General features: G+C 51.4%; 47 protein-coding genes. 13 read left to right on the top strand and 34 right to left on the bottom strand.

Annotated elements, in window-relative coordinates; genetic code table 11:
• From H8730_RS13545 to H8730_RS13525, 5 genes are all read right to left on the bottom strand, one after another.
• On the bottom strand, window positions 1-515 hold a 515-nt coding region (locus H8730_RS13545; protein ID WP_249289958.1), incomplete at its 3' end, for a hypothetical protein.
• 71 nt (window positions 516-586) lie between these two features.
• Entirely contained in the window at window positions 587-991 is a 405-nt protein-coding gene (locus H8730_RS13540) for a hypothetical protein (protein ID WP_249289955.1), read from the bottom strand.
• A gap of 160 nt (window positions 992-1151) precedes the next feature.
• Window positions 1152-1772, bottom strand: coding sequence for a DUF3502 domain-containing protein (locus H8730_RS17935; RefSeq protein WP_177714180.1), 621 nt, complete (start codon window positions 1770-1772; stop codon window positions 1152-1154).
• Window positions 1762-2676, bottom strand: coding sequence for a hypothetical protein (locus H8730_RS13530; protein ID WP_177714181.1), 915 nt, complete (start codon window positions 2674-2676; stop codon window positions 1762-1764). Before H8730_RS13530 ends, H8730_RS17935 begins: the two co-directional genes overlap by 11 nt.
• Window positions 2677-3297: 621 nt before the next feature.
• Entirely contained in the window at window positions 3298-3822 is a 525-nt protein-coding gene (locus tag H8730_RS13525) for a TIGR04002 family protein (RefSeq protein ID WP_177714182.1), read from the bottom strand.
• A 129-nt stretch (window positions 3823-3951) separates the two neighbouring features.
• Here H8730_RS13525 and pdxR point away from each other — a divergent pair, with 129 nt between their 5' ends.
• Window positions 3952-5343 (top strand): MocR-like pyridoxine biosynthesis transcription factor PdxR, encoded by a 1392-nt coding sequence (gene pdxR, locus H8730_RS13520; protein ID WP_249289954.1) that lies wholly within the window; start codon window positions 3952-3954, stop codon window positions 5341-5343.
• On the opposite strand, the gene H8730_RS13515 is transcribed toward pdxR, so the two are convergent.
• Entirely contained in the window at window positions 5338-6255 is a 918-nt protein-coding gene (locus H8730_RS13515) for an acyltransferase domain-containing protein (RefSeq protein WP_177714184.1), read from the bottom strand. The two genes, pdxR and H8730_RS13515, sit on opposite strands and share 6 nt — an antisense overlap.
• Window positions 6256-6462: 207 nt before the next feature.
• On the opposite strand from H8730_RS13515, the gene H8730_RS13510 reads away from it, so the two are divergent.
• Entirely contained in the window at window positions 6463-7494 is a 1032-nt protein-coding gene (locus H8730_RS13510; protein ID WP_177714185.1) for a 3-deoxy-7-phosphoheptulonate synthase, read from the top strand.
• A gap of 88 nt (window positions 7495-7582) precedes the next feature.
• On the opposite strand, the gene H8730_RS13505 is transcribed toward H8730_RS13510, so the two are convergent.
• The 8 genes from H8730_RS13505 to H8730_RS13470 all read right to left on the bottom strand — a co-directional run bounded on the left by H8730_RS13505 (window position 7583) and on the right by H8730_RS13470 (window position 18092).
• Window positions 7583-8626: a Gfo/Idh/MocA family protein gene (locus H8730_RS13505; protein ID WP_249289952.1), complete on the bottom strand. Its 1044-nt coding sequence runs from the start codon at window positions 8624-8626 to the stop codon at window positions 7583-7585.
• Between the two features lie 2 nt (window positions 8627-8628).
• On the bottom strand, window positions 8629-9744 hold the full coding sequence (locus H8730_RS13500) for a uroporphyrinogen decarboxylase family protein (protein ID WP_177714187.1): 1116 nt from the start codon (window positions 9742-9744) through the stop codon (window positions 8629-8631).
• Between the two features lie 14 nt (window positions 9745-9758).
• On the bottom strand, window positions 9759-10955 hold the full coding sequence (locus tag H8730_RS13495) for a Gfo/Idh/MocA family protein (RefSeq protein WP_249289950.1): 1197 nt from the start codon (window positions 10953-10955) through the stop codon (window positions 9759-9761).
• A 94-nt stretch (window positions 10956-11049) separates the two neighbouring features.
• A complete protein-coding gene (locus H8730_RS13490; protein ID WP_249289948.1) occupies window positions 11050-12822 on the bottom strand; it encodes a sensor histidine kinase in 1773 nt (590 codons plus the stop codon).
• A 17-nt stretch (window positions 12823-12839) separates the two neighbouring features.
• Complete coding sequence (locus H8730_RS13485; protein ID WP_177714190.1) at window positions 12840-14441, bottom strand: response regulator transcription factor; 1602 nt, start codon at window positions 14439-14441, stop codon at window positions 12840-12842.
• Window positions 14442-14509: 68 nt separating this feature from the next.
• Window positions 14510-16165, bottom strand: a complete 1656-nt coding sequence (locus H8730_RS13480; protein WP_177714191.1) for an extracellular solute-binding protein — start codon at window positions 16163-16165, stop codon at window positions 14510-14512.
• A gap of 43 nt (window positions 16166-16208) precedes the next feature.
• On the bottom strand, window positions 16209-17123 hold the full coding sequence (locus H8730_RS13475) for a carbohydrate ABC transporter permease (RefSeq protein WP_177714192.1): 915 nt from the start codon (window positions 17121-17123) through the stop codon (window positions 16209-16211).
• Window positions 17124-17135: 12 nt separating this feature from the next.
• Window positions 17136-18092: an ABC transporter permease gene (locus H8730_RS13470; RefSeq protein ID WP_177714193.1), complete on the bottom strand. Its 957-nt coding sequence runs from the start codon at window positions 18090-18092 to the stop codon at window positions 17136-17138.
• Window positions 18093-18425: 333 nt separating this feature from the next.
• Between H8730_RS13470 and H8730_RS13465 the strand changes: the two genes are divergently transcribed.
• Window positions 18426-20090 (top strand): hypothetical protein, encoded by a 1665-nt coding sequence (locus H8730_RS13465; protein ID WP_177714194.1) that lies wholly within the window; start codon window positions 18426-18428, stop codon window positions 20088-20090.
• Here the strand turns inward: H8730_RS13465 and H8730_RS13460 are convergent.
• From H8730_RS13460 to H8730_RS13450, 3 genes are all read right to left on the bottom strand, one after another.
• Complete coding sequence (locus H8730_RS13460) at window positions 20021-21292, bottom strand: hypothetical protein (RefSeq protein ID WP_249289946.1); 1272 nt, start codon at window positions 21290-21292, stop codon at window positions 20021-20023. The genes H8730_RS13465 and H8730_RS13460 overlap by 70 nt on opposite strands.
• A gap of 138 nt (window positions 21293-21430) precedes the next feature.
• Entirely contained in the window at window positions 21431-21595 is a 165-nt protein-coding gene (locus H8730_RS13455) for a hypothetical protein (protein ID WP_249289944.1), read from the bottom strand.
• A gap of 62 nt (window positions 21596-21657) precedes the next feature.
• The gene (locus H8730_RS13450; protein WP_249289943.1) at window positions 21658-21912 is read right to left on the bottom strand and encodes a hypothetical protein; all 255 of its coding nucleotides are present in this window, start codon (window positions 21910-21912) and stop codon (window positions 21658-21660) included.
• 434 nt (window positions 21913-22346) lie between these two features.
• Here H8730_RS13450 and aroF point away from each other — a divergent pair, with 434 nt between their 5' ends.
• A complete protein-coding gene (aroF, locus tag H8730_RS13445) occupies window positions 22347-23357 on the top strand; it encodes a 3-deoxy-7-phosphoheptulonate synthase (RefSeq protein ID WP_177714195.1) in 1011 nt (336 codons plus the stop codon).
• Between the two features lie 84 nt (window positions 23358-23441).
• Here the strand turns inward: aroF and H8730_RS13440 are convergent, their stop codons facing one another.
• Window positions 23442-24716 carry a right-handed parallel beta-helix repeat-containing protein gene (locus H8730_RS13440; RefSeq protein ID WP_177714196.1) on the bottom strand — a complete coding sequence of 425 codons (1275 nt, stop codon included), beginning with the start codon at window positions 24714-24716 and terminating at the stop codon, window positions 23442-23444.
• Between the two features lie 16 nt (window positions 24717-24732).
• Complete coding sequence (locus H8730_RS13435; RefSeq protein ID WP_177714197.1) at window positions 24733-25764, bottom strand: LCP family glycopolymer transferase; 1032 nt, start codon at window positions 25762-25764, stop codon at window positions 24733-24735.
• Window positions 25765-25884: 120 nt separating this feature from the next.
• On the opposite strand from H8730_RS13435, the gene H8730_RS13430 reads away from it, so the two are divergent.
• On the top strand, window positions 25885-26778 hold the full coding sequence (locus H8730_RS13430; protein ID WP_177714198.1) for a ribonuclease H1 domain-containing protein: 894 nt from the start codon (window positions 25885-25887) through the stop codon (window positions 26776-26778).
• Here the strand turns inward: H8730_RS13430 and H8730_RS13425 are convergent.
• The 6 genes from H8730_RS13425 to H8730_RS13400 all read right to left on the bottom strand — a co-directional run bounded on the left by H8730_RS13425 (window position 26699) and on the right by H8730_RS13400 (window position 32827).
• Window positions 26699-28489, bottom strand: a complete 1791-nt coding sequence (locus H8730_RS13425) for a serine hydrolase domain-containing protein (RefSeq protein ID WP_177714199.1) — start codon at window positions 28487-28489, stop codon at window positions 26699-26701. The two genes, H8730_RS13430 and H8730_RS13425, sit on opposite strands and share 80 nt — an antisense overlap.
• 69 nt (window positions 28490-28558) lie before the next feature.
• Complete coding sequence (locus tag H8730_RS13420) at window positions 28559-28981, bottom strand: secondary thiamine-phosphate synthase enzyme YjbQ (RefSeq protein ID WP_177714200.1); 423 nt, start codon at window positions 28979-28981, stop codon at window positions 28559-28561.
• Window positions 28978-29586: a carbohydrate-binding family 9-like protein gene (locus tag H8730_RS13415; protein WP_177714201.1), complete on the bottom strand. Its 609-nt coding sequence runs from the start codon at window positions 29584-29586 to the stop codon at window positions 28978-28980. The genes H8730_RS13420 and H8730_RS13415 overlap by 4 nt, the downstream gene beginning before the upstream one ends.
• A gap of 114 nt (window positions 29587-29700) precedes the next feature.
• Window positions 29701-30771, bottom strand: coding sequence for a uroporphyrinogen decarboxylase family protein (locus tag H8730_RS13410; protein ID WP_177714202.1), 1071 nt, complete (start codon window positions 30769-30771; stop codon window positions 29701-29703).
• 86 nt (window positions 30772-30857) lie between these two features.
• On the bottom strand, window positions 30858-31745 hold the full coding sequence (locus tag H8730_RS13405) for an AraC family transcriptional regulator (protein ID WP_177714203.1): 888 nt from the start codon (window positions 31743-31745) through the stop codon (window positions 30858-30860).
• A 26-nt stretch (window positions 31746-31771) separates the two neighbouring features.
• Window positions 31772-32827, bottom strand: a complete 1056-nt coding sequence (locus H8730_RS13400; protein ID WP_249289941.1) for a Gfo/Idh/MocA family protein — start codon at window positions 32825-32827, stop codon at window positions 31772-31774.
• A 132-nt stretch (window positions 32828-32959) separates the two neighbouring features.
• On the opposite strand from H8730_RS13400, the gene H8730_RS13395 reads away from it, so the two are divergent.
• Both H8730_RS13395 and H8730_RS13390 read left to right on the top strand, forming a co-directional pair.
• Window positions 32960-33820, top strand: a complete 861-nt coding sequence (locus H8730_RS13395) for an AraC family transcriptional regulator (RefSeq protein ID WP_177716694.1) — start codon at window positions 32960-32962, stop codon at window positions 33818-33820.
• A gap of 35 nt (window positions 33821-33855) precedes the next feature.
• Complete coding sequence (locus tag H8730_RS13390; RefSeq protein ID WP_177716696.1) at window positions 33856-34707, top strand: MBL fold metallo-hydrolase; 852 nt, start codon at window positions 33856-33858, stop codon at window positions 34705-34707.
• Window positions 34708-34713: 6 nt separating this feature from the next.
• Here H8730_RS13390 and H8730_RS13385 read toward each other — a convergent pair whose 3' ends face one another.
• A complete protein-coding gene (locus tag H8730_RS13385; RefSeq protein ID WP_177716698.1) occupies window positions 34714-35490 on the bottom strand; it encodes a hypothetical protein in 777 nt (258 codons plus the stop codon).
• 254 nt (window positions 35491-35744) lie between these two features.
• Between H8730_RS13385 and H8730_RS13380 the strand changes: the two genes are divergently transcribed.
• A complete protein-coding gene (locus H8730_RS13380) occupies window positions 35745-36905 on the top strand; it encodes an O-antigen ligase family protein (protein WP_177716700.1) in 1161 nt (386 codons plus the stop codon).
• Between the two features lie 94 nt (window positions 36906-36999).
• On the opposite strand, the gene H8730_RS13375 is transcribed toward H8730_RS13380, so the two are convergent.
• From H8730_RS13375 to H8730_RS13365, 3 genes are read right to left on the bottom strand one after another with little or no spacing between them, the layout of a single operon-like run.
• On the bottom strand, window positions 37000-37893 hold the full coding sequence (locus H8730_RS13375) for an EamA family transporter (RefSeq protein ID WP_177716702.1): 894 nt from the start codon (window positions 37891-37893) through the stop codon (window positions 37000-37002).
• A complete protein-coding gene (locus tag H8730_RS13370; protein WP_177716704.1) occupies window positions 37890-39251 on the bottom strand; it encodes a GH39 family glycosyl hydrolase in 1362 nt (453 codons plus the stop codon). Before H8730_RS13370 ends, H8730_RS13375 begins: the two co-directional genes overlap by 4 nt.
• The gene (locus H8730_RS13365; protein WP_177716706.1) at window positions 39248-40267 is read right to left on the bottom strand and encodes a LacI family DNA-binding transcriptional regulator; all 1020 of its coding nucleotides are present in this window, start codon (window positions 40265-40267) and stop codon (window positions 39248-39250) included. Before H8730_RS13365 ends, H8730_RS13370 begins: the two co-directional genes overlap by 4 nt.
• A gap of 229 nt (window positions 40268-40496) precedes the next feature.
• Between H8730_RS13365 and H8730_RS17720 the strand changes: the two genes are divergently transcribed.
• The 4 genes from H8730_RS17720 (at window position 40497) to H8730_RS13350 (ending at window position 41729) form a co-directional block, all read left to right on the top strand.
• On the top strand, window positions 40497-40628 hold the full coding sequence (locus H8730_RS17720; RefSeq protein WP_283243980.1) for a hypothetical protein: 132 nt from the start codon (window positions 40497-40499) through the stop codon (window positions 40626-40628).
• A 302-nt stretch (window positions 40629-40930) separates the two neighbouring features.
• Window positions 40931-41248 carry a hypothetical protein gene (locus H8730_RS13360; protein ID WP_249289939.1) on the top strand — a complete coding sequence of 106 codons (318 nt, stop codon included), beginning with the start codon at window positions 40931-40933 and terminating at the stop codon, window positions 41246-41248.
• The gene (locus tag H8730_RS13355; protein WP_249289937.1) at window positions 41226-41462 is read left to right on the top strand and encodes a hypothetical protein; all 237 of its coding nucleotides are present in this window, start codon (window positions 41226-41228) and stop codon (window positions 41460-41462) included. The genes H8730_RS13360 and H8730_RS13355 overlap by 23 nt, the downstream gene beginning before the upstream one ends.
• A gap of 3 nt (window positions 41463-41465) precedes the next feature.
• Window positions 41466-41729 carry a hypothetical protein gene (locus H8730_RS13350; RefSeq protein WP_249289935.1) on the top strand — a complete coding sequence of 88 codons (264 nt, stop codon included), beginning with the start codon at window positions 41466-41468 and terminating at the stop codon, window positions 41727-41729.
• A gap of 108 nt (window positions 41730-41837) precedes the next feature.
• On the opposite strand, the gene H8730_RS13345 is transcribed toward H8730_RS13350, so the two are convergent.
• Entirely contained in the window at window positions 41838-42365 is a 528-nt protein-coding gene (locus H8730_RS13345) for a hypothetical protein (protein ID WP_249289933.1), read from the bottom strand.
• A gap of 64 nt (window positions 42366-42429) precedes the next feature.
• Here H8730_RS13345 and H8730_RS13340 point away from each other — a divergent pair, with 64 nt between their 5' ends.
• Complete coding sequence (locus H8730_RS13340; protein ID WP_249289932.1) at window positions 42430-42798, top strand: hypothetical protein; 369 nt, start codon at window positions 42430-42432, stop codon at window positions 42796-42798.
• A 301-nt stretch (window positions 42799-43099) separates the two neighbouring features.
• Here the strand turns inward: H8730_RS13340 and H8730_RS13335 are convergent, their stop codons facing one another.
• The 4 genes from H8730_RS13335 to H8730_RS13320 form a co-directional block, all read right to left on the bottom strand.
• The gene (locus H8730_RS13335; protein ID WP_177717817.1) at window positions 43100-44173 is read right to left on the bottom strand and encodes a Gfo/Idh/MocA family protein; all 1074 of its coding nucleotides are present in this window, start codon (window positions 44171-44173) and stop codon (window positions 43100-43102) included.
• A gap of 12 nt (window positions 44174-44185) precedes the next feature.
• The gene (locus H8730_RS13330; protein ID WP_177717815.1) at window positions 44186-44935 is read right to left on the bottom strand and encodes a sugar phosphate isomerase/epimerase family protein; all 750 of its coding nucleotides are present in this window, start codon (window positions 44933-44935) and stop codon (window positions 44186-44188) included.
• 84 nt (window positions 44936-45019) lie between these two features.
• The gene (locus tag H8730_RS13325) at window positions 45020-46102 is read right to left on the bottom strand and encodes a glucuronyl esterase domain-containing protein (protein WP_177717813.1); all 1083 of its coding nucleotides are present in this window, start codon (window positions 46100-46102) and stop codon (window positions 45020-45022) included.
• Window positions 46083-47294: a CapA family protein gene (locus tag H8730_RS13320; RefSeq protein WP_177717811.1), complete on the bottom strand. Its 1212-nt coding sequence runs from the start codon at window positions 47292-47294 to the stop codon at window positions 46083-46085. Before H8730_RS13320 ends, H8730_RS13325 begins: the two co-directional genes overlap by 20 nt.
• Window positions 47295-47586 lie beyond the last annotated feature (292 nt).

The following is a 47586-nucleotide window of genomic DNA, read 5'->3' as shown; positions in this document are numbered from 1 at the left end:
TATCCCGTCACACCATATATGGAATCCCCGATGGTCACCGCATACCAGTTATCCGCGGGAAGGGACTCATACAAGCGCCTCCCTTCCTCTGAGGCCAGATACTCGTCCAGACATAACAACGCGTCCTCCCCGGTCAACTCTACATAGCCTGTACCTGACCGGCCGGTAAAAAGTAGATCGGCGCTCTTGACATGTGCTTTCACCACGGTTTCGTATGCGGACGTGTCCGAGTCTGGCAGCCCTTGGAATTCAATGTAATAGGGCGCACCTTCCCCGTCAAGATATTCGTTGATGGCATTGACCGTTTTTTCTCCATGCTTATATCCCTCCGGGACTAGATACACCAGCTTTGTCTTGTCTGAATAATCCGGGCTTGACTGACTGCTTTCTGCTCCCGTTGGGTTCAAAGATCCCGATCCCTGTGAACCGCGTTCGCCGGAAGAACAGGAGACGCACAGGAGCAAACTTCCAAATAAAACCACAAAGAACAGGGTCCATGTTTTTTTTGTAACCATAAGCACTTGTATTCCCCCTTGATTCTTTAAGTAAAGGTGTCGCGCTTCCCTATTGTTACAGCACCCTGTAGCTAATTATTGATTGCATTAATTTTCCACTCCACCGATTCATGAAAGGCTAAATTGGAAACCGAAGCTGTCGCATTGGCTTGTATGACTTGATACCCCTCCGGCACATCAAATCTTTTTGAGACAAGACCAATTCCAGTTCCACCGTACTGATAATCCGTCTTTGTATCGGTTGGTTTCTCCAGTTTAGAATATCGCGTTATAAACGACTCCAAATTAATCACCCCAGACGAGCCGTCCTTATAACACGAAACGGAAGAATAACTCCAACTCAAAACGCTAAGCGATAATGTAACGGTACACGAATCGTATGTTCTCGTAACCGAACTTGGCAAAGCGGCAACTGTGCTCGTACTAACCGCCACCATGAGCAAAACCAACGAAATTACCTTCACAACCTTTTTCATCATAATCCCCCTTTGTCTTTTTATGCGACACCTTCACTATATCGTATCACTCCGCTTGGTTGAGCAGAATGTAACGACCAAACTCCCCCTTCGAATACTCAGACTTCTTCATCTATGCCCGTCCCGTCGTGGGGACAGTACCAGGTACAGGGCATCTCTCTCATGATCCATTTCCCGTCTTAAACGCATCAAACTGCCGGTTGGCCTCCTCTATGACTTCCTGCGCCCCTGCTTCCAGCAGCTGTTGGCGGCACTCGGCAAGATAGGTGTCGAAATCCTGGTCCGTGCTGAACAGCTCTCCGAGAAACGCGGAAAACACTAGATCAGCACTGTCCATTTGTTCCTCCACTGGCATAGAATCAAAACAAAAACCTGTAAAGCTTGACCTTTTCAGACTGTTGTGGAATTCAAAGTATTTGTCTTTCATATCCACATAGTCATAGTGACTCGGCGCCGATATATAATAGTTTCCATACGCCATATAATTGTCAGCCAAAGTTCCAGGGTTTCGCCTCCCGTCGCTGTCCAACTCACTCTCGTATCCTGCCCCGAGAATCATCAGATTGGTTAGATGCGAATCCGTGAACAGCCTTGTCAAAAAGTCCAGCGCATACTCTTGGTTGGCCGTCTCAGCCGACACCGCCGTGGCGAAATAGAGTTTGCCGCTGTAGCCAGTATATCCCTCCACTGCAATATCCTTGGCTTTTCCGCTTACATCTCCATTGATTTCGTATCTGCCATCGGCCGCTAGTTCGGTGGGTATATTTGTGCTAAAGTGCACACTGAAATTGATCTTCAATAACACCGTGATCCGATCCGTCTACATAGCCTTTTCTATAAAAGTCAAAAAGGGCTTCCAGCCATTTCACATATTCCAAATTCTCAAGTAAAAGATGTGCTTCTCCTGTCTCTTCATTTAGCGTGACACTGGAAGAGATATAATATTCTCCGCAAAATCGATCGCAGGCGGAACGAGAGACACGGACTGGGGCAAACCCATCCCTCCCCCTCTCGCCTTCGTACACTCTTCGGATCACATCCTCCAGCTCGTATAGCGGCTTGCTCAGATCAGCCTCCGAAATCTTATATTTTTCCATAAGCTCCTGATTTGCCGTATAGCTTGGCGGCGTATTGGCTGCATAGGGATATCCTGTTACACCGTATACCGACTCCCCGATGGTGATGGCATACCAATTATCCGCAGGAAGGGATTCATACAAGCGCTTCCCCTCCTCCGAAGTCAGATACTCGTCCAGACAGAGCAGCCGGTTTTCCCGAGCCAACGCAGGATAGTCGCTGCCGGGCCAGCCAGTAAAAAGAAGATCCGCACTTCCCATATGCTCCCTCACCTCAGCGCCGTATATGGAGGGATCCGAGTCCGACCATGACAGCGCTTGAAACTCAATGAAATATGGTGCCCCCTGCTGATCAAGAGCCTCGTTAATCCCCTCGACCGTGCTCTCATCCAGCTCATTCCTGCTGGGAATCAGATACACCAGCTTGGTTTTGTTTGAATTGTCTGGACTGGATTGGCTGCTTTCTGCGCCTGTTGACTCCCCTGAATTTCGTGATTCTGGGCTGGATGACCCACCCTCTCCAGAACCGCAGGAAACGCAGGCGAGCAGGCTCACAAGGAATGTTACAAGGAAAACGGTCCATTTTCTATGATCTTTTACTGTAAACATATGCATAGTACTCCTCCATTCTCGAGCGCGATTGCGTGGCGTCACACGTCGCAAATTGCAATTTTGCGACTGCAATTAACTGCTTTTCGCGCAGGTACAAATTCAGCCTACTCCCTCTCAATAGATATTAATATTTTTATAATATATATTTTACCATATCTTTCTAAGCAAAAGCACCTAAAATCATGCCATTTTAAGTCAAAATAATGCCATTTTATAGTCATTTTGCATTATTTTGTCATATTTTTTACCTTTTAACAAGCACAATAGACAAAATCAAAATGCCAACCGGCGCAAGAGCACCATGAAATATCATCCAATACTATTACGAATCAAGCATCCAACGCGTCAAAGCTCTACAAACATTTCAAAATAAAATTACAAAACGCAGAATTCCAAATATCCATACGGAGGAAACTCTCTATCACAATGCCTGTATGGACAAGAACCTCCGGTTCTTCAGATTGAACCCGCCTTCCAGCGGACCTCCCTAAAGATAAAAATATCTCCAGCCACAATAAATGGCTGGAGATTGAAAAATCCGAGAACGCGCTGCAAGCGATTCTCGACGGTCCTGTATGTGGTTTTTGCATCCAAAAGTTCGCGCTGCTGCCTTTCCCTTCACCCGTTGGCTGCCCAGGGCAGAAACCGGCTTTTGACATGCGCCCTATCCAGGGCCGCCGCCAGGACCAAGTAGATGACTGCACTGCCGCCCGCTTGAATGAGGCTTCCCGAGATTGACATGAGGAAGGCCGCCCAGCTTCCAAACATAATGCTCTCCGCGAGGTAATATCCCAGCGTCGTTATGATGCCGGACACAAAAATGGCGACGACATTGCGCTTGTTGACAAGTCTGTCGCCTTTGGAGGTAAAGGGCAGCGCAATGGCGGCTTTGATGATCACCGTGGCCAAAGCCCAGGCCGGCGCCGTGAGAAGATCGGCCAGCCCCCCTCCGATGGCCGCCGCCGCTATGGCATAGGGTGCCGGCAGTATGCTGGCGGCCAAGTAGATCAGCGCATCCCCAAAGTGGACATATCCCCCATTCACGCCCACGGGAATATGGCAGATATACGCGGTCATAATGGTGATCAGAGCGGCAAACAATGCCGCCACCACCACATACCGAAGTGTATTGTTTCGTTTCATCTTGACTCCCCCTCATTAGAAAAAATCACTTGCATTTTGCTTTCCGTACCTCTATAATTATAGGCAAATCTGGCCCTAGTAAAATACCCAGTTTTGACATAATTTATCAGGTCAGAAGGAGGAGATTGTATGACTGGCTTCACCGCCAAATTGGATTTTCAAAGCCGTGTTCCCTTATATGAACAGCTGTACCGGTTAATCGCAGCGGAAATCCAGAATGGACACATCGCGGAGGATGAGACATTGCCATCCAAACGCAATCTCTGCGCCTGCCTTGGAGTCAGTCTCAGCACCGTTGAGACTGCCTACGGGCTTCTCATGGCGGAAGGATACATCCGCTCTATCCCCCGCAGCGGATATCGGGCATGCCACGTGGCTCAACTGGAAGCAAAGCCAAAGCCGCCCGATCCTGTACTTTCCTCGTCTCCCCCTTCAAGTCCTGGTTGCCAATATTCCTTTTCCACCAGCGATGTGGATACATCTGTCTTTCCCTACGCCTCCTGGGCAAAAATTACAAAGGAAGTTGTCTATCAGAATCCAGAGCTTCTCCAGCGAGGTCCTTGCCAGGGCGACGAATCCCTTCGCAGTAGCCTCTGCAATTTTTTGCGCCAATATCGCGGCGTATCCGCCACGCCGGAACAAATCATCATAGGCGCTGGAGTCGAATATCTGCTGGATCTGCTGCTCCAACTGATCGAACCTCAGCACACCATAGCGCTTGAGAACCCTGGCTATCACACCACCTATCGAACCGTGGTCAACAATGGGCGGCATTTTAAAATGATCCCCGTGGACGAGAAAGGGATGTGCCTGGACGTCCTAACGGAATCCAATGCCGATGTGGCGTATGTCACCCCATCCCACCAATTCCCCATGGGCGTTACCATGCCGGTGGGCCGGCGGATGGAGCTTCTGCAATGGGCAGACCGGCGACCGGACCGCTATATTATTGAGGACGATTATGACAGCGAATTTCGATATACCTCCCGGCCAATCCCCGCCATGCAGGGACTGGACAAAAACGGCCGCGTCATCTACATCGGAACGTTCAGCCGCAGCATCGCGCCTTCCATCCGTATCGCCTATCTTGTTTTGCCGCCAGCGCTTCTGGCGCAATACCGCCAGCGCTTCTGGTACTCCTCCTCCACTGTCTCCCGCTTCGAGCAGCAGGTCCTGCGGCGATTTATGGATCAGGGTCTGTACAGCCGGCATCTGCGGCGGGTTGGGAACCTATACCGCCATAAAGTATCGGCGATCTTACAGATCCTTGGAGGCATGAAAAATGCCTCCATCCAAGGGCTGGAGGCCGGCCTTCATTTTCTTCTCACAGTCAAGGGACAATCGGAGGATACGCTGATTCGCCTGGCAAAGGAGGCCGATGTCCGCGTTCATGGTCTGTCCGAATACTATCACGGAGACGGCTGTCCTCCGTCCACTCTCGTGCTGGGATACGCGGGTCTAGAGGAAGATGCGCTTACGGAAGCGGCCCTGCGCCTCCGCACCGCATATGAGAATCTATAGAATCTTCTCACCGTCAAACAAAATAACGCCAAATCCATCACCCATAGGGCGTCCCTGTTTCAGCCAGCGGATAATGTTGCGCTGCAACCTCGTTTCATCCGGTAGCTCATTGAGAGGGCCAGTCCAATCTCTCCCAAACACACGGCACGCCTCGGGGAATCCTTCGTAATCCCTGTGTTCCAGGATGGTAAAGTCCTTCATAAAGTCCAGCATGTTGGAACCCTGGGGAAAGATCTGGGCATTGTCTGGATAGAGCAGCCAGGAGTGGCACGTGATCACCAACGGCTTTCCGTGGAGTTCATCCTGGAAAAAAGCATAGGCCCTCTTATAGGAATCCAGCCGCTTTTCCCAAGTGAGGGGACCGGACGATGGGATGTGCATATCGTGACAAATATCGCCTTTCCGCACTGTCACGCCTGCCTTTGTAAACTCATCTACGGGAAATGTGGTGATGCCGTACTGCATTCTCCCGAGGGCAAACCGCTCCATGCGATAAAATCCCTCAAACCAGCGGATGGTGACGGTCCCCCAGATTCCTTTGACCTGACGGCACTCCAATAGTTTATACCGCAGATCCTGGCAGGTATTCCAGTAAATATCCTCCGGCATGTTCTTCTGCCGGTATAGAACTTTCAGAGGCTCTGCTCCATAGAGCAAAAATAACATATGGATACTAAATCTATTCGCCTCCGCCGCCTCGGCCAGCGCGTCTAGTTCAGGAACCAACGATGCAATCGTGGACTCCCTATGGTCAAAAAATCTCTGAACGATCTGTTCCAACCGCGTTTGAAGAGAGGGCAATGCCTCTAACCTTTTCATGAGTCCTTGAAAATACGCCTGCGCTTCAATGGGAAAGTCAATCCTGCGCATAAATTCCATAGCCTGATTGCAACATGTACAAACTTGCGACATAACAAGCCCCTCCAATATCAAATGCGGTTTTCCTCTAGTATACATGACAAGAAAAGAATTTGCAAACGCCTGATTAAAGTTCATAAAGTATTTGATTACAATATCAAATATATTTCCTATTTTACCATTGTTTTTTCTCCTAAAATGCGATATAATGATACCATTGACAAAAAATAGGGTACATTTAAGATTGCAGGAGGGTTTTTCATGAGTTTCACATATGAACGCCAGTTGCCGTCCGCGGCACATCTAAAAGAGTTGCTTCCCATCAGCGACGCCGCCGCCAAACGGCATAAACAGCGGGTGGATGATATGAAAAAAATTTTATCAGGAGAGCTGGACCGCTTGCTTCTGATCATCGGCCCGTGTTCCGCCGACAATGAAGATTCGGTCTGTGAATACATTGACCGCCTGGCCGCCGTGCAGGAGAAGGTAAAGGATACGATCTTTATTGTTCCCCGGGTTTATACGAACAAGCCCAGAACCACAGGGGAGGGCTATAAGGGAATGATGCATCAGCCCGACCCGACGGAGAAGCCCAACGCCTTTGAGGGAATGAAGGCCATTCGACACATGCACATACGGGTGCTGAGCAATACCGATTTCGTCGCCGCTGACGAGATGCTCTATCCCGGAAACTATGCCTTTTTAGATGATGTCCTGGGCTATGTGGCCATCGGGGCTCGATCCGTGGAGAACCAGCAGCACCGGCTCACGTGCAGCGGCCTGGATGTGCCTGTCGGTATGAAAAATGGCACCGGCGGCGATGTGAGCGTTATGTTTAATGCCATCTACGCGGCTCAGCACGGGCATGACTTTATCTATCAAAACTGGGAGGTCAAAACCGGAGGAAATCCTTTCACTCATGCCATTCTCCGCGGCGGTATTGACGAGCGCGGCCGCAATCTTCCCAATTATCACTATGAGGATCTCCTATTTGTAGCCCAAGAATATGATGGAAAAGGGTTTGCCAACCCTGGAATCATCGTGGACACGAACCACAACAACTCAGCAAAACAGTATGAACAGCAGCCCCGCATCGCATCGGAGGTGCTGCACAGTATGAATTATGAACCGCTTCTCCGCAAGATGATCAAAGGATTTATGGTGGAGAGTTATCTGGAGCCAGGCGCTCAGAAGATCGACGAGCACCGGATCTATGGAAAATCCATTACCGACGCGTGTCTTGGCTGGACTGAAACGGAAGCCATGATCTATTCCATGGCGGAGCGCTGGTAACATCCGGTCTGATGCTGGAATCTTCTATAGAGCAATCAAGGCGTTGCCAATAAGAATCGCATGCTTTCTTATTGACAGCGCCTTTTTCCTATCCATTGCCTATTCTGACCGCCTCTCTCTGGGCAATCAAGCAGATCTGAGCCGCCTTAAACGCATGTTCCTGTGACATGGCGTTCTCTGTGCGGTTGAGGCTATCCAAAATCAACTCCCCGAAATATGGACATCCCACCGTCCCCGCCACCGGAATATGCCGTTCTCCATGGTGATCCACCAGAAAGACATGCTCACCCGATGGGTCCACGCCTACGTTGATAAACTTGCGAAGCTCTATATACCCGTCCGTCCCCAGGATGAAAGTCCGTCCGTCCCCCCATGTGCCGAGACCATCCGGCGTAAACCAATCCACCCGAAAATAATTTGTGCTTCCGTTGTCGCCAAGCAGCATACAATCCCCAAAATCCTCCAGGCCAGGATGCTCAGGATGTCCGAAATTTCCAACTTGACTGCGGGTGACAGTCGCATCCTTCGCTCCTGAATAAAAGAGGAACTGTTCCACCTGGTGGCTCCCGATATCACAGAGGATTCCCCCCGCCAGCTCCCTGTCATAAAACCAGTCTGGCCGGGGAAGAGCGCCCAGGCGGTGCGGTCCCATCCCAATGACCTGGATCACCTTGCCAATGGCGCCCGCCTCAATCAATTGTCCCGCATAGACGCCGCTCTCCGTGCCAACGCGCTCGCTGTAGAAGACAGCGTACATCCGGCCCGTCTCCTTGACCTTCTCTCTGGCTTGCTCCAGCTGCTCCAGCGTCGTCATAGGTGCTTTGTCTGTAAAATAATCTTTTCCACTGTCCATCACCCGCAGGCCAAGGGCACAGCGTTTGGCAGGCACGTCGGCTGCCGCCACCATCCGCACCTCTGTATCCTGAAGGATCTCGTCCTCATCCCTGGCAATTTTCACCTGGGGAAACCGCCTGGTAAATGCCCGCAACTTTTCCGGATCTGGATCGTAGACCCACTTCAGACAACCGCCCGCCGTGCATAACCCCTTACACATGTCATAGATATGTCCATGCTCCAGCGACATGGCGGCAAAAACGAAGTCCTTTCCTTTGACGACTGGTTTTGCATCCATGCTCAAAAGGCCGTCCTTTCCCATCCAGGCTCCGCTGTCGCAAGGGGTTCCAACCCCAGGATCTCACGGGCCGTCCGGACATAATATCGATAATTCTCCAGGGGAGTCCCATTGGGAATCCGGTGATCCAGCGCAAATACCATGCCTTCCCGCATACACGGCTGCATCTTGTACTCCAGCTCTCGCCGGATTTCCTCCTTGCTGCGCCGAAGTACATGCTTATCCAGTCCCCCCTTAAAGGCTACGGTCTTTCCATATTTCTGCCGGAGCGCCACAATATCCATCCCCGATGCCGGTTCGCAGGGATAGAACACGTTGACACCCGCTTCGATAAAGGCATCCATAACTGGCTCCATGTTGCCGTCGCTATCCTGGGAAAACAATTTACAACCTCGAGAATGAACGAGGTCCCACACCGCCCGGTAGTAGGGCGCAATAAATTCTCGGACTATGTTGGGACCCACCAGCGGTCCTGACTTGCCGGCCATATCCTCATGGACAAACAGGTTGTCGATGACGAGACGGGAGCTGATCCGGTCCAGCACTTGAAACGCTGTATCTTGCAGTGTGCCGATGATGTCCTCGATGAGCTCTGGGTCTTCGTAGTAAGCGATGCAGAGATTCTCCTCCCCCATCAATTCCCGAGCCATGTCAAAGCCACCGGGGATTTCACACAGAATCAACGTCCCTTCCTTCTGTGCAGCAATTGCCTTCTGGATCTGATCTTCGTCCACCCGGCTTTCCTCAAACACAAACATGGGCTTGATCTTGAGCCAGCTGTCCATATCCTTCACGGGATAATCCATGGGCAGTGGAATCGTCGCCGTATTTTTGCACATGCGAACTGTGCGTCCCAGATAATCCCGGCCCAGGTAGCTTTCCTCGTCCTCCGCGATCACCGTCTCCTGAAAGGTATGGATCGGCCCCGTGGTCCCGACAAACATTTTTTTCACATAGTCGAAGCAAAATCCCGTTAAGGCCAACTCCTCTGGCGTTGCCCCGTCCCTCTTCCACTCCTCATCCAAGCCGATCAGCAGCCCAAATAGCTCTGAGAACATGGGTCTCTCTGGGTGATGAAAGGTCATCAGGTCAATATATTCGGTTCGGTTCCATCTCATTCTCTTTCCTCCTGCTATAGCTTGATCTCAACTTTTCCTGCGCTCCACGGGAGCCCCGCTTCCCATGGCAAGGCAAAGGTATGAAAACAGTCTTCCATCTGCCGGTACAGATCCGGCGCGAACAGCCCCTTCTCGGTCTCCTCGAGAAGGGAAGATGGAAAGTTAGCTACGGCCGCCTGGCTGAATAGCGCGTTGCAGACCTTTAGATGGGGAAGGATGGTGGAAACTGTACAGGGGATCACCGCGGTCTCCCCCTTGACCCACTGGATCATGGTCTTGAGCTTTTGTCCTTCTTCTTCCTGCTTGAAGGGGTTTCCATATTCATGAACTGTACCATCCTCCGCTGTAATGCGCAGGCAGTCATCCTGAGTTTCTACATTGAGACTCGCCGTCCCCTTATCAAATTCCAGCATAAGCTTGGGATTGTCGGCCGTTGTGGTGGCGTGGGACGCCATATACAAATATTCGCTGCCATCGGAAAAACGCCCTTTTAAAAAGCAGGTGTCAAAGGTTTCAATGGCCTTTGCGCGGTACAACTCGGCCTCCACCGTTTCCGGCTCCTGCGCCTTGCCCAGGTCATCCCCCCGGAGAAAAAACAAATTGTGGAGATAATGGGACGCCGCATTGGTCACAATGGAATCCATAACCGTCTGGCCCGCCGTATCTCGAACTCGCCCTTTCCAGGTGGAGGATGCGTAATAGGTGTTGCCTCTCGGGAAAGACACCATGGCCTTCATTCTCCGAAGCCTGCCATACCGTCCAGCTAGAATGTCTCGTTTTAGCGCCAGCATTACATTGGAGAAGCTCCACTGAAACCCAACGCCGATCCTGTGGCCACTACTTTTCATGGCGTCTTCCAGGGGGGCAATATCCTCCAGCAGCGGGACCAGCGGCTTTTCACACAGCACCTCGCAGCCTGCCTTTAGCGCTTCCATGCACTGCTGCTTGTGTAGTGGAGTCGGCGTCGCCAGTACCACCAACTGAGGGACATGCCGCTGTAAAAGTTCGGTCAGTGTCCCATAGATGGGTATTCTCTGTCGCTGCAAGTACTCATAATGCGGGCTTGCCGCTGCATAAGGGTCCGCCACAGCAACCAAACACCCTTCCTGCGGTCCCACCACGCCACGTTGGAAAAAGTCCATATAAACTCCGCCATAACCGGAAATTCCAACTAGCGCGACTGTGACCGGCTTCACCTCATCCTCTATCATCCAATCCTTCTCCTTTCGGTGTTATTTTTTTATTATAAATGATTGCCAAACCAGGGAATATGCATTTTTTGTGAAATGATAGGATATTTTTGTGTCATTGCTCGTCCTCCCAAGCGGCGGGATTTCGGTCTCCGGACATTCTGGGTATATGCATCTCGACTCTTGTGCCTTCGCCCAGCCGGCTGTAGATAGAGAGGCCATACTGCGGGCCATAATATAGCTTTATCCTCCGCTGAACGTTTGTCAGTCCCGAATTGGAGGCCGGCGCATCGCAGCCCAGACGTTTAATCTGAAGCGCAAGCTTCTCCTCGCTCATACCTTTTCCAGTGTCGGTGACTCGAAACACAACGGAGTCATCCTCCGCCACGTACTGGTTTTCGATCAGAATCATGACCTTTCGCTCCATATCGTCCATTCCGTGGATGACGGCGTTTTCCACCACCGACTGTAACAGCAGATTGAGGATCCGGCAATTCTCTAGGGCCGGGTTCACCTCAATCTGATATTCCAACTTGTCATAAAAACGATATTTCTGGATATCTAGATAACATTTTGAGGATTCCACCGCCTCGCCGTAAGAAACTAGAAGCTTTCCCCTGTTAAAAGCATTCTGGTATAGTTTGGATAGGCTCAACACAATCTTGGAGATCTCCGGTACATTATGGCGCCGCGCCATCCAGTTGACCGTATCTAGTGTATTGTATAAAAAATGAGGATCGATTTGCTTCTGGAGCTGTCGGATCTCCATCCTGCGCCGCAGCTCATCCTGTTGGTGGGTCGTTTTAACTAAGGTGTCAATCTTTTCAAGCATTTCGTTGCATGCGGAATATAAATAGCCAAATTTATCCTCACGGTCTACCTCGATGCGCTTGCTCAAATCCCCTTTCTCTGTCTCTCTCATAAACGCTACTAAGCGTATTAAGGGATGATATACGCCGTGGTAGTACAGGTGATGCATGGTCAGCCCCGCGCCTATAAACAGCAAAAGAACACCGCCTATAAATCCCGAGAGAAGAGACTGTTCTAACTGGATATCGCCGCTATCCATGATATAGAGAAGGCGGAATACACTTGCATACTGATTGTTATAGAAAACATGAACTTTCCGGCTGTGCCATCTCTCTTCCTCATATCCATCGTCCCCTTCCCCGTAGAGCGGGAAGGGCTGACCAAGCAGGGATTTATCCTGGGCAGACAAAACCTCCCCGCTGGCTGCCTGCAAAATCGGCGTACTGGACGTGGAACTTTCCATATCCTTTAAAATTTTATAGATCTTCTCTTCATCGAAGTTAATCATGATGTAGACAGGGGAATGGATCTCTGGGTTATAGGAATTCGCTTTGACGAGGAAGGAGAGAATCCCTTTCTTGCAGATCCGCTCGTCCTGGATAAAGTTTACGCTGCCTGTATACTCATGCATGGTATCAAGCGCTCTGTATACCTCCGTATCCTCCAATGTCTCCGCGAGATAATCTCCATAGATGGAGGTCGCCATTAAACCGGCTTCTTCAAAATATACAAATATCGAATCCAAATTGGTATTCAGCTGAGCCATAAGTGTAATCTCTTTTCCAATGCGCCGCATGGCTATATATTTTTCATAGATGGTTGGCACTTTGGCATTGGCAAAATGTACGACCTCCTGCGCTTTGCTAATATACTGGGCGGATTCTCTAGCTTGGTCCATGAGAAGGGACAGATACCCCGCCGCCTGCGCCAGATTCCGCTGTGTCCGCTGGATCACCTTGGACTCTGCAATCCTGGAATAAGCCGTGTTCGCCACAATGAGAATCACGCTGAAAAGAGTGCATATCGTGATCAAAAGATACATCAGCCGTCTCTTCAACACACTCTTATGTCTCTTCATAGGCCATTCCTCATTTCTCACAGTTGCCGGAACTCACCCGGCGACACGCCATAGACCTTCTTAAACAGTTTAATAAAATACCCCGGGTCATGATAACTTAATAACTCGGAAATTTCATAGACCCGCATTGTCGTCGTCTGTAGAAGACGCTTTGCCTCTTTCATTTTGGCATTGCTTACATATTCGGTAAAGCTTTTCTCCGTAACTCCTTTAAAAATTTTGCTAAGATAGCTGGGATGGATGTGGAGGCAGTCCGCCGCATCCACAAGGGAAATGGGCTTATGAAGGTTCTGCATGATATACTCCATCGCCCGCTCCACTAAAAAATTTCGCTGGCTTAGGTCTCGCTTATGGAGCTCCTGCTGGAGTCCTCCCAAAAAATCTGATACAAATCTCTTAAGCTCCGTCTGCGAGCCTGACTCGCAGAGGCCCCGATAGATTTCGTCAGCCCCCACCGGCGCATGTTCTGAATAGGCCCCTACTTCTATCTGCATCTGATAGAGAAAAAAGGCAAGAAGAAACTGAATGTTCTGTTTTTGTGCCATGGACATCTCCACAGTATGTATGAACGCAGTCCCTATCTCCTCCCCACAGGTCTGTACCCTCGAGGAATCTCCATCCTTTAGGGCGAGGATCAAATTTTTTTTAAATCCGAGCAAATCACTGTAAAAATCTATATGGGCTGGCTCTCCCTTGTGGATCTCTTTGACAAGTTGTTCCGCGTAGATGACCTGATTGCCTCCTATCATCATCTTGTAATCCAATGCCTGGCCGATTGTGCGGAAAGCCAGGGGAATTTCCTCTAGGCTATGGCATACTTCGGCAGCAATAATGGTGAGATGAAAACCTGCCTCCTTGTTGAGCCAGGAGATCAAACGATGAAACTGCCGGTCCATCGTCTCCCGGTTCGCCTGGGGCGTGCAGGAGAGAAACCCGATTCCCTCCGCCAGATTGAAACAGTAGACGGTCTCCCTCGGAAATACCTGTTCCAGCCAGGACAGCGCCGCCCCTCGAAACAAATTTTCTCTCTTCTCCTCTTGCTGCCCGCCGTCTTGCACAATCAGCGCCGCCATAAAGCAGTCGGTGTCAAAGCGGAGGTCCAGTGTTGCAGCGCGCGCTTTGGCTTCGTCTGCGCTGGCAAATTTTCCACTGGCTACGTTCACAAGAAATGTATCCCGCAGAAGGGATAGATTCTCCTTCATTTTGGCCGCAATCGTGGCTTCCTTTTGCAGCATATCCCGGTGGCTCTGTATCTCATCCCTGGCTCTGCACAGGACGGCACAGAGTTCTTCTATGTCGATGGGTTTTGCAATAAAGGCAAAGGCATTTAGATTGACAGCGGCCCGCGCATTTTCAAATTCCCGGTAGCCGCTTATCAGAATGACTCGGATGTTCGGATATTGATCGTGGGTGATCTCCAAAAGCTCAAGACCGCTTATCTGCGGCATGCAGATATCGATGATAATAATATCCGGTGCCTGGAGTTCAATCATGTCCAGAGCATCGGACACACAGCCGGCCAAGCCGCAAACCTGAATTTCCAATTCTTTCCAATTGATGCTATCTCGAATTCCAGTCCGAATCTGTATCTCATCATCCACAATCAGAAGTTTTACCATGGCTCCACGTCCTTATTGTCTCTTTATAATATGGACAGGACTGTTTTTACACAGCCCTGTCCATCGCCTCATTCTAAAACGGAATTCTGTAGCAGTGAGCTCTTATAGGCATCATAGCTCTCGGCAAAGTTGGCGAGAGTTTCTTTATTCGCCTGATACCACTCGTTCTTCTCTTTCCAAATCTCAGCTCCGCCGAGTTCCTCATAGATGCTCTGCAGCTCTTTAATCCCCGCTTCCACGCTGTAGTCCACCTCGCTGACCATCTTCGCTTCAATTTCCTCTATTTTGGGACTAAAGCTGGCCGTAAATTCTGCGTAGGCGTCGGACGAATAGTCATAGGGTAAACCCGTAGGGATAGGATAGGACATCATCTCTTTCAAGCCTTTGTCGTTGCGCTCAGACAGGTATTGATACTTTTCGTCCGTCTCTCCCAGCTTACTCTGTCCAAAGGTGAAGGTCTCCTGGGTCAACAGGGCCATCTCACCAAAAGGCCATTTCGGAGCTCCTGGGATGGATTTGCGCAGCCCCTCCTCTGTCAGTGTGTACTGCTGGCCTTCATAGCCGTAGTTGATGACCTTCCAACCTTCGGCAATGACCCAGTCAATATAGCGGATGGCGGCCTCCTGTTTTTTCTCGTCGATCTTATTGTTGAGCATGACATAGAAGCGGGTGGCGGACTGGGGCGTCAGCATAAATTGCCCATATTGGCTTTCCAGTGGCGGCAATGGATATGGGTCCGCACCATCCACCGTCTGCACCATTTCCTTTGTCCCGCCTGGCATGTTGGCGCTATTGAAAAAGAAGATCGCCTGGCCGGACGTCCAGAGCTGCTGCTGCCTGGCGGATGTGGTATCTACAAGATACTCCTGGTCCGTAATTTTTTCTTGGTACAATTTTCGGGCCATCTCCATCGCATCCCTATAGTTGTCAGAAAAAATTGGATGGATGAGCTCGCCGTCCTTCATGATTTCGTTGGAGAAGTAGCCGTAGGTTCCCTTGATTATGTTCAGATAGTGCAAATAGGAGGCCGCTATGGGAACGATGTCCGGATGTTTTTCCTTGACTTTGTTGGAGACTTCGATGACTTCCTCCAACGTGGAGGGCACCTCTGCGCCAACTTCGTCCAGCAAATCCTGCCTGTACCAGACGCCTGCGGTTGGCAGCGCGTTGGCGGCGCGAAGGCTGGAGAAGGCATAGATCTTGCCATCCTCCAGTCGCAGGTAGGACTCCATCAGATCTTTATGCTCCTCATAGTACTCCTTGTAGGAAGTGCTATACTTTTCAATCAGATCCTCGATGGGAAGAATGACCTTCTGCACTCGAAGCTGATCCATCCAGGGACGGCTATATTCCCAGATGATATCCGGGGCTGTTCCGGCTGCGATCATGGCATTCAGCTTATCTCTCGACTGTGCCCGCGGAACAGGAACCGTACTAATCTTGACGCCTTTGGGTTCCATCTGCTCATTCATGTAGTCGATGGCATCATTGTCTGTGTATGTGCCGCGCTCTGCCGGAATGCCACCTCGATCCAGAACGGACATGGAGATCTCCACGATTTCTCCTGGTTTAATGTTACTTGTGGACTCAGCTCCCTGACTCGATTCACTCGTTGTTGAGCTGGCGTCGGGTTTACTGACCTCAGAGCCGTTTCCTTTACAGCCGGCCATGGTTGTGCTCAATATGAGGCCGACTAAAACTGCCGCGATACACTTTTTTTTCATATCCTACTCTCCTTTTTTTATTTTTATGCTTCTGACTTCCGGTTTATCCTTTAATCGATCCAATCATAACCCCCTTTACAAAGTATTTTTGTAGAAATGGATAAACGCATAAAATCGGAACTGTCGATACGATGATGGACGCCGCCTTGAATGATTCCGGCGCTATAACAGGCCGGACGACTCCAATTTCCTCCGGATGATTTTGGGCCAGCTGGCTCTGGTCCAATAGCTGCTTAAGCTTTAGCATAAGTACCGCTTTGTCAGGCGATGAAATATACAAAAGCGGCGACATATAGGAATTCCACCAGCCAACGGCGTAGAACAGCGTCAGCGTAGCGAGGACAGCCTTGGATAGAGGCAGCGCAATGCGGATCAGCACCACGATGTCATTGGCCCCGTCGATCTTCGCAGATTCCTCCAGCTCTGGAGGCAGACCAGAGAAAAAAGTTCGCAGAATGATCATGTTGTATATACTGAACAATCCCAGCAGCCATAGACAGAGATAGGTATCCATCAAATGCAGCGATTTCATGAGAATGAAGGTTGGGATCAGGCCACCCCCGAAAAACATGGTAATCGTCAAAATTGTGACGCACAAATTTTTACCCGGAAAATATTTCTTTGACAGGGGATACGCGCACATGATCGTGACCAGCATGTTGAGAAGCGTCCCAATGATTGTCAGGTAGACTGTATTCGCCATGGTATCAAAAATCTTTGCGGCTGTTGTAATCTGGTAGTATGCTTCCAGAGAAAAATCTACGGGAAACAGCACAACCTCGCCAGCCAGAATTGCACGGCTTCCGCTCAGGGAGTTCGCCAGCGTGATCAAAAACGGATACAGCGCCGTGATTCCCAACAGCGTTAAAATAAAGTAGTTGACAATATAGAAAATTCGTTCGCCTTTTGATACCCGAATGGCATTTTTTTTGCGGTTGATCCGCACACTCTTGTCCATTTGCTGCCTCCTCTACCAGATTCCCTGCTCACCTAGCCGGTGGGCCACCCAGTTGGTACCGGCCAGCAATATCAAGTTGACGATGGATTGGAACAATCCGATGGCGGTCGTATAGCTGTATCGGATGTTCTCAATACCCATGCGATAGATGTAGGTGCTGAACACATCCGCGACGTCCCGGACGTAATCATTGCTTAACATATAAATCTGATCGAAGCCCACATCCATCATGCTTCCCATGCGCATCACCAACAATATGACAATGGTGGGCTTGATGGCTGGCATGGTAATATGCCATATCTGTCGGAGTTTTCCAGCTCCATCAATCTGTGCCGCTTCGTAGAGCTGAGCATCCACCCCGGAAATAGCCGCCAAATAGATGATTGTGCCCCAGCCGGATTCTTTCCAGATTCCTGAGATGATGAAAACCACTAGCCACCAGCCTTTGCTGGACATAAAATAGATTGGCTCTCCCCCGAAGAATTTAATGATGGCATTGACAATCCCTGTGCTGGGGGACAGCATCTGAATCACGATTCCGGCCAAGATGACCCAGGAAAGGAAGTGCGGTAAATATAATATGCTTTGCACTGGTTTTTTAAAGCGGTTGCACTTTACTTCGTTGAGCAGTAGGGCTAACAGGATAGGAACCGGAAACTGAAAGATTACACTGTATACATTCAATAAAAGGGAATTTCGCAGAATCCGATAGAAGTCATAGCTATTAAACAATGTCCTGAAATGTTTCACTCCAACCCAGGCACTTCCCCAGATGCCATCGCCTATCTTATAATCCTTGAAGGCCATAATGATTCCATACATGGGTCCATATTTAAATATTACTATGTAAATCATTACAGGTATGATAAGCATATATAGATAGCGGGCGCTCTTCATATCGCGGAGCAGCCGCCTTCGCCTTTGCGTGTTTCCGTTGGAAAGGTTTACCTGTTGCACATTCACTTTCATGACCTTCCTCCTTGCCATAATTTTTATGCAGTTTCTTTGCACGCGCCCCTTCATTATGCATACTACACAAATTATTTTGTTTTTGTGATTATATTTTATCATATACTTCCATGAACCGCCATCGTAATATCATAACCTTTATCGGACTTTCATTGTTATCCTCCAAAGTTATAAAATCGAGAAGGCTAAACATACAAACATTTCCCCTTAATTTGTCCGCACATGAAATATATCGGTGACAGAATTTCATTCTTGACTTTCCATGACAGCAATGCTATACTCTCCATAATTTTAATGAATCTTACTTACATATTGATGGAAAGGAATAGCCCTATGCTTAATCATTTTATCTCTACGATTCCCCTGTTCGATGCTGGCATCCGACGCCTGCTGGCGGCGCAGTGTATGGATGATGCCTCTGTCAATTACGGCGCAACTGTTGATTTTAGGAAAGGTTTCCCCGAAGCGTCCTGTGGGATTGCCGCCGCCTGTATCACCGCTTTCTATACCCCTGAGAGCGAATTCTACAAAAACCCAGAGCTGTTGAACCGGGCCTGTCTTGCTATGGATTATCAGTTGGCAAAACAGCACGAAGATGGAACCATTGATTTGGTTGAGACGAACTTCCATGATTCTACCAGCAATGCATTCAACATCCAGGGACTCGGACCGGCGTATAAAATCCTTCGCCGGTTTACCAGCCATTCGCCTGAGGAAGATGCGCTGGAGGAGCGACTCTATCGATTTACCAAGGCATCTGGCGATGCCATGGTCAATTGTGGTTTTCACACGCCCAATCACCGCTGGGTCGTTTCAGGCGCCCTGGCCCTCTGCTACAGCCTATTAGGAGATGAATCCTATCTCCATCACATCCATCGTTTTCTCAATGAGGGAATCGACTGTGATGAGAACGGGGAATATACTGAGCGCAGCGCTGGGACTTATAATATCATCTGTAACCGCTCTTTGATTTTGATTGCCCATGAGTTGGGGATGCCGGAGCTTTATGACCATGTGACTCGCAATCTGTACCTGTCCATGAAATATTTTGAGCCGGATGAAACGATCTGTACAATGAATTCTACCCGCCAGGATGCGGGGACAGATCCCTCTATCTCCGCCTATTATGAGAATTTTTTATACATGGCGATTGAAACACAGAATCCAGAATTTGCGTGGATGGCGGATTACTTGCAGACAAAAAACTTGGCGCGTTTTACGCTCTCCCCTTCTTCGGCCGCAGGATCGACCGCCTATTTCTATCGGTTTCTGCTGGAACCGGAGTTTGTTCAGAAAATGTTGGCGACGCCCACAAAGCCACCTGTGCCTAAGTATGAGACGCTTTTTGTGGAGAGCGGCGTGTATCGCTATCGCGATTATGATCTTTCCTTTACTTTGATTCAAAATCAGCCTATGTTCGCAAAGCTGCAATATAAGCAACATCGAGTCTTTTTCCGGTTTGCTGGATCCTTCTTTGGCACTCTGGGTCAATTTCAAGCGCAGGAAATCCTTCCCATCGACAATGGATACCGCCTGCATTACCATGCTAGGCAAGGGTATCGCCGTCCTTTTATGGAAAAACCCGACACATGGAAATGGCGGGACATGGATCACTCGAAGCGGGAGACGGTTTGTGTCCAGGACTTTGATGTGAATCTGGACTTTTCTGTTCATGGTAATAAGCTGAACGTTACAGTTTCGACTTGCGGCTGTGAACGGGTCCCTGTTAAGATGGAACTGCTCTTTGATGCGGGCGGTCTGTATGAGACTCCTGATACAGAATTTTTTACAAAGCCGGGTGACTATGTTTTTTGGAAGCGTGGTACTTGTCAGTATCGCTACTCTGATGGGTGTGCCTTTGTCCTGAATGGCGGTTTTTACGCTCATCATTATGGAGCTACCATGCGCGGCTCCTGTGGCGCTAGCCCTCAGTGCTTTACAATCGTCACAACTGGCTTTACCCCTGTTGAACAGGTACTATCGCTTTCTGTTGAATAATTTTGCACGCCGGCGGCTCCGGCGGGGCTTTTGCTTTCTCCTCTCCTTCGACTTCGCCTTTTTGCACGCCGGCGGCTCTGACTGTTTCCCGCTCCGGCGGGGCTTTTGCTTTCTCCTCCCCTTCGGCTTCGCCTTTTTGCACGCCGGTGCCTCTGGCTGTTTCCCGCCCCGGCGGGGCTTTTCGTCTTCTCCTCCCCTTCGGCTTCGCCTTTTTGCACGCCGGTACCTCCATCTGTTTCCCGCTCCGGCGGGGCTTTGCTTTCTCCTCTCCTTTGGCCCCTCCTTTTTGCACGCCGGTGCCTCCATCTATTTCCCGCTCCGGCGGGGCTTTTCGTCTTCTCCTCCCCTTCGGCCCCTCCTTTTTGCACGCCGGCGGCTCTTTCTATTTCCCGCTCCGGCGGGGCTTTTCGTCTTCTCCTCCCCTTCGGCCCCTCCTTTTTGCACGCCGGCGGCTCCGTCTGTTTCCCGCTCCGGCGGGGCTTTTCGTCTTCTCCTTTCCTTCGGCTTCGCTTTTTTGCACGCCGGTGCCCCTGGCTATTTCCCGCTCCGGCAGGGCTTTTTGACTTCTCCTCTCCTTCGGCCCCTCCTTTTTGCACGCCGGTGCCTCTGGCTGTTTCCCGCTCCGGCGGGGCTTTTCGTCTTCTCCTCTCCTTCGGCCCCTCCTTTTTGCACGCCGGTGCCTCTGGCTGTTTCCCGCTCCGGCGGGGCTTTTGCTTTCTCCTCTCCTCCGTATCCGCCTTTTTGCACGCCGGCGGCTCCATCTGTTTCCCGCTCCGGCGGGGCTTTTCGTCTTCTCCTTTCCTTCGGCTTCGCCTTTTTGCACGCCGGCGGCTCCGTCTGTTTCCCGCCCCGGCGGGGCTTTTCGTCTTCTCCTCCCCTTCGGCTTCACTTTTTTGCACGCCGGTGCCTCTGGCTGTTTCCCGCTCCGGCGGGGCTTTTCGTCTTCTCCTCTCCTTCGGCTTCACTTTTTTGCACGCCGGTGCCCCTGGCTGTTTCCCGCTCCGGCGGGGCTTTTCGTCTTCTCCTCTCCTCCGTATCTGCCTTTTTGCACGCCGGTGCCTCTTTTTGCCTCCCGCTCCGGCGGGGCTTTTCGTCTTCTCCTCTCCTCCGTATCTGCCTTTTTGCACGCCGGTGCCTCTTTTTGCCTCCCGCTCCGGCGGGGCTTTCGTCTTCTGCTCCCCTTCGGCTTCGCCTTTTTGCACGCCGGTACCTCCATCTGTTTCCCGCTCCGGCGGGGCTTTTCATCTTCTGCCCCCCTTCGGCTTCACTTTTTTGCACGCCGGTGCCTCTGGCTGTTTCCCGCCCCGGCGGGGCTTTTCATCTTCTCCTCCCCTTCGGCTTCACTTTTTTGCACGCCGGTGCCCCTGGCTATTTCCCGCTCCGGCGGGGCTTTTCATCTTCTGCTCCCCTTCGACTTCGCCTTTTTGCACGCCGGTGCCTCTTTCTGTTTCCGCCCCGGCGGGGCTTTTCGTCTTCTCCTCTCCTTCGGCCCCTCCTTTTTGCACGCCGGTGCCTCTTTTTGCCTCCCGCCCCGGCGGGGCTTTTCATCTTCTCCTCCCCTTCGGCTTCACTTTTTTGCACGCCGGTGCCCCTGGCTATTTCCCGCTCCGGCGGGGCTTTTGCTTTCTCCTCTCCTTCGGCTTCGCTTTTTTGCACGCCGGTGCCCCTGGCTATTTCCCGCTCCGGCGGGGCTTTTCGTCTTCTCCTCTCCTCCGTATCTGCCTTTTTGCACGCCGGCGGCTCTATCTATTTCCCGCCCCGGCGGGGCTTTTCGTCTTCTCCTCTCCTTCGGCCCCTCCTTTTTGCACGCCGGTGCCTCCATCTATTTCCCGCCCCGGCGGGGCTTTTCGTCTTCTCCTCCCCTTTGGCTTCGCTTTTTTGCACGCCGGTGCCTCTGGCTGTTTCCCGCCCCGGCGGGGCTTTTCGTCTTCTCCTCTCCTCCGTATCTGCCTTTTTGCACGCCGGCGGCTCTATCTATTTCCCGCTCCGGCGGGGCTTTTCGTCTTCTCTTCCCCTTCGGCCCCTCCTTTTTGCACGCCGGTGCCTCCATCTATTTCCCGCCCCGGCGGGGCTTTTCGTCTTCTCCTCTCCTTCGGCCCCTCCTTTTTGCACGCCGGTGCCTCCATCTATTTCCCGCTCCGGCGGGGCTTTTCGTCTTCTCACAGACCCACTTGACTTTCTTCTATAAAAAGACTATAGTTAACCAATACAAAATCACATACGTTCGATCTACGTATAAAATTGGGAGGGCATTCCATGATCTTACTCATACGCAACTCCGCTGAAAAACAAGAAAAAGAAAAATTAATCAAACTGTTGGAAGACAAGCATTTTACCATTCATCAATCGGAAGGGCTCCACACCACTGTATTAGGGTTGGTCGGCGATACCTCCTCCCTTGATATCGATGCTCTAAAATCCCTAGATATCGTGGAGGATGTCAAACGGATCCAGGAACCATACAAAGCGGCAAACCGTAAATTCCACCCAAAAAATACCGTCGTACATGTTGGCTCTTTGGCTATCGGAGACGGGCATTTCCAGGTCATCGCTGGCCCTTGTTCCGTTGAAAGCGAAGATCAAATTCAAAATATCGCCCAGTCCGTACAGGCTTCCGGCGCAACTCTGCTGCGCGGCGGCGCTTTTAAACCCCGCACGTCTCCATACGCCTTCCAGGGATTGAAAGCGGAAGGGCTAGAGCTTTTAAAAAAGGCGAAGGACACAACGGGTATGCCTATTGTGACAGAAATCATGAGTCCCGCCCATCTTGAGCTATTTTCCGACGTGGACATCATTCAGGTTGGCGCTCGAAACATGCAAAATTTTGACCTTCTCAAAGAACTAGGCAGGCAACCGAAACCCATCTTGCTAAAGCGCGGCCTCGCCAATACACTGGAAGAACTGCTGACCAGCGCAGAATATATTATGGCCGGGGGAAATCAAAATGTCATTTTATGCGAACGGGGAATTCGAACCTTTGAAACTGCGACTCGCAACACCTTGGATATTTCCGCGATTCCCATGCTAAAGAAATTATCCCATCTGCCTGTTGTCGTCGATCCCAGCCATGCAACCGGAAATGCAGCCTTAGTGGAACCCATGTCTATGGCAGCCGTGGCCGCTGGAGCTGACGGTCTGATCATCGAGGTACACAACAATCCGGCTGCGGCCCTCTGTGATGGCGCCCAATCCCTGCGCCCGGAATCATTTGATGTATTGATGAAAAAAATACTGGGGCTTCGCACCTATTTGGCAAGTGGAATATAAAGGTCCTCACGGCGACCTTACCATACAAAAAAGAGCAGATTCTGATTTTCTTAACATATCAGAATCTGCTCTTTTTTACACGGACTAATTCCTCTCAATGCAGCTGTTCCGGTCCTGTCCCGTTTCCGTCTGATACGAGGTGAACTCCGACAATGCAAAATTTTTCCCTGCCATCCGAATCAGCAATTCATTCGACTCCTTGTAATAGCGGTTGTGGTCGATGATAAACTGCTTCTCCGCTTCCGGATTAATGATCGAGTAAATTGCAGCGCCGTATGGCGATTTATAGAATACATTGTTCTGCACACTGATTTGGCCGCCATCCGTTGGATTGTCAATGCGCCATATAAAGACATGGTGGCCCATGGGCTGCGGCCAAATTTCTGACCGGCGAGGCGGCGTCTCGTTCTGCAAGGCAAATCCCTCTCCAGCCCCGATGCACCGATTGCCGTCAAATCGGATGTCACGCCCGATACGGTCTCGACACTCATAGGCAGCCATCCCATAATTTTGAAACGTATTATTGAGAAAATAGATTCGCTCCGGAACCTCCGTATTGTCGCTTCCCTGATGAGTTACACAGGAATCGTAAACATTGTCAAACATATTGCCCTCAATCAGACAATCGTGGCCGCCGTCCCAGCACTCCACTCCATTGCCAAACCGTATTTTAAGCCGCCGGCTCCAGATGCATCCACCAATGAAACGAAATTCACAATGCCGAATCACTACATGCTCTGGCTTCGATTCCCCATAGCCGTGGACACCGCTGTTGCAGAACGCAAGATTTTCCGCGATAACCCAGCGGCGGCCCTTTAGCATTGTGCGCTGCCCATAGACTGCACACTCAATATTCTCGTACACGTCCCCAGGATTGCCCTTGGAATATAAATAGAAGGCCTCCGGAATTCGAAGGATCGCGGCTTCTTCCCGAGAGTCATTCTTTCCAATCTGTGTATAGTGCCAATCTCCTTGTTTCGCCAGTTCCTCCGGGGTCCAGGACAAATTCCCGCAGGACTCTCCGCCATTGAAGATCACGTTGCAGACTTCGCCCGGGATTTCCCTTTGGTACCGCCAAATATTAGGCTGCTCCTCGGTCCACGCCTGCGCATCCGTAATGTTGGCAGAGCCTAAAAATCGAGGCTTTTCCCCTTCTCCATAGGCACCGTAGGTAATCGGAGCGTCCCTCTCTCCCTCTGTCATCTCCAAAACATCCCGCTGTACAGTTCCTCGCTTAAAAAGAATCGTATCCCCTGGCAACAGGTGCAGGCTGCGATAGCTTTGCTTCGCATTCTCTGGGCTTAGGGCGTCATAGCTGTCACAGCCCTTCTCTGGATCAATATAATATGTTGTCGGCATCCTCATTTCCTCCATTTCATTCCGCGCCATAGAGAAATTCTCTCAGAATCCTTATATTTTGGGGAAAATCAATTCCATTCATCTCACGGCCATCCACGCCAATCTTATACCAATAGCTCCCCTTGACAGGTATGGTCATCTGCTCAAAATCCTTCCCTAGATAGCCAGGAGCAGAGAGCAGCAGCGACGTGATCTCTCCCTTTGTCAGGTTGGTTTTCACAAGAGGGAGGATATCGTCCAGCGCACCGCTCAGCTCCAAGAGATTAAGGGTCTTCGCCTTGTGCGCAGCTGCCTGCAAAGTTTTCCTCTGCCTCTCCACGCGCTGCCAGTCGCTATCGATGGAGCGAAGGCGGCAATACTGGAGAGCCACCGCTCCCGTCAAATGATTCTCCCCCTCGGTCAGCCCCGCGCTGGTAAGCTGATTCAGCGCATCAGCCTCCTTTTTGACCAGAGCGATATCCACCCCGCCGACAGAATCAATCAACTGCTCAAAGGTATGAAAGTTAACCCGAATATATTTCTCAACATCCACCTTAAAGCAATCCTGCACCGTCTTCATAGTTAACTCCGCCCCTCCATACCGAAAGGTGTGGGTCAACAGATCATCGTTGCGTCCAGGAATGGGGACGCCGGTCGCTCGCCCCAGACTGACAAGCTTAATGGTCTTCTCCTTTTTGTTTAGGGACAATACCAGTATGCTATCCGCCCGGGCATTGGTACTGAATTCCTTGGACCGCTCATCCGTACCTAATAATAAGATATTGAAGACATTTTCATCCTTCCAAACATCGCCATCCGGAACTTCGATAGGCTGACCGTCATCCACAACGGGAATGTCGGAGTCCTGAAAAATCGTCTCGCCCTCATCGGGAATGCTGATCTCCGTGTCGATACTCCATTCTCCGTTTCCCGTGTCGTATTGAATCTTGGAAATTTTAAGAGCATACCAAAGCAAAGCCAACACTATAAGAAGAAGCAAAACCCCCAACACGATCAGGATACTATTTCGGACCTTGTGGGACTTTTTATGGCCAGTTGATTGCCTCACTCTCTTCACATCCTTTCTCTACGCTTGATTATATCCCTTTGGGGAAACTTGTCAAGTCCGCTCAACCTTGACACTATCGCTAAAAGCAGGTATACTTACTACAATGAGCATAATAAAGAGGTGAACGCATTGCGATACTACGCCGTAGCCAATGGCCGCTGTACGGGTATCTATACCGATCCACAAGAATACTTGCAGCAAATTCATCAATACAAAAATGCCTGCGCGAAATCCTTTTCATGCCTGGAAGATGCAGAACGGTTCATGGCAGCCCACAGGCGCTTTCCTTCCTCCTTTTCTCAGTTGAAAAAGGCACTGTCCTTAGGGGAAGGTCCATACTGCTATGTGGATTTCGAGTACACATGCCGCAATGAAAAGCCGAAAGAATGCAAAAATCATGGGGTCGAGCTTCTTTCAGTCGGCGCTGTCATCCGCAACGCCAGCGACCAAACCGTGGGGCAGTACTATTCGTTAATTCGCCCCCTCAACAACCGGATTCTGAGCGAGTACTGCAAAGAGTTGACAGGGCTGTGCCAGGAGGAGATCGATGCCGCTAGGAATTCCATTCCGGTTCTGAAAGAATTCTTCGCCTACTGTCAATCTCTCGGCGTCACCGACTATCTAAACTTTGGCTGCATGGACCGCGCTGCCCTTGCCTTTGACCTGGAAGATAAACAAGCGGACGACATGTTAAGAGATCAGATTACATGGCTCAAGGACGTACAAGAGTGCCTGGACCGACAACTTCTTCCCCCTTCGCTCCCCATGCATTTAAGCCTGTCCGATCTGAAAGCCATTTTCGGCCTGCCAAGGGACGTCTCTCACAACGCGCTGGCCGACGCACTGGATCTAGCAGATATCCTCAGCATCTTTGCACAGGGGGGGAAGGATGTGACGATTCTGCGCACCATCACCGCGAAGCGCCGAAAAAAATTTATTCTTTCCATGACGCCTCGGCCCGCGGCGCCATCAACCGTTCAATCCGATACAGCAAATACTCCTGATTCTTTTTAAAGGGTATTTTTTCTTTCATAGATTCCAACATCCCCATGGACAGGTTTCTAAGGGCTTCCGTCATGGAAGGCTCCTCGTCCATCTCCACATGGATAGGATCCGGCTCCAAAAATAACTTGATGATTCTCGTGTTGGACATCTCAATAAATGATATCGTAAAGATCAGCACCGGATTTTCGTCCTCATCGATCGTCTTCCACACCTGGCTTCCCACAGTGTAGATATCCCGCTTTATGGAACAATCTCCATAGTGCGGCAAGCCGATCCCAATGGGAATCCTGTTGACCGTTTCTCCCTCCACACACTCCATCAGCAGCGCATCCCCCTCCACCGCAAAGGAAATGGACTCCAGACCTGAGCTAAAATTATTGTGCATACATTGCAGCATAAAAGGAAATAAGCTTCCACAAGGGCCTGACAACTGCAATGTTTTTCCGTGAAGGGCTGCCGCCCAATCCGGAAGAACCGTCCTCGCGCTGTCTATTTTTTTAGTAGGCTTTAACCGGCGCTGTATCACTTTAAACAGAGATGGCCTCTCCTCCGGCATATACTCTGGAATGGGACGTCCATAGGTCAAATGGCTTTGTGTGAATCGCAGGCTATCCATGGCCCTCTCTGAATCCAAGGAGGGCGGATTGGAGGAGGCCACTCCCTGCATAAACCGCTGAATGTAGGGTGTCGCTTTTCCCTCCGGCAGAAAATTCTGAGCCCCGGAGGTCAACACAATGACCATGTCCTGCTCTGGAAACACGTACACGCTCTGCCCAAACATACCATTGAATAGAAACGCACCGTCCTCCAATGTCCAAATCTGATACCCATACCCTGTGGTGGTGGGATCAACTTTCTGATGGATTTGTACCTTCGTGGAGTCTCGCACCCAATCCTTTGGAATAAGCTGTTGCCCTTGCCATCGTCCCTGCTGCAAATATAGCTGCCCCAACTTCGCCATATCCTCCGGCAGCAACAGCAATCCCCATCCCCCTTTTTCCCGTCCCATAGGACATTGTTCCCAGTGAACTGGATCAATCCCGAGAGGGTCAAACAGACGTGGCTTCAAATACTCGCATAGGCTCTGCCCTGTCTTCTGCCGGAGGATCGCTCCCAGAACATAGGTGTTCAAGCTGTTGTACTCAAACCGGCTGCCCGGTTCAAAGGAGGTGTCTGTCTCCAAATAGCCTTTGAGCCAGTCATCTTCCAACAGGGAATTGAGTTCATTGAATTTTGAACCGCTGCTCATGGTTAGAAGGTGTTGGATCGTGATGGATTTCACATTCTTCGGTGTAAACAGAGTTATGAGATCTGGAAATATATCCGCAACGGTTTCATTCAGCGCAAGGATTCCCTCCCCCGCCCCAATGCCGATTGCCATGGAGACAATGCTCTTGCACATGGAATGCGTGATATGAGCGTAATCTGGCCGGTAAGGGCTCCAGTATCCTTCCGCGATCACATGGCCGTGGCGAAGGAGTAAGAGAGAGTGCGCATTGACACCTCTCTCCCCCGCCAATCCCCGGAATAATGCTTCCACCTGCTCAGCAGGCACACCCTGGGATGCCGGAGGCACCCTATTAAAAAAAGCGGTATTCGCAGCCCGTATATAATATTTTTCTTTTTGCGGAGTGTACTTTGCATGGGGCATCTTGTCAATCTCCCCATTCATCAACCGCAGCAAATATTTCAACGCCTTTATTTGAACCTGCAGATCCAATAAACAGTCTCCTTTCTCAACATTCTGCAATCTCGGAGGTCAAAACCGTGGATACGCTCATTCGACTGCTCACCCTTTCGCAGTCGCCGTCTCCCCATCGCTGACAACCTTGACATAAAACTTACGTTTTCGAGGGCCATCAAACTCACAGAAATAAATTCCCTGCCAAATGCCCAGCACAAGCTCTCCATTTTCGATGAGAACTGTAGCGCTGCTTCCCATATAGCTTGCCTTCAAATGGGCATTCGTATTCCCCTCCATGTGTTGATATTCTGGACGCTCTGGAAATGTTTGCCGCAGGCCATACAGGATATCTCTCGCCACATCCGGATCCGCATTTTCATTGATGGTAATCCCCGCCGTAGTATGTGGGCAGAAAATGATGCAAAAGCCTTCCTGGACGCCACTCTCCCGGACGGCCGCCCTCACTTTATCCGTGATGGAATACAGGCCTTCCGGTTTTGTGTGAAGTTCATACTCTCTCTTTTTCATGGCAGAATCACCAGTTCCCCAAATCCTTCCGGTCTGTGGAAGTCCGGCGTCGGATTCTCAATCGGATTCCAACTTCCATAGTGAGGCGTCTTCGTCTCATCGCCACATTTATAGAAATTTCCCTTGATTCGGTCTCCAGGCACAAACTCCGCCTCCCCGTACACCTGTTGAAGCAGCGGCAGCGGAATCTCTGCGACCCACCCCCATGAGCTCTCCGTCGAAAAAGGCGTCACCGTTGGATACGGCACCCCGAGGTCGCCCAAACTCTTTCGGCCATACCGGTCTTTTCCGTAGCCGCACAGAAACGTCCCTTTCGCGTTGGCTTCCAGGTTCAAGTATCCGCAGCCAGGCAGCTCTGGTTTAAAGTTGAGAAATGCCTCCAGGCAGCTGTCTTTGCAGACCGGATCGTTGATCTTTGCGTACGTAGCCTTCGGATCCGTCTCCTCGCATTCCAACCGAAGGAGAAAGCCACGGCCCGGCACAAAACAGAGTCTGGCCCATGCAAGGGGGCGATATTCACCTCCCCAAGGATAGGTGGCAATCTGTGCCTGCGGAATCAAACTCCAATCTGGAAGCTCCGTCACTGTCATGATTTTGTATTCCATGGTTTTTGCGTCCTCCATTAATCCTATATTTATGGATAACCGAAACGAAGCCCATGGACCTCATGGGCTTCGTCTGTAACGATAGTGCTATTGTACTACACTCTCACCGGAATGTCAAGAATTCTCGGCGTTTCTCCGCAGCCGGGCGATGACCTCTTTTGCCTGGGCCGGTGTCTTCAGGCCCGTGATACGGAAGATCATGTTGCGCTTCGGGATAGGCCATCGATCACTGTTAAGCATCCTGTTGTAAAGAGGGGAATCAACCGCCACATCCTGCAAAAGGGCGACGTGATCGGGAACTGTCTGCGCCGTCTCTTCCACGTCGTGAAGGCTCGAATCATAATCAATGCCATTGACGCCTGGAATCGCTGCAATCCTTTCAATAATGCCTTTTGTTGTGCCGCAGTAGTGGATGCGTCCCCCTTTCAGCCGCCGGATAAGCTCCACATCGTGGACATGGATATGCTCCTCATAGTGCTCTGTTCCCAGCATGTGCAGAGAACAGTTGGAAATCCGTCCATTGCCCTTCCACATGGCACCCCAGTCAAAGAACCATCCATCCATGGCATTCGTCCACTCCCACTGCCAACTGGCATAATCCGCTATATGGTCCGTGACGATGGCCATAAGCTGCTGAACCATCTCGGGATCATCATAGAGATCATAAAAAATATCATTGCCGCGGATAAGATGGGCTGTATTGAAGGGGCCCTGAATGTCCGCCAGCTGGACCTGGTATCCCTCTGGGATATGTTCCACATAATACTCTGTCCAATCCCGAACCTTTCGGTAGATGGGACAATCCTTGGACGGCTTCTCCAAATACGGAATTTGCTCCAGGCTAGTCACAACATGGGTCTTCGCGCATGGCAGATTGTTGGGCGGAACGGCGATCTCGCAGCCGAAAGCCTCCGCCACCACAGCCGTGCCGAATTGGACTCTTACCGATAGAACCGCATCATCCTCCGCCTCGATATGGGGCTTCAAGCTTTCAAGCTCCGCCTTTAGCATGATAGCCGGATCGGCCAGTCTCTCCTCCCAAACCGGGTTATATTCACTGGGAAGCACCGCGATAAATTTTGGCTCCCGGTGGTCCGGATCGCCGTACATCTGCTTATAGGTGTTATATACTTGATCATAGCGGCACAGCACCGCGTCATCTAATCGATATTCCTCAAAGTTCATCTCCTACACTCCTTTCCATCCTTGACTTGATGTATAGAGAGTATAGCAGAATCCTCATGCCCTCGCCTTCACTATTCTCCACAAAACTAGCACGATTTCACCTTCTTGCGGTATTCACCAGGGGCGCATCCCGTTATCTTCTTAAAAATTCTAGAAAAATAATTGCTGTCCCGGAACCCTACGTCATAGGCAATGTCCGTGATTGTCTGATCACCTCTCTCCAAGAGCTCGCAGGCTTTCTGTATTCGGACACGGATCACGTAGTCGATGGGCGACGTCTGAACGAGATCATTGAATGCGCGCAGGAACTGGTTCGTGCTCATGCCCGCCTGTTTCGTCAGCTCATCCAGCGTGATGGGATGCATATATTGCACTTCAATGTACCGCAAAACCGGAGCTAGAGCTAAAAAGCGTCCCCTAGGGGCATCCGACGGTTCCTGGGAATACTGATCCGCGAGAAATACCACAATCTGATAAAAACAGACTTGCAACATCGCTTCTGAGAATGCCCGCTTGCGAGCAAATTCCTGCTTAAATTGGTCGATCATGAGCGACAGATTGGATAGCTCCATAGGTTTCAGGTTCAATCGGCTCTCAAATGCCAGAAGGTTCCGATGTCTCGGCGCCACATAAAACATAGGGGAGAAGCCTGGAATGGTGAGGAACATGTCCTCCATCTGCTCTAGATACCGTCTCTGATATCCAAGGTTGACGATATGCACATGATCCAGATTGGCAAACCCATGCCGGTCCTGCCCCTGGATAACAAATACGTCTCCGGTCTTAATCTCAAAGGACTTCCCATTGATGGTCTGTTCTCCCCTTCCATCCAGAATGCAGACCAGTTCCTCAAAATCATGGCTGTGTTCCGGTACATGATTGACGGTCAGCACCGCACTGTTAATATGAAATCCTCCGATCCGGTCATGGTTGATCTGCTGGCTTGTCCAAACATGCCCATCCAAGTCTGCCATTCTCCCTTCTCCTTCCATGGAAACCTTTAGATCCTACAGGCCAAACCCACCCCTTTTTCATTCGATTGGAAAATCAAGTCGATTCCCTTCATGACACGGAGGGCTTGCTCCGGCTTTACGATCAGGTCTTCCCTGCCATCCAGAACGCCAGCGATGTTTTTATAGTAGCTTGACCACTCCGCGGGAACGTCGGGTAGCTCCAGTTCCTGAGTGGTGTGGACGGGCCTAGGCGCCATGGTGCGAGTGGGCCCCGCTGCCGTGTAGACAATCTCATCCTCCCACCCCATATCGTCATCCGTCAAAAGCCTGATCATCTTTCCCTCGCGCCCCCAACCGTCGATCTGAACGGTTCCATCGGTACAGGACATATGCCATCTGGGCTGTGTGATGAAACAATTGGTGGCGATTTCCATCATGGCGGAGACTCCATTTTCAAATCGGATAACCGCCTTAAAGTTATCATCCACCTCATCAGAAAAAATGCTGAACAGTTGACCGTATACTTGGGTAACCTTAGAGTCGATAAGATCCAGCAGCTGATCAAGCAGATGAACTCCCCAGTCCAGAACCATGCCGCCGCCGTTGACCTTATGGCCTCTCCAGCCATGGAGCGACCGCCTGGACCCCTGCACGCGGCTCTCGATAAAATACGGTGTACCAATGGTTTTATCCGCTAAAATCTGTTTGATCGTTCGGTAATCCTTATCCCACCGGCGGTTCTGGTGGATCGAAAATAACCGCCCCGTCTCATCCCGAACTGCGATGATCTCCTCCAGCTCCCGCGCGTTCATCGCAACGGGTTTCTCACAGATAACATTCTTCCCCCTCCGCATGGCTGCAATGCTGATATCCCTGTGGAAATTGTTAGGAACTGCCACAGTAATGATATCAAGGGTTTTGTCTGCCAACAGCGCCTCCAAGGAATCATAGACCTTCAAGCCATTGGCAGCTGCTAATGTTCTGGCTTCTTCCCGTACATCATAAGCCCCTGTCACCTGGATTTCCGGTACATGGTCCTGAATATTGCGATGATGCCAACTGCCCATACCGCCATATCCGACGATTGCAAGATTATATGCCATCGTATTCCCTCCTGCTCATTGATAATCGACACTATCATAGCACAGTTGCCAAAAAAAAGCTTGCCAAAACCCTATCCGCCCCTGGACAATTGTTGCTGTTTTTGATACAATATCACCGATGGAGGCGATCATATGCTAGGACATTATCAGTTATTCTCTGACTCCGACGCGCCAAAATTCCGCGTTTCCCGCTGTGTGAACATGACCTTTGTGCCGCATATGCATCATCAGTATGAGTTCGTCTATATGCTGGACGGCGAGATGGAAACCACCATTGAAGACCAGACACGCCTGCTCCATCCCGGCGACATCTGTTTATCCCTCAGCAATAAAATTCACCGGTACTATACGCCCAACACGAGCCTCTGCTGTATGGTCATCTTTGAGCCGGAGCAGACCGCAAGCTTCACGAATCTCATGAAAAAGCGGGACTTCGCCACGCCTTTTTTTCACGACGCGGAGCACAAAGAGGAGTACGACCAGATTGCCACAGCCATGCTGCGCGAAGCCTGCCAGCACGGCTGTAATCCCGACCCATTGGTGTTGAAAGGGTATATGACCGTCTTCTTAGGCCGCATCTATCAGAATGCGTCGTTTATCCCCCGCTCCAACTCCACCTCCGCCCTTCAGCAAGTCCTAGAATATATTAGCGCACATTTCACAGAACCGCTATCGCTGAATACACTGGCGGACTCCCTGAACTTTTCAAAATATTATGTATCCCGCATTTTCAATCAACAGCTAGGCTATAGCTTTTGCCATTACCTAAAATATCTGCGCATCAACCACGCTTTATCCCTACTTGAGAAAGACGCGCTGTCCATCTCCGACATATCGTATGAGTGCGGCTTTGAAAGTCTGCGAAGCTTCAACCGGAGTTTTCAGGAGATTTTGGAAACCACCCCTACGGCTTATCGGGATTCGCGCCGGGAACAAAAGACGAACGCGGCCTCTGCTGAATCCATCTCTGTGTTGGATGTATGCCCGTTATAAAACCAATACTGTCCATATCAAAAGGAGGTTTTTCTATGCGCTTTCAGTACTTAGGAACCGCTGCAGCGGAAGGCTGGCCGGGCGTATTCTGCCGCTGCGCCGTATGTGAGGAGGCCCGTGCTCTCGGCGGCCGCCACATTCGGACTCGCTCGCAGGCCATGATCAACGACGACTTACTGTTGGATTTTCCAGGCGATACCTATATGCACGCGCTGCACTACGGCTTAGATCTAGCCAAAATTCAATATCTGTTCGTCACACACTGTCATATCGATCATTTCTACCCCCAGGAGTTTATATTGCGGGGCGATGGGTTCAGCAGCTCCGTATCCAACTCCCCCCTGTCCATCTTTTGCTCCGCCGATACGAGAGACTTCTTTGACACTGTGGCCGCGCCCTACATTTCGCCTAGCTGCGCAGGACTCCTTCAATGGCATATCCTGGAACCCTATGTCCCCGTACAGGCTGGCCCCTACACCGTGACGCCTCTTCCGGCTAATCACATGCATGAGCGCCCCACCGCGCAGCCTTTTCTCTATCAAATCGAGAACGGATCCCAATCTCTCCTGTACTGTCACGACACAGGACGCTTCCATGAGGAAGTGTGGACATACCTCTCCACTGTAAAAAAACCCTTTTCCATGATCAGCTTCGACTGCACCTTTGGAAATTGCGCCAAAGGTCAGAACAACGGCCACATGGGGCTGGGGGATGTCCAGGTCCTTCGCAGCCGGCTTCAGGAGATGGGGCTCTGCACAGCCGATACCCTGTGCGTGCTCAATCACTTCTCTCATAACGGTATATCCTGCCTCTACCATGACTTGTGTGCCATCGCAGAGCCCATGGGATATCTCGTTTCCTACGATGGAATGGAGTTTGACCTCTGATCCTGTCTACTGCCGGATTTGCTGGACTCTCGGCCCGGCCTTCTGATCCAGCCAGAGGCAAAAGCAGGCATCCACCGCGATAAAAATTGCCCAGCCAACGGCCTTCGTCCTCATTGCTGCCTCCAAAAAAGCCAGCACGACCATGACCGGCTGTACAAACATACCGGCGCGGTACGCCCTGCGCCAAAGCTGAACCCGCCCATCAGGTTCAGCTTTTTTTGTTTGTAGAAACAAAATTTGTTGCGCCATCCAAAACATCATGGCTCCGAAGACGGAGGCAGCGGCTTCCGCCTGCAAATATGGGATCTGCCGCGCCTGGGCTATGGGTTCCAGATACTGAAACCGGTCAAGATCCCTATAGGCTTTAAACTGAAAGCTCAGAACGAGAAGGAGAAAAAGCGCGTAAATCCACCGCCCCGCGCCTGCGCGCTGATGAACCAGCGCCTCCCCGTAAGCCGCAATTCCCATTTGAAACAGGAGCAAAAGCAGGAGCAAACGGTATAGAATCCAGATGGAATCCACCGGTACCACTCCCATGACCCCGATCAACAGGATGGCAGATACAGCCATCAACAGCAGGTACCACCGCTGCCAGGGTGACAAATCGGCTAATGCATCCTGCCGTTTATCCAGAAGCCCCTCTGCGATGGCGAGGAACAGCAACACAGCGCTACCATCTGCGGCAAAGCGATAGCCAATACGCCCATATACCATTGCCGCGGCCGCGCTGGCTGTAAATAGGACGAGCAAAACAAGAATTGCCCAACTTCTATTCTTCTTCATTTCTGTGCCTCACCGGCCCTGCAATCGCGCATTGTCAGACTCCCTCCTTCATAACTCTAAGTATTATACCATGCGGCAGGAAAAAAACAAGCCCCCAATGGCAGACGCGCTGGAAGGATTCTTCATAATTCCTTAATGAATTTTTTCTTTTCAAATTCAATATCTATGATATAATAAGAAAAGTTGCAATTTTTCTGTGTGCCAGAAAGGAGCTGAATCTGATCAAAGCATCTTTTCTTAACGAGTTTCAAGGGATGAAGCAGGATGAAAAGGTCTTGACCTTCTGTTTTATCACTATTTTTCTCCCGTATCCCGTCACCATTGCAGGCGCTGTCCTGGCCTCGCTCTATGTGTGTTTCGATAAAATAAAACGCAATCAGCTTCGGCATCTGCCAGGCGTTTGCTTCCTCGTTCTTTTCGGCGGATTGGCCCTGGTGATTCCAGCGCTGTATCAGCGCTGGCTCAGCGTATTCCAAGGGTTGGCCGCCATCTCAATTTTGTGCTTTGGGCTCTTGTGTCGAACAACCATGACAAAATCTTTGTTATACCGTCTCATGGATCTCGGCTGTATCGCAAGCGTTCCCTGCTTGATCTACGCCATTGTCCAAAAACTCTGGATTCCCTCCTCCCTGCTGGACGGACGAGCATCCTCTGTTTTCTATAACCCCAATTATTATGGCACCATCTTGGAATATTGCATCCTTGTCAGCTTTTATCGCAGCATGACCTGCCCGTCAAGAAAATGGTGGTATTTTGTGGTCATCGCCCTAAGCTGTATCGGGATCTACCTATGCGACTGTATCTCCGCCCGGCCCGCCGTGTTCCTCGGCTGCCTCGCAATGCTGATTTATTTGAAGCGCTTTCGGCTGTTTGCCATTGTCCTCGCCGCTTCTGTTTTGTACGCCTTCGCGGCTCTCATCATCCCAGGGGTGCTGTGCCGCCTTCCGATTCTGGACCACATGATTGAGCTTCGGGTTGACATCTGGACAACTGCGGTAAAAGGCTTTCTCCAGCACCCGCTATTTGGCCAGGGAACCTTCGCATACCAGTATGTCTGGCCGGTCATTCCGGGTAGCGAGGCGAACGACCACTCTCACAGCCTGTATCTGGAGCCGCTGTTGAACTATGGCATTGTGGGGACCACGGCGCTTCTATCCTATTTTGGGCTTCAATACCGCAGCCTTTGGCACTCCATGCGGGATCGGCAAGAATCGTATCTCACGGCACTGCTGCTGGGTTTGACCGTCAGCACACTCGTTCACGGCATATCCGATGTGACCGTGGCGTGGGTTCAGACCGGTATGCTGTTCCTGCTACTGCTCAGCTCCACAGAATGTCTTCCAGCAGTGAAAAATCATACCGCCCGGCGCCAGCACAAGGTAAAAATAAACTCCCAGCTCCCCCATTCCCCGTAAAAAGGTCCGCCCTTCGGCGGATTTTCCTATAGGAAAAAACGTCTCCACCGTAAATCCAACCGGATACGGCTTGCGAGACGTTTTTTTGTGCTCGCTATAGCATAAAAAATATCATGGCGGCAAGGGCCAATAGAATCCCTAGGGCCTCCTGCTTGGTGATCTTTTCTTTGAAAAAAATCCATCCCCAAAGGGAAATCAGAATCAACTGGCCGCCGCTGATGATGGGAAATTGAATGGACGAAGGCAATGTCTTCGCCGCAAACATGGATAAAACCGAAGCCGTTCCATTAAAAACGCATAATCCAAGGGCACAGCCTACGCTTCGCCCCGTCCTGGCCTGAGCGGGTATCCAGGGCTTCTGCCTTTTCATAAGCAGCAGGGCCACCAGGCAGATGGGAAGCGTCATCAGCGCCATGAGTATCATAAAATCGTTGGCGCCTGACGCTCCCACGGCAATCTGATTTAGTTTCAAAACCAGTGCGCAAAAGCCATTGCCAACAAAGCAGATGATGCACAAGGCAATGAAACGGATTCGAGCTTTCTTTGACAAAGCCGTCCCATTATTTTTTGATCCATATACGGAAGGGACAAAGGAGAGGCACATTAAAACAATTGCCACCACCTTGACGATAGACAGATCCTCCCCGAGGAAACAGGCCCCGTAAAAAAAGGGGATTAGTGCCGAACCGATCAGCGAATACATGGACACCATTGCCATTTTCCCCAGTTCCATCGCAGCAATCAAGCCCCAGTCGGAAAAGATAGCGCTCACAGAGAATAGAAAGCTAAATAGCGCTGTAGGTCCTGTCACATGCAGAGTAAAACGGTTGAGCGCCCAGAACAGTATGATGGTGAAGAGGCTTTTGACAGCCATAAACCATAAGCTCTGGACAATTCCAACCCCGCATCGGTTTTGATAATCCTTGACGAATATGTTCTGCAGAGAATAACATACAACCGTTCCGATAACGGCCAGGACCTCCATCATGACACTTCTCTCTCTTTCATCGGATGCAGCTTGATCAGCAGAACACTGTTGGAATCCATGGTATAATATTGCTGAATCTGATCCGTACAATAGACTTCTGTTTTGATTTGCTGAAGTCCCCCTAGATCCTGGAGCAAATAGAATTCTGCCGCCATTGGGAAACCGGCATCCAATTCTAGATCCAGACAGCCCTCGATCTCACCTTCCCCGTGATGGCTCAGCAGGATTGCCATGTTTTTCTCGTCTCTCGCCGCTAGACACTGGGGGGTCTGGGCCTCCGGCTGGACCGCTACCTGGCGGCCCAGGCGATAGAGAGCGTTAAAAGCGACAAAACTATAGAACGCCGGCTGGGGAACTCCGTAGAGATTAAACATTCCGCACCAGCTGGAGCTGGGCTGCGCATCATAATAGTTGCAGGCAGCGAGAGGGGAATTCTGCATCTCGACGAAGCAGGATGCCAGGAAGGAAGCGCCAAACCGGCTCTTCTGCTTCTCAAACAGTTCCTGCTGAAGATATTCGCTGCCCTCCTGGCGGTATTTTGTCCAGAACTCTGGCACCGGCTCAATATAATTCCACTCATCGCAGAGGATCTCTGCCGCTTCCAATCCATATGCGCGCAGCCGCTCCCTTGCCGTAACGGCATCGCGAGCAATCTGATCCACCGTGGAGGAATATCCGTGCCACGAGAAGAAATCCAGGGGAGCTCCGGTATTGCGGACATGCCGCAAAAAGCCTTCTCGAAAGGCCTCATTGTGGATGGTGCAGCCGGCGTAGCCTCCGACCTTAATGCTGGGGAATGCTGCTTTAATCACCTTTGCCGCCGTCTCATACAAGCGATAGTAGGTATCCGGCTCACCGATCCACATATCGGGTTTTGTAAGGTTATTGTCCGGCTCATTCCAGATCTCCCAGTAGGGAACATCGAAGGTAAACCCATCAGCCCACCCCTGCGTGTAGTGCCGGATGATGCCAATGCAGATCTGAGCCCACTTTCCATAGTCCTTCGGCGGATAAATATCAACCTTGTGCTTCATGTGTTCGATGCTGGTTCCCAGGCGATATAAGACCTTGGCCCCGGTCTCATACGCCGCCGCCATGTGCACATCCGTGTGCCGGAAATCATAGCTGCCAGCATCCGCCGGATCCTTAGAAAAATCCGGAAAGATCTTGGGGATATCCACTTGCCGGGGATTCGGGTAGTCTGTATCGTGAAAACGAATCAATGGAATTCCGCCCAGGCGGAAATACCGGCTCAGATCCTTGGTCTCGGAGCCGCTGAGAGGGCCATTGTTGACACCGTGCACCGGCTTGATCTGCCCTATAACCTCCTGAAACTTGATATGTATGACATGATTCATACTGACTCTCCTCCTTTTTGAGGCGGCGCTGTCGATTCACGCACCACCAATTCGCATCGCACAGTTATGCTCTGCGTTGCGGTAAAACTTTTATTATGAATCTTCTTCATGAGTATTTCCACCATGACACTGCATAACTCCTGGGTATAGGTTCGAATCGAAGTCAATGCCACAGGGATTGGCATCGACTCTGCAATGTCGTCCATTCCGATTAAAGAAATGTCACGGGGCACCTCCAGACCATGGGCCTTGAGCGCTGTCATAGCCCCTAGGGCGATATTGTCATAGGCACAGACCACGGCCGTTATCCCTTTTTTCCCTTCCAAAAGAAGCTCCATTCCATAACATCCCGCCGCCTCAAAGCGGTACGGGCTAACGACGACGGATTCCGGAGCCAGGTTCAATCCGTGTTCCTGCATAGCCTTCTCAAAGTACGCCTTTTTATTAACCGTATGCCGTTCTCCGATAAATCCTATACTTCGATGACCGAGTCTCTTTAGATGCACGATGGCATGATCGATAGCATCTTGAAATCCTAGTTTAATAACATCGCAGTAGGTGCAATTCTTCGGCGTCCCCAGATATACAGTGGGAATCTGTAGATATTGATAATGACGGCAATCTGTCTCCGTATGCCCAACAATAATAAGGCCATCCACACATTGTTGTTGAACACAGTACTGGACTTGCCGCTGTTCTCTCTCAGAGTCAAAGAGACTGACTGCTACCGTCATGATTCCCCCCGCCTCTTCAATTACCTCGCCCAGCATCTGAACGATTCGCGCGTAGTACGCGCTCACAAGCTCTGGACAGATAACCCCGATGACAATGGCCTCCCGGCACAGTCCCCGCCGTTTCTCACTCCTTGCTGCCAGGTATCCCAGTTCCTGCGCAATTGCAAGCACTTTCTCCGCTGTGTACTGGCTGATCTCCCGGCTGCCGCTCAACACTTTGGAAACCGTCGAAGGGGATACGCCAGCCCTTTCGCTGATTTTTCGCAATGTTGGGTTGGCCATCTTCCTCCCTCTCTCCCATGCTGTTCTTGATTCCCATGGTATCACAGATCCATATAGCCGTCAACGCAAATTTTCTCTATATATTACGAAATATTTTCGTTCCTGGGATAAAAAGAGGCTGTCCTGAAAACGTAGTTCAGCGACAGCCCCCTTTTTGCACGCCAGCGGGCATACGGAGGCAAATTCACCGCCGGCACAGTCAAGACGGCCTAGCCGGCGGGGTAATGGGATGAAATATGCACGCCGGCATGGCGAAGAACGGCTGCGGCTAGCGGGCACATGCAGGCAAATTCCACGCCGGCAGCGGCGAGACGACCATACCGGCGGGGAACAGAATGAAAAATGCACGCCGGCTAGATAAAGAACAGCTGCAGCCAGCGGGCACATGGTGGCAAATTCCTCGCTGGCAGCGACGAGACGACCATACCGGCGGGGAACAGAATGAAAAATGCACGCCGGCTAGATAAAGAACAGCTGCAGCCAGCGGGCACATGGTGGCAAAATTCCCCGCCGGCACAGTCGAAACGGCCATGCCGGCGGGGAACAGAATGAAAAATGCACGCCGGTATGATGAAGAACGACAGCGGCCAGCGGGCATAAGGTGACAAAATTCACTGCCCCCTGCGGCGAGATGACCATGCCGGCGGGGAAACAGAATAAAAAATGCACGCCGGCGGGGCGAAGAACGGCTGCAACCAGCGGGCATACGGAGGCAAATTCCATGCCGCCACCGTCGAGACGACCATGCCGGCGGAGATACAGAATGAAAAATGCACGCCGGCGGGGCGAAGAACGGCTACGGCCAGCGGGCACACGGGGGCTAATTCCCCGCCGGCACAGTCGAAACGGCCATGCCGGCGAGGAAACAGAATAAAAAATGCACGCCGGCATGGCGAAGAACGACAGCGGCCAGCGGGCATAAGGTGGCAAATTCCTCCCCGTCACCGTCGAAACGACCATGCCGGCGGAGATACAGAATGAAAAATGCACGCCGGCTAGATGGAGAATGGCTGCGGCCAGCGGGCATACGGAGGCAAATTCCATGCCGGCACAGCCGAGACGACCATGCCGGTGGGGAAACGAGATGAAAAATGCACGCCGGCGGGGCGAAGAACGGCTGCAACCAGCGGGCATATGGAGGCAAATTCCCCGCCGGCACCGTCGAGACGACCATGCCGGCGGGGAAACAGAATAAAAAATGCACGCCGGCATGGCGAAGAACGACAGCGGCCAGCGGGTACACGGTGGCAAATTCCTCCCCGTCACCGTCGAAACGACCATACCGGCGGGGAAACAGAATAAAAAATGCACGCCGGCGGGGCGAAAAACGGCTGCAGCCAGCGGGCACACAGAGGCAAATTCCCTGCCGACACAGTCGAAACGACCATGCCGGCGGGGTAATGGGATGAAATATGCACGCCGGCATGGCGAAGAACGACAGCGGCCAGCGGGCATAAGGTGACAAAATTCCTCCCCGTCACCGTCGAAACGACCATGCCGGCGGGGTAATAGGATGAAATATGCACGCCGGCGGGGCGAAGAACGGCTGCGGCCAGCGGGCACACGGGGGCTAATTCACCGCCGGCACAGTCGAAACGGCCATGCCGGCGAGGAAACAGAATAAAAAATGCACGCCGGCATGGCGAAGAACGACAGCGGCCAGCGGGCATAAGGTGACAAAATTCCTCCCCGTCACCGTCGAGACGACCATGCCGGCGGGGAAACGAGATGAAAATGCACGCCGGCGGGGCAAAGAACGGCTGCGACCAGCGGGCACACGGGGGCTAATTCCATGCCGGCACAGTCGAAACGGCCATGCCGGCGGGGAAATGGGATGAAATATGCACGCCGGCATGGCGAAGAACGACAGCGGCCAGCGGGCATAAGGTGGCAAATTCCTCGCCGCCATCGTCAAAACGATCGCGCCGGCGAGGAAACAGAATAAAAAATGCACGCCGGCATGGCGAAGAACGACAGCGGCCAGCGGGCATAAGGTGGCAAATTCCTCCCCATCACCGTCGAAACGACCATGCCGGCGGAGATACAGAATGAAAAATGCACGCCGGCTAGATGGAGAATGGCTGCGGCCAGCGGGCACACGGAGGCAAATTCCCCTCCGGCACAGCCGAAACGGCCTAGCTGGCGGGGTAATAGGATGAAAAATGCACGCCGGCGTGGCGAAGAACGGCTGCAACCAGCGGGCATACGGAGGCAAATTCCATGCCGCCACCGTCGAGACGACCATGCCGGCGGGGAAACGAGATGAAAAATGCACGCCGGCGTGGCAAAGAATGGCTGCGGCCAGCGGGCACACGGAGGCAAATTCCCCTCCGGCACAGCCGAAACGGCCTAGCTGGCGGGGTAATAGGATGAAAAATGCACGCCGGCGGGGAAACAGAATAAAAAATGCACGCCGGCATGGCGAAGAACGGCAGCGCCAGTGGGCAAAAGGAGACAAATTCCTCGCCGCCACCGTCGAGACGACCATGCCGACGGAGAATCAGAATAAAAAATGCACGCCGGCTAGATAAAGAACGGCTGCAACCAGCGGGCATATGGAGGCAAATTCCATGCCGGCTCAGCCGAAACGACCATGCCGGCGGGGAAACGAGATGAAATATGCACGCCGGCGGGGCGAAGAACAGCAGCGGCCAGCGGGCACACGGAGACAAATTCCATGCCGGCACAGCCGAAACGAACACGCCGGCGGGCAGTCTTCCAATATATGTAGAGGCAGGACAATCCTTTTCCCGGCGGCCCCTTTCCGGAGGACAAAAAAACCGGCCTTTGCCCGCTGCGCTGCGGAAGACCGGCTTTGTCCTGCTTCGCTGTCTAGTTCAGTTCATAGGATGGTTTCTCAAAGGGTGTCCCCTTTTTGGCATCGCTGATAACTTTGATGACCCGTATAGCCTCATCAGTGCTGATGGGGAAGGGTTTCCCCTCTCGATATGCCTCGTACAGGTAATCCCATATGATTGTCGGCGTGCCTGGATGTGCCTCCCGGGTCTCCTCCACCCAGTTGAGCTCTACGGCGCTGCTGAATGTTCCGCTGGCCCCAAAGCTGTCACCCGGTGTGCCAGGATCGGCAACCGGATCCGGCAATGCCACCGACGGATCCAAGTACTTGAGCTTCATCTCCTTATTCCAGATCTCAAGGCTACCCTTCGTACCATAGACGGAATATTCCGGGCAGGGGAGCGCCACACCGCCGCTGATCTGCATCAGTACCGTGCGCCCATTCTCCCCAAGAAATTGAATGGTCAGATGATCCTCACAGTCTCCGGCCGCCACCGTGTGCTTCAGGTCGCTGCGCATCTCCTTAATGGGACTCTCGAGGAGGCATAGGGATTGATCGATGATATGGGGACCCCAGTTGAGCATCTGCCCGCCGCCAAATTGGCGAAGGGTCTGCCAGTCGTCCCGGCGACTGTAAGAATTTCGAGTAATATGGACTTCAAATACATCCCCCAGGATTCCGGAGGCAATAATCCTCTGGATCTCCATAAAATCCTCTTCAAACCGGCGGTTATACCGCACGAACAGTCTCGGCCCTCCCGGCTTGGAGGATAATTCCTTCAGGATACAAGCCTGCTCATAGGTTTCGCACATGGGCTTCTCCAGCCAGACGTCCTTTCCGGCTTCCAGTGCCATCTTGGCATGAGCAAAGTGATCGCAGGAACGGGTTGCGATATCCACAATCTCCACCTCCGGATCCGCAATGAGATCCTCGATCTTCTCATAGACCTTACACCCGTACTGCTTTGCCATCTTCTCGCGGCGCTCCTCCAATAAGTCGCAGGCCGCCACAAATACAAACTTATCCTTTCGGCTTTCTAATTCTTTACAGTGCATTCCCCAGCCAGCGCGTCCCGCTCCGACCAGTCCTAAGCGAATTGGTGTTCCCATGATGATTCCTCCCTAAATTCCAGCTTTTCTTAAAAATTCTCGACTTACAGCCAAATCTTCAAGGGGATCGCGCAGATGGGTATCATGCTCGATGAATACCCAGCCATCATACCCTTTTTTCACGAGGGTTTTCACAACCTGCTCATTTTCTATGGGAATATTTCCGCCTCCCAGCTCGCAGAAATAGCCTCTCTCATACCAATGTTCCGCTTCCGGGTTCGTGCTGACCCACTCTTTTACATGAACGGCAACCAAACGGTCAAAGTAGTTCTCTGCGATATAGAGAGGGTCCCCCCCCTCCGCCACCGCCAAATGACCTGTATCCAAAATCAAGCCACATTCCGGGCACGCATCCAGGAAGGCAAGCAGCTGCTCCTGAGTCTCCACCAAAGAGCCCAGATGGTTGTGGAGCCCTACCTTAAGATTCCACCGCTTGCACACTTCAACTTGCTTGTTGACCTGCCGGCAAAAGGTGTTGAAATCCTTACCTTTGTCTTTCGCGCTGGGCCACACATATTTTTTTCCAAAAGCAGCAGTCCACTGAATTGCGGTTTCCGGCGTGGCGCCGCGGCATGTGGCAAAATCCATCCCCATCGCGTGGATTCTCGCCGCCATATGAACCGCATCGGAAGCTGACTGCGCTTCCAGCCGCTCAATTCCATCGAATCCGATCTTTTTCAGATCCATCTGTCTCAACTCATAATCATACAATGCGCCGTCCCACACATTCATTCCGTAGTCGGCAACTCCAACTCGAATCATTGTTTCCTCCATCCCACCGCGCTAGCGGCATTCGCTCAAAATTCTTAGAGAGCAGCGGCATTTTTGCTGCCCTCCATACTCTTCTCACACGTTATGCGCTTTTCGATACTGCACATATTGGAGCCAATCCGTCCGGCTGAAGAAATGGCTTCCACTCCGCATATGATAGCCCACTGTTCCCTCCTGCAACGGCTGGTCCAGCGGCGGCAGCTCATCTTTTGTGACAAGGCCTATCTTGCCATACAGCGTGTACACCGGTGAGGCGGCATACGCGCTGAGGAACTCCGACAACGGGTCCGCCCAATCATCCAACTGGGCTGATGCGATGTAAAGGGCTCTCGGCGCCGACAGCGCCAGAAGAAAATGCTGGTCAAAGGACATTTCATTCTCTCCGTCCACATGATTCTGGAACTGTCCACAGAACCAATAGGGAACTACCTGCTCCAGATCCTTGATCCGCTCCCCACCTTTCCATCGATTGAGCGCTGCGCCACCGCAGCCAGATTCATTGGAGATGACCATGCTAAAGCGCTCGTCCATGGCTCCGCAGAGCAGTGCGGTTTTTCCAAGGCGGGAGTGCCCCACCACCGCGACCCTCGAGGAATCTACCGTGTCGAGAGTCACAAGGTAGTCCATGACCCTGCTCGCCGCCCAGGCCCACATGCTGATTTTTCCCCACCCATACAGGGGATCCCGATCATACATGGAGGCCAGCCCACTCTCATCCAGAGTGTCAGCCGTTACGTCATTGTAACAAAAATTGGCGACAGCAAAGCCCTGGTCCAGCAGCTCTTCCATGGGCAGGTAACTGTCAGGGACATCGGGACGGAACGCGATATGAAGAAAGACTGGAGGTTTCGCCACCGCTTTGGGCACGATCAGGTCCACAGGAAACGAGAATTCTCCTTTTGGCGTGTCAAAGCAAATCTGTAGCTTCGCCCACACGGCCTTATTGGCAAAAGCGCCCTCATCCCTCTCCTGTGTCACAGCTCTGACCTCAGCGGGTGCCTCGGGCATAAACCCATACTCTTCCCGCAAAAGGACCTCTCGGATTTCCTCACGGCGCCGCTCCCAGTCTTCTAACGACGCAACCTTCGACCCATCGGATAGGGTAAACAGATCCGGCAACTTTCTGAATTTAATTTTCTCACTCAATACATGACTCATTCATCTGACCTCCTGACGGAATATGCATAAATTTTCTAACATGACGCAAAATATCCTTTGCCTCATCGACCTCTCCCCCTGCAATTATCTTCATCATTGTCTTCAACAGCTCATTATGTGCCTCGCAGGTAAAGTTGTTGCATAAATTTAAGAACCGGGATTCACGGCGGCTGGCCGGGTTTGTGAGGTACTCTGGGTCATAGAGCAGCATACCGGCGTATACCGGCCCTGTCTCCATGCACCACCCTTTAAAATACCACTCCAGCTTCTGCCGGTCCGCTATAGGCTCCGATATCGTTTGAATATACTCCAGAAACGCCGTCCTATCGACCCCATCCAATGGCAAAATGGCCGTGCCATCCTGCGCCATGTGATAGGGGTGGATCTGGAGGGACACCGGCTGATCTTTTTGGAACGTGAGCTCCGGCATATATCCGTAATACCAGGGGGAATCCTTCTCGCGCTTTTCTCTGCTATAGAAATAAAAGTTTCCTACACTGTACACAATGGGAGTGCCGCGGTAAAATTCATATCCCTGTGGGCAATGGGGATGCATACCCACGATGGCATCCGCGCCAAAGTCCACCAATAACCGGTATCGCTCCTGGGCGCCCGGAGACGGAAAGGGATTGTTCTCATTTCCTCCGTGGACAACAACGACCACAAAGTCAGACTGCCCCTTCTCCTCCACAATCCGCCCTCGGAGCAATCCCATCTGGATACCGGCAGCCCCAGGCTTGTCTGGTCCGGCAATCCCAAATTCATTCTCCGCAACGCATATAACCGATATTCGAGTTCTCGCCTTTTCACAGCGCCAAGCGCGGTAGGCCTCCTCCAAGTTAGCTCCTGCGCCTGCGTATTCGATTCCTTCTTTTTTGAGCAGCGCACAGGTCTCCAGCACCGCCTGGTCCCCTTGATCTCCAATGTGATTATTAGCTAAGATGGCGCAATCCACCTTCGCTGCCTTCAAAAATCCGACATTTTGGGGGAGTCCATATAGAGGGGGTCCGCTTTTCGCAATCGGCGCCGGCGTCTCGACCAGCGGGTTTTCAAGATTGACAAGACGGTAATCAGCCCTCTCTAGAATCGGCATAACCTCCGCCAAAACCCGGCGGCTATACTCCTCATCGACGCTCTGTCTCTCACAGTTGTGAAAGCAAACGTCGCCAGCAAATATCAACGATGTGTCCATCCTATCGCTCTCCATTTGATATACTCGCACTCGCTAACGCGACTATTATACCATAGCTAGTTTTGAATGGAAACGTGTTTCTTTCTTTCAAGCAAGATTTTCAAACTGGAGCAAGATTAACCTTACACCGTACTCTTGTCGCATATGGCACATAGGGTTCCAATATAGAGGCTGTACGTTTGTCAATGATGTGAGACCGAAAAAGCGAAGGAGTTTGGAAGAGATATCGAGTTTGTTGACGAAGGGAGGGCGAAGCCCGACCGGAGTCAACAAACTCGGGAGGACTCCAAAT

Source organism: Bianquea renquensis, assembly GCF_014384895.1.
Classification (GTDB): domain Bacteria; phylum Bacillota; class Clostridia; order Lachnospirales; family Bianqueaceae; genus Bianquea; species Bianquea renquensis.
The sequence above is the reverse complement of the archived record's forward strand: the minus strand, read 5'-3'. Positions and strand labels throughout refer to the sequence as shown.

What these genes read in the sequence shown, in the direction of transcription:
- H8730_RS13385 (WP_177716698.1), bottom strand. Translation starts at nt 35,490, where the DNA reads ATGAAGAAGAATAGAAGTTGGGCAATTCTTGTTTTGCTCGTCCTATTT.
- H8730_RS13515 (WP_177714184.1), bottom strand. Translation starts at nt 6,255, where the DNA reads ATGTCGCAAGTTTGTACATGTTGCAATCAGGCTATGGAATTTATGCGC.
- H8730_RS13340 (WP_249289932.1), top strand. Translation starts at nt 42,430, where the DNA reads ATGCACGCCGGCGTGGCGAAGAACGGCTGCAACCAGCGGGCATACGGA.
- H8730_RS13540 (WP_249289955.1), bottom strand. Translation starts at nt 991, where the DNA reads ATGAAAAAGGTTGTGAAGGTAATTTCGTTGGTTTTGCTCATGGTGGCG.
- H8730_RS13375 (WP_177716702.1), bottom strand. Translation starts at nt 37,893, where the DNA reads ATGATGGAGGTCCTGGCCGTTATCGGAACGGTTGTATGTTATTCTCTG.
- H8730_RS13350 (WP_249289935.1), top strand. Translation starts at nt 41,466, where the DNA reads ATGCACGCCGGCATGGCGAAGAACGACAGCGGCCAGCGGGTACACGGT.
- H8730_RS13370 (WP_177716704.1), bottom strand. Translation starts at nt 39,251, where the DNA reads ATGAATCATGTCATACATATCAAGTTTCAGGAGGTTATAGGGCAGATC.
- H8730_RS13330 (WP_177717815.1), bottom strand. Translation starts at nt 44,935, where the DNA reads ATGATTCGAGTTGGAGTTGCCGACTACGGAATGAATGTGTGGGACGGC.
- H8730_RS13325 (WP_177717813.1), bottom strand. Translation starts at nt 46,102, where the DNA reads ATGAGTCATGTATTGAGTGAGAAAATTAAATTCAGAAAGTTGCCGGAT.
- H8730_RS13500 (WP_177714187.1), bottom strand. Translation starts at nt 9,744, where the DNA reads ATGAGATGGAACCGAACCGAATATATTGACCTGATGACCTTTCATCAC.
- H8730_RS13395 (WP_177716694.1), top strand. Translation starts at nt 32,960, where the DNA reads ATGCTAGGACATTATCAGTTATTCTCTGACTCCGACGCGCCAAAATTC.
- H8730_RS13355 (WP_249289937.1), top strand. Translation starts at nt 41,226, where the DNA reads ATGCCGGCGGAGATACAGAATGAAAAATGCACGCCGGCTAGATGGAGA.
- H8730_RS17720 (WP_283243980.1), top strand. Translation starts at nt 40,497, where the DNA reads ATGAAATATGCACGCCGGCATGGCGAAGAACGGCTGCGGCTAGCGGGC.
- H8730_RS13400 (WP_249289941.1), bottom strand. Translation starts at nt 32,827, where the DNA reads ATGGCATATAATCTTGCAATCGTCGGATATGGCGGTATGGGCAGTTGG.
- H8730_RS13530 (WP_177714181.1), bottom strand. Translation starts at nt 2,676, where the DNA reads ATGTTTACAGTAAAAGATCATAGAAAATGGACCGTTTTCCTTGTAACA.
- aroF (WP_177714195.1), top strand. Translation starts at nt 22,347, where the DNA reads ATGATCTTACTCATACGCAACTCCGCTGAAAAACAAGAAAAAGAAAAA.
- H8730_RS13335 (WP_177717817.1), bottom strand. Translation starts at nt 44,173, where the DNA reads ATGGGAACACCAATTCGCTTAGGACTGGTCGGAGCGGGACGCGCTGGC.
- H8730_RS13405 (WP_177714203.1), bottom strand. Translation starts at nt 31,745, where the DNA reads ATGGCAGACTTGGATGGGCATGTTTGGACAAGCCAGCAGATCAACCAT.
- H8730_RS13470 (WP_177714193.1), bottom strand. Translation starts at nt 18,092, where the DNA reads ATGAAAGTGAATGTGCAACAGGTAAACCTTTCCAACGGAAACACGCAA.
- H8730_RS13505 (WP_249289952.1), bottom strand. Translation starts at nt 8,626, where the DNA reads ATGGATGCAAAACCAGTCGTCAAAGGAAAGGACTTCGTTTTTGCCGCC.
- H8730_RS13415 (WP_177714201.1), bottom strand. Translation starts at nt 29,586, where the DNA reads ATGGAATACAAAATCATGACAGTGACGGAGCTTCCAGATTGGAGTTTG.
- H8730_RS13320 (WP_177717811.1), bottom strand. Translation starts at nt 47,294, where the DNA reads ATGGACACATCGTTGATATTTGCTGGCGACGTTTGCTTTCACAACTGT.
- pdxR (WP_249289954.1), top strand. Translation starts at nt 3,952, where the DNA reads ATGACTGGCTTCACCGCCAAATTGGATTTTCAAAGCCGTGTTCCCTTA.
- H8730_RS13495 (WP_249289950.1), bottom strand. Translation starts at nt 10,955, where the DNA reads ATGATAGAGGATGAGGTGAAGCCGGTCACAGTCGCGCTAGTTGGAATT.
- H8730_RS13420 (WP_177714200.1), bottom strand. Translation starts at nt 28,981, where the DNA reads ATGAAAAAGAGAGAGTATGAACTTCACACAAAACCGGAAGGCCTGTAT.
- H8730_RS13380 (WP_177716700.1), top strand. Translation starts at nt 35,745, where the DNA reads ATGAAGCAGGATGAAAAGGTCTTGACCTTCTGTTTTATCACTATTTTT.
- H8730_RS13360 (WP_249289939.1), top strand. Translation starts at nt 40,931, where the DNA reads ATGCACGCCGGCGGGGCGAAGAACGGCTGCAACCAGCGGGCATACGGA.
- H8730_RS13440 (WP_177714196.1), bottom strand. Translation starts at nt 24,716, where the DNA reads ATGCCGACAACATATTATATTGATCCAGAGAAGGGCTGTGACAGCTAT.
- H8730_RS13480 (WP_177714191.1), bottom strand. Translation starts at nt 16,165, where the DNA reads ATGAAAAAAAAGTGTATCGCGGCAGTTTTAGTCGGCCTCATATTGAGC.
- H8730_RS13390 (WP_177716696.1), top strand. Translation starts at nt 33,856, where the DNA reads ATGCGCTTTCAGTACTTAGGAACCGCTGCAGCGGAAGGCTGGCCGGGC.
- H8730_RS13475 (WP_177714192.1), bottom strand. Translation starts at nt 17,123, where the DNA reads ATGGACAAGAGTGTGCGGATCAACCGCAAAAAAAATGCCATTCGGGTA.
- H8730_RS13450 (WP_249289943.1), bottom strand. Translation starts at nt 21,912, where the DNA reads ATGGAGGCACCGGCGTGCAAAAAGGAGGGGCCGAAGGAGAGGAGAAGA.
- H8730_RS13465 (WP_177714194.1), top strand. Translation starts at nt 18,426, where the DNA reads ATGCTTAATCATTTTATCTCTACGATTCCCCTGTTCGATGCTGGCATC.
- H8730_RS13490 (WP_249289948.1), bottom strand. Translation starts at nt 12,822, where the DNA reads ATGAAGAGACATAAGAGTGTGTTGAAGAGACGGCTGATGTATCTTTTG.
- H8730_RS13365 (WP_177716706.1), bottom strand. Translation starts at nt 40,267, where the DNA reads ATGGCCAACCCAACATTGCGAAAAATCAGCGAAAGGGCTGGCGTATCC.
- H8730_RS13525 (WP_177714182.1), bottom strand. Translation starts at nt 3,822, where the DNA reads ATGAAACGAAACAATACACTTCGGTATGTGGTGGTGGCGGCATTGTTT.
- H8730_RS13510 (WP_177714185.1), top strand. Translation starts at nt 6,463, where the DNA reads ATGAGTTTCACATATGAACGCCAGTTGCCGTCCGCGGCACATCTAAAA.
- H8730_RS13410 (WP_177714202.1), bottom strand. Translation starts at nt 30,771, where the DNA reads ATGAACTTTGAGGAATATCGATTAGATGACGCGGTGCTGTGCCGCTAT.
- H8730_RS13485 (WP_177714190.1), bottom strand. Translation starts at nt 14,441, where the DNA reads ATGGTAAAACTTCTGATTGTGGATGATGAGATACAGATTCGGACTGGA.